This is a genomic window from Streptomyces sp. RLA131 (genome assembly GCF_056270125.1).
The window spans coordinates 5489353-5546384 of sequence record NZ_JBWDOQ010000002.1; the positions used below are offsets into that span (position 1 = coordinate 5489353).

49 protein-coding genes (2 of these 49 only partly in view) are annotated in these 57032 nt (G+C 72.4%); 28 read left to right on the top strand and 21 right to left on the bottom strand.

Features of this window, described 5'->3' with window-relative positions:
- The 4 genes from RWE79_RS26030 to RWE79_RS26045 form a co-directional block, all read left to right on the top strand.
- Window positions 1-719 carry the 3' portion of a radical SAM protein gene (locus RWE79_RS26030; RefSeq protein ID WP_475942481.1) on the top strand. The gene continues 412 nt to the left of window position 1, outside the view, so only the last 719 of its 1131 coding nucleotides appear in the window; its start codon lies beyond the left edge, outside the window; it ends in the stop codon at window positions 717-719.
- Complete coding sequence (locus RWE79_RS26035; RefSeq protein WP_475942482.1) at window positions 716-883, top strand: hypothetical protein; 168 nt, start codon at window positions 716-718, stop codon at window positions 881-883. The genes RWE79_RS26030 and RWE79_RS26035 overlap by 4 nt, the downstream gene beginning before the upstream one ends.
- Window positions 884-969: 86 nt before the next feature.
- Window positions 970-1842 (top strand): GNAT family N-acetyltransferase, encoded by an 873-nt coding sequence (locus RWE79_RS26040; RefSeq protein ID WP_475942483.1) that lies wholly within the window; start codon window positions 970-972, stop codon window positions 1840-1842.
- A 129-nt stretch (window positions 1843-1971) separates the two neighbouring features.
- Window positions 1972-2205 carry a hypothetical protein gene (locus RWE79_RS26045; protein WP_475946107.1) on the top strand — a complete coding sequence of 78 codons (234 nt, stop codon included), beginning with the start codon at window positions 1972-1974 and terminating at the stop codon, window positions 2203-2205.
- Window positions 2206-2212: 7 nt separating this feature from the next.
- Here RWE79_RS26045 and sodN read toward each other — a convergent pair whose 3' ends face one another.
- Window positions 2213-2608: a superoxide dismutase, Ni gene (sodN, locus tag RWE79_RS26050; RefSeq protein ID WP_475942484.1), complete on the bottom strand. Its 396-nt coding sequence runs from the start codon at window positions 2606-2608 to the stop codon at window positions 2213-2215.
- 148 nt (window positions 2609-2756) lie between these two features.
- Between sodN and sodX the strand changes: the two genes are divergently transcribed.
- Entirely contained in the window at window positions 2757-3197 is a 441-nt protein-coding gene (gene sodX, locus RWE79_RS26055; protein ID WP_475942485.1) for a nickel-type superoxide dismutase maturation protease, read from the top strand.
- Here sodX and RWE79_RS26060 read toward each other — a convergent pair.
- On the bottom strand, window positions 3101-3730 hold the full coding sequence (locus RWE79_RS26060; RefSeq protein WP_475942486.1) for a CGNR zinc finger domain-containing protein: 630 nt from the start codon (window positions 3728-3730) through the stop codon (window positions 3101-3103). The two genes, sodX and RWE79_RS26060, sit on opposite strands and share 97 nt — an antisense overlap.
- Before the next feature lie 80 nt (window positions 3731-3810).
- Here RWE79_RS26060 and RWE79_RS26065 point away from each other — a divergent pair, with 80 nt between their 5' ends.
- Window positions 3811-4560 carry a methyltransferase domain-containing protein gene (locus tag RWE79_RS26065; RefSeq protein ID WP_475942487.1) on the top strand — a complete coding sequence of 250 codons (750 nt, stop codon included), beginning with the start codon at window positions 3811-3813 and terminating at the stop codon, window positions 4558-4560.
- Between the two features lie 74 nt (window positions 4561-4634).
- Here the strand turns inward: RWE79_RS26065 and RWE79_RS26070 are convergent, their stop codons facing one another.
- The 3 genes from RWE79_RS26070 to RWE79_RS26080 are packed head-to-tail and all read right to left on the bottom strand — an operon-like array spanning window position 4635 to window position 7319.
- Window positions 4635-5402: an amino acid ABC transporter ATP-binding protein gene (locus RWE79_RS26070; RefSeq protein ID WP_475942488.1), complete on the bottom strand. Its 768-nt coding sequence runs from the start codon at window positions 5400-5402 to the stop codon at window positions 4635-4637.
- A 3-nt stretch (window positions 5403-5405) separates the two neighbouring features.
- Complete coding sequence (locus RWE79_RS26075) at window positions 5406-6347, bottom strand: amino acid ABC transporter permease (protein WP_475942489.1); 942 nt, start codon at window positions 6345-6347, stop codon at window positions 5406-5408.
- Window positions 6348-6371: 24 nt separating this feature from the next.
- Window positions 6372-7319 (bottom strand): ABC transporter substrate-binding protein, encoded by a 948-nt coding sequence (locus RWE79_RS26080; RefSeq protein ID WP_475942490.1) that lies wholly within the window; start codon window positions 7317-7319, stop codon window positions 6372-6374.
- 498 nt (window positions 7320-7817) lie between these two features.
- Here RWE79_RS26080 and RWE79_RS26085 point away from each other — a divergent pair, with 498 nt between their 5' ends.
- Window positions 7818-9029: an NAD(P)-dependent malic enzyme gene (locus tag RWE79_RS26085; protein WP_475942491.1), complete on the top strand. Its 1212-nt coding sequence runs from the start codon at window positions 7818-7820 to the stop codon at window positions 9027-9029.
- A 176-nt stretch (window positions 9030-9205) separates the two neighbouring features.
- A complete protein-coding gene (locus RWE79_RS26090) occupies window positions 9206-10168 on the top strand; it encodes a zinc-binding dehydrogenase (RefSeq protein WP_475942492.1) in 963 nt (320 codons plus the stop codon).
- A gap of 70 nt (window positions 10169-10238) precedes the next feature.
- Here RWE79_RS26090 and RWE79_RS26095 read toward each other — a convergent pair whose 3' ends face one another.
- From RWE79_RS26095 to RWE79_RS26120, 6 genes are all read right to left on the bottom strand, one after another.
- Window positions 10239-11165, bottom strand: a complete 927-nt coding sequence (locus RWE79_RS26095) for a PadR family transcriptional regulator (protein WP_475942493.1) — start codon at window positions 11163-11165, stop codon at window positions 10239-10241.
- Between the two features lies 1 nt (window position 11166).
- Window positions 11167-12048, bottom strand: coding sequence for a DUF4097 family beta strand repeat-containing protein (locus RWE79_RS26100; protein ID WP_475942494.1), 882 nt, complete (start codon window positions 12046-12048; stop codon window positions 11167-11169).
- A gap of 97 nt (window positions 12049-12145) precedes the next feature.
- Window positions 12146-12331 (bottom strand): DUF6104 family protein, encoded by a 186-nt coding sequence (locus RWE79_RS26105; protein ID WP_475942495.1) that lies wholly within the window; start codon window positions 12329-12331, stop codon window positions 12146-12148.
- Between the two features lie 215 nt (window positions 12332-12546).
- Complete coding sequence (locus RWE79_RS26110; RefSeq protein WP_475942496.1) at window positions 12547-16326, bottom strand: multifunctional oxoglutarate decarboxylase/oxoglutarate dehydrogenase thiamine pyrophosphate-binding subunit/dihydrolipoyllysine-residue succinyltransferase subunit; 3780 nt, start codon at window positions 16324-16326, stop codon at window positions 12547-12549.
- 209 nt (window positions 16327-16535) lie between these two features.
- Complete coding sequence (locus RWE79_RS26115) at window positions 16536-17630, bottom strand: sensor histidine kinase (protein ID WP_475942497.1); 1095 nt, start codon at window positions 17628-17630, stop codon at window positions 16536-16538.
- Between the two features lie 30 nt (window positions 17631-17660).
- Window positions 17661-18401 carry a response regulator transcription factor gene (locus RWE79_RS26120; RefSeq protein ID WP_475942498.1) on the bottom strand — a complete coding sequence of 247 codons (741 nt, stop codon included), beginning with the start codon at window positions 18399-18401 and terminating at the stop codon, window positions 17661-17663.
- A gap of 361 nt (window positions 18402-18762) precedes the next feature.
- Between RWE79_RS26120 and RWE79_RS26125 the strand changes: the two genes are divergently transcribed.
- The 3 genes from RWE79_RS26125 to RWE79_RS26135 all read left to right on the top strand — a co-directional run bounded on the left by RWE79_RS26125 (window position 18763) and on the right by RWE79_RS26135 (window position 22997).
- A complete protein-coding gene (locus RWE79_RS26125) occupies window positions 18763-19851 on the top strand; it encodes an alpha/beta fold hydrolase (protein ID WP_475942499.1) in 1089 nt (362 codons plus the stop codon).
- 127 nt (window positions 19852-19978) lie between these two features.
- Entirely contained in the window at window positions 19979-22393 is a 2415-nt protein-coding gene (gene lon / locus RWE79_RS26130; RefSeq protein WP_475942500.1) for an endopeptidase La, read from the top strand.
- A gap of 181 nt (window positions 22394-22574) precedes the next feature.
- Complete coding sequence (locus tag RWE79_RS26135; protein ID WP_475946109.1) at window positions 22575-22997, top strand: MarR family winged helix-turn-helix transcriptional regulator; 423 nt, start codon at window positions 22575-22577, stop codon at window positions 22995-22997.
- Between the two features lie 86 nt (window positions 22998-23083).
- Here RWE79_RS26135 and RWE79_RS26140 read toward each other — a convergent pair whose 3' ends face one another.
- Window positions 23084-23863, bottom strand: coding sequence for a hypothetical protein (locus RWE79_RS26140; RefSeq protein ID WP_475942501.1), 780 nt, complete (start codon window positions 23861-23863; stop codon window positions 23084-23086).
- Between the two features lie 350 nt (window positions 23864-24213).
- Here RWE79_RS26140 and RWE79_RS26145 point away from each other — a divergent pair, with 350 nt between their 5' ends.
- The 5 genes from RWE79_RS26145 to RWE79_RS26165 all read left to right on the top strand — a co-directional run bounded on the left by RWE79_RS26145 (window position 24214) and on the right by RWE79_RS26165 (window position 29541).
- On the top strand, window positions 24214-26700 hold the full coding sequence (locus RWE79_RS26145) for a sensor histidine kinase (RefSeq protein ID WP_475942502.1): 2487 nt from the start codon (window positions 24214-24216) through the stop codon (window positions 26698-26700).
- Window positions 26700-27188: a roadblock/LC7 domain-containing protein gene (locus RWE79_RS26150; RefSeq protein ID WP_475942503.1), complete on the top strand. Its 489-nt coding sequence runs from the start codon at window positions 26700-26702 to the stop codon at window positions 27186-27188. Before RWE79_RS26145 ends, RWE79_RS26150 begins: the two co-directional genes overlap by 1 nt.
- Window positions 27188-27628: a DUF742 domain-containing protein gene (locus RWE79_RS26155; protein ID WP_475942504.1), complete on the top strand. Its 441-nt coding sequence runs from the start codon at window positions 27188-27190 to the stop codon at window positions 27626-27628. Before RWE79_RS26150 ends, RWE79_RS26155 begins: the two co-directional genes overlap by 1 nt.
- A complete protein-coding gene (locus RWE79_RS26160) occupies window positions 27609-28235 on the top strand; it encodes a GTP-binding protein (RefSeq protein ID WP_475942505.1) in 627 nt (208 codons plus the stop codon). Before RWE79_RS26155 ends, RWE79_RS26160 begins: the two co-directional genes overlap by 20 nt.
- Before the next feature lie 67 nt (window positions 28236-28302).
- Window positions 28303-29541 (top strand): styrene monooxygenase/indole monooxygenase family protein, encoded by a 1239-nt coding sequence (locus tag RWE79_RS26165; RefSeq protein WP_475942506.1) that lies wholly within the window; start codon window positions 28303-28305, stop codon window positions 29539-29541.
- Here the strand turns inward: RWE79_RS26165 and RWE79_RS26170 are convergent.
- Both RWE79_RS26170 and RWE79_RS26175 read right to left on the bottom strand, forming a co-directional pair.
- Window positions 29533-30669, bottom strand: a complete 1137-nt coding sequence (locus tag RWE79_RS26170; protein ID WP_475942507.1) for a C40 family peptidase — start codon at window positions 30667-30669, stop codon at window positions 29533-29535. The two genes, RWE79_RS26165 and RWE79_RS26170, sit on opposite strands and share 9 nt — an antisense overlap.
- A gap of 99 nt (window positions 30670-30768) precedes the next feature.
- Entirely contained in the window at window positions 30769-31044 is a 276-nt protein-coding gene (locus tag RWE79_RS26175; RefSeq protein ID WP_475942508.1) for a hypothetical protein, read from the bottom strand.
- Between the two features lie 127 nt (window positions 31045-31171).
- On the opposite strand from RWE79_RS26175, the gene RWE79_RS26180 reads away from it, so the two are divergent.
- The 8 genes from RWE79_RS26180 to RWE79_RS26215 are packed head-to-tail and all read left to right on the top strand — an operon-like array spanning window position 31172 to window position 42084.
- Window positions 31172-32995 carry a fatty acyl-AMP ligase gene (locus RWE79_RS26180; RefSeq protein ID WP_475942509.1) on the top strand — a complete coding sequence of 608 codons (1824 nt, stop codon included), beginning with the start codon at window positions 31172-31174 and terminating at the stop codon, window positions 32993-32995.
- Window positions 32989-34701, top strand: a complete 1713-nt coding sequence (locus RWE79_RS26185; RefSeq protein WP_475942510.1) for an acyl-CoA dehydrogenase — start codon at window positions 32989-32991, stop codon at window positions 34699-34701. Before RWE79_RS26180 ends, RWE79_RS26185 begins: the two co-directional genes overlap by 7 nt.
- A gap of 37 nt (window positions 34702-34738) precedes the next feature.
- Window positions 34739-35080 (top strand): acyl carrier protein, encoded by a 342-nt coding sequence (locus RWE79_RS26190; RefSeq protein WP_475942511.1) that lies wholly within the window; start codon window positions 34739-34741, stop codon window positions 35078-35080.
- Window positions 35080-38058, top strand: coding sequence for a type I polyketide synthase (locus RWE79_RS26195; RefSeq protein WP_475942512.1), 2979 nt, complete (start codon window positions 35080-35082; stop codon window positions 38056-38058). Before RWE79_RS26190 ends, RWE79_RS26195 begins: the two co-directional genes overlap by 1 nt.
- A gap of 19 nt (window positions 38059-38077) precedes the next feature.
- Window positions 38078-39097 carry a 3-oxoacyl-ACP synthase III family protein gene (locus tag RWE79_RS26200; protein WP_475942513.1) on the top strand — a complete coding sequence of 340 codons (1020 nt, stop codon included), beginning with the start codon at window positions 38078-38080 and terminating at the stop codon, window positions 39095-39097.
- Window positions 39097-41001 (top strand): HAD-IIIC family phosphatase, encoded by a 1905-nt coding sequence (locus RWE79_RS26205; RefSeq protein ID WP_475942514.1) that lies wholly within the window; start codon window positions 39097-39099, stop codon window positions 40999-41001. Before RWE79_RS26200 ends, RWE79_RS26205 begins: the two co-directional genes overlap by 1 nt.
- A complete protein-coding gene (locus tag RWE79_RS26210; protein WP_475942515.1) occupies window positions 40988-41236 on the top strand; it encodes a phosphopantetheine-binding protein in 249 nt (82 codons plus the stop codon). Before RWE79_RS26205 ends, RWE79_RS26210 begins: the two co-directional genes overlap by 14 nt.
- Window positions 41233-42084: a 4'-phosphopantetheinyl transferase family protein gene (locus tag RWE79_RS26215; protein WP_475942516.1), complete on the top strand. Its 852-nt coding sequence runs from the start codon at window positions 41233-41235 to the stop codon at window positions 42082-42084. The genes RWE79_RS26210 and RWE79_RS26215 overlap by 4 nt, the downstream gene beginning before the upstream one ends.
- Window positions 42085-42086: 2 nt before the next feature.
- On the opposite strand, the gene RWE79_RS26220 is transcribed toward RWE79_RS26215, so the two are convergent.
- A complete protein-coding gene (locus RWE79_RS26220) occupies window positions 42087-43136 on the bottom strand; it encodes a LuxR C-terminal-related transcriptional regulator (RefSeq protein WP_475942517.1) in 1050 nt (349 codons plus the stop codon).
- Window positions 43137-43317: 181 nt separating this feature from the next.
- On the opposite strand from RWE79_RS26220, the gene RWE79_RS26225 reads away from it, so the two are divergent.
- A complete protein-coding gene (locus tag RWE79_RS26225) occupies window positions 43318-43494 on the top strand; it encodes a hypothetical protein (RefSeq protein WP_475942518.1) in 177 nt (58 codons plus the stop codon).
- A gap of 38 nt (window positions 43495-43532) precedes the next feature.
- Here RWE79_RS26225 and RWE79_RS26230 read toward each other — a convergent pair whose 3' ends face one another.
- The gene (locus RWE79_RS26230; protein WP_475942519.1) at window positions 43533-44258 is read right to left on the bottom strand and encodes a 4'-phosphopantetheinyl transferase family protein; all 726 of its coding nucleotides are present in this window, start codon (window positions 44256-44258) and stop codon (window positions 43533-43535) included.
- A gap of 276 nt (window positions 44259-44534) precedes the next feature.
- Between RWE79_RS26230 and RWE79_RS26235 the strand changes: the two genes are divergently transcribed.
- Both RWE79_RS26235 and RWE79_RS26240 read left to right on the top strand, forming a co-directional pair.
- The gene (locus RWE79_RS26235) at window positions 44535-45404 is read left to right on the top strand and encodes a metallophosphoesterase family protein (RefSeq protein WP_475942520.1); all 870 of its coding nucleotides are present in this window, start codon (window positions 44535-44537) and stop codon (window positions 45402-45404) included.
- A gap of 160 nt (window positions 45405-45564) precedes the next feature.
- The gene (locus RWE79_RS26240; RefSeq protein WP_475942521.1) at window positions 45565-48459 is read left to right on the top strand and encodes a helix-turn-helix transcriptional regulator; all 2895 of its coding nucleotides are present in this window, start codon (window positions 45565-45567) and stop codon (window positions 48457-48459) included.
- Window positions 48460-48494: 35 nt separating this feature from the next.
- On the opposite strand, the gene RWE79_RS26245 is transcribed toward RWE79_RS26240, so the two are convergent.
- Window positions 48495-49373, bottom strand: a complete 879-nt coding sequence (locus tag RWE79_RS26245) for a hypothetical protein (protein WP_475942522.1) — start codon at window positions 49371-49373, stop codon at window positions 48495-48497.
- Between the two features lie 61 nt (window positions 49374-49434).
- Window positions 49435-49758 (bottom strand): hypothetical protein, encoded by a 324-nt coding sequence (locus RWE79_RS26250; protein WP_475942523.1) that lies wholly within the window; start codon window positions 49756-49758, stop codon window positions 49435-49437.
- A gap of 252 nt (window positions 49759-50010) precedes the next feature.
- On the opposite strand from RWE79_RS26250, the gene RWE79_RS26255 reads away from it, so the two are divergent.
- On the top strand, window positions 50011-50967 hold the full coding sequence (locus RWE79_RS26255; protein WP_475942524.1) for a polyprenyl synthetase family protein: 957 nt from the start codon (window positions 50011-50013) through the stop codon (window positions 50965-50967).
- 79 nt (window positions 50968-51046) lie between these two features.
- On the opposite strand, the gene RWE79_RS26260 is transcribed toward RWE79_RS26255, so the two are convergent.
- The 3 genes from RWE79_RS26260 to RWE79_RS26270 form a co-directional block, all read right to left on the bottom strand.
- Window positions 51047-52720 carry an AMP-binding protein gene (locus RWE79_RS26260; protein ID WP_475942525.1) on the bottom strand — a complete coding sequence of 558 codons (1674 nt, stop codon included), beginning with the start codon at window positions 52718-52720 and terminating at the stop codon, window positions 51047-51049.
- Between the two features lie 550 nt (window positions 52721-53270).
- Window positions 53271-55613, bottom strand: a complete 2343-nt coding sequence (locus RWE79_RS26265) for an ATP-binding protein (RefSeq protein WP_475942526.1) — start codon at window positions 55611-55613, stop codon at window positions 53271-53273.
- A gap of 74 nt (window positions 55614-55687) precedes the next feature.
- On the bottom strand, window positions 55688-57032 hold the 3' portion of the coding sequence (locus tag RWE79_RS26270; RefSeq protein ID WP_475942527.1) for an AfsR/SARP family transcriptional regulator. Its footprint extends 1301 nt past the window's final position; 1345 of the gene's 2646 nt are visible here — the last part of the coding sequence; its start codon lies off the right edge, out of view; its stop codon occupies window positions 55688-55690.

A 57032-nucleotide genomic window follows, 5' to 3' on the forward strand; every position in this document is an offset into this window, starting at 1 on the left:
GGCACTTCCAGGACGCCTACCGCCACGCGGCCGCCCTGGGGATGATGCTGACCGTATCCACCAACGCCTCCCGCCTGTGGGAGCCCTCGCTCCTGACGATGTTCGAGGAGTGCCCCGCCTACCGGCTCGTCGTCAGCGTCTACGGGGCCACCGAGGCGAGCTTCGACGGGCTCACCCAGCGCAGGGGCTCGTGGAAGACCTTCCAGCGCGGCATGGCGGCGGCACGTGAAGCCCGACTCCCCGTGCGGCTGAACATCGTGGTGACCGAGGACAGCGCCCACGAGATCGACGCCATGGTCGCCATGGCGGAGGACTGGGGCCTGCGGCACCACGTCTACACGAACATGACGCCGACGATCTACGGCGGCCCGGAATCCCTGCTCGCCCAGTCCAGCAAGCACCTGCGCGAGCGGACGCCGTTCGCGGGCTGCAACGCCGGCCACACCTTCTTCCACGCCGACCCGCACGCCAAAGTCAGCATCTGCAAGGTCGGCCGCGACGACCAGATCGACCTCATGACCGAAGGCCGCGAAGGGCTGCGCCGCCTCCCCGGCGTCGCCGACAACCTGATGCTTCGCACCGGGGGCTGCTCCGGCTGCCAGCTGTCCGGCTCGTGCCTGGTGTGCCGGCCACTGGCCAAGCAGTTCCAGGAAGCGAGGGCCCCACTGCAGAACTACTGCCAGCACGGCCAACCCCGGAAGGAAACGGTGAACGCATGACCGCAGTAGCAGTGACCATCCAGAGGACACCGCCGCCGAAGACGCGGCCCGAACTGCCGGAGCATCTCGTCGCCACGTCGGCCGTGGTCATCGAGCGAGACCTCGATGACCTGATGGGCGGCATCGCCTGCTCGTGCTCGGGTAGCGACGACAATCCGCACTGACCAGCGCAAACGTTCAATTCCGGGCAGGCCCCGCCGCGTTCGCGTCGGGGCCTGCGCCTTGTGTGGGAGATGAATAGGGTGCCGTCATGCGATTCCGTTGGGACTGGCTCCGTCCGGTGGTGACGGCTCCGTTCGTGCCGACGATCGGCCCGGTGCACCCGTCGGTGCTCACCGAGGACCTCTTCACGGACACCCTGATCGCTGCGCCCACCGAGCGGTTCCTCAGGTACGACAAGGACCTTCGCTGGTCTGACGTCAAGGACGAAACGGTCCTGGTCGAGGGCATCACTCACCGGCCCGGCGAGACCCTGATCCCAACCCTCCTGCGACGCGGCTCGGGCACCGTGAAGGTACATATCTATGGAACCGAGCCGGACAGCCGCGTAAGCGCCGAAGAGCTGGCCGCGAAGCTCTGCGCCGTCCACGACGTGAAAAGGGCTCGCGTGGTCTGGTTTCTCGGCCCGGAGGTTCCAGCCCGTCAGGTACGAGGAACGCGCATCCAGCTCAAGGACTTCACGGCAAGCCCATCACCGCCGCCCGACGGCCGTGTGCTGCTCTTTGACCACTCCCCTCCGGGGGTGCAGCGCACCTTCGGTGACTTCGCCCAGCAGACGGCCGCTGACGGCTTCACCTTCCTCTACCGCTGCATGCAGGCACGAACGGTCGGCCCGGTGCTCGTCTCGATCGCCGGAGGCCGAGTGGCAGGCGCAATCGGGCCGATGGAGATCCGCCCAGACGCCATTGGTACGGCCCAGCTCATGCCCCAGTACTTCGGCGTGCTGCCGGAACACCGAGGGCGGGGATTCGGACGTCAGCTCTGGCGAGCTGCCATGAACTGGGGCCAGGCCCACGGTGCCGCCTACCAGTTGCTTCAGACCGAGGCCTGCGGAGCGTCTGACAGGCTTTGCCAGTCAGAGGGCCTTCGGTCCCTGGGGTTTGTGTGCTCTACGCCGTTGTGAATGCCGTATCCGCTGGGAACAGCTGAAGCCCGCCCGTGAGGATCCGGCGGGGCTCGTATCCGGCACTTTGGGCGAGGGCGGTGGTCAGGGCGGGCCAGGAGGGGTCGGCGAGACCTGGTCACTCACGACCTGCGGCATTTCTACGCTTCGGCGCTCGTCGTCGGCGGGGCGAGCGTCAAGCAGCTGCAGGTGGTCCTCGGACACGCGACCGCGGTCATCACGCTGCGGATCTACGCGCACCTGTGGCCCGGAGAAGACGACCGCACCCGGTCCGTCGTGGACTGCGTGCTCGGCGTCCACGACGGACCGGGTGCGGGCCGAAGATTCCAGATCAGGGCATCGCCGCGGGTCGTGCGGCGTTAGCGCGGGATCAGGCCTTCTTGGTCTCCCAGAAGATCTTGTCGATCTCGGCGATCAGGTCGAGCGCCTTCTGCCCGGTGGCCGGGTCGGTCGACGCCTTGGCGGCGCTGAGCGCCTTGAGGGCGTCGTTGACCAGGGTGTTGAGCTGGGGGTACTTCTCGAAGTGGGGGGCCTTGAAGTAGTCGCTCCACAGCACCGAGACGTGGTGCTTGGCGAGCTCCGCGCGCTGTTCCTTGATGACGATGGCGCGGGCACGGAAGTGCGGGTCCTCGTTGGCCTGGTACTTCTCCTGGACCGCCTTGACGGACTCGGCCTCGATGCGGGCCTGGGCCGGGTCGTAGACGCCGCAGGGCAGGTCGCAGTGGGCGCTGACCTTAACCTTGGGCGCGAACAGGCGAGTGAACATGGCCGTCCTTCCTCGTGATCGTCTTTCCAGATGGGAGATTACTCCCTGCTGGGATCGTTTTCTCGGGTGCCCCTGGGTGCTTAGGACAAAAGTCTGGTGTCACTCTGGGGCTTGTGGCGGAGCCGAGGACGGCGTGAGGAGGCGGGCCATGCGGAAGGGCCGGGAGGGCCGGGAGGGCCGGGCCGGGTTGTCGTACCAGGTGGTCGAGGTGACGGGGCCTTCGATGGTGCCGACGCTCAGACACGGCGACTGGCTGCTGATCCAGTACGTGCGCGGTCCCGAGGTAGTCCGTGAGGGTGATGTCGTGGTGCTGCGGCACCCGCTTCAGCAGGATCTGCTGATCGTCAAGCGCGCGGTGGAGCGGCGTGAGGGCGGCTGGTGGGTGCTGGGCGACAACACCTTCGCGGAGAGCGACAGCCGGCAGTTCGGGACGGTGCCGGACGAGCTGGTGCTGGCGCGGGGGCTGGGGCGGTTCAGGCCGCCGCTGGAGGTTCAGCGGTCGGTGGCGGGGGTGGCCTCGTGGGTGGTGTCGTGCGTGCGGCCGCTGAGGGCGGACCGGTCGTTCTCCAGGCGTTTGCGGGCCCGGTAGGCGGCGACGTTGGCGCGGGTGGCGCAGCGGTCGGAGCAGTAGCGCCGGGAGCGGTTGGTCGAGGTGTCGATGTAGGCGTTGCGGCAGGGCGCGGCCTGGCAGATGCCGAGGCGGTCGACGCCGAGTTCGGTGAGCTGGAAGGCCAGGCCCATGCACGCGGTGGCGGCGTAGACGGCGGTGGCGTTGGCGGCGTGGTCGGCGAGGTGCATGTGCCAGTCGGGGCGCCCGGTGTCGTCCAGGTGCTGGTGGCCCGAGATCTGGGGGCTGACCGGGAACTCCATGAGCAGGGAGTTCAGCAGGTCGACGGCGCGGACCTCGTCGCTCTCGGCGGCGGCCTCGAATACGCCGCGCAGCCGGGTGCGTACGGCGCGCAGTCGGTTGACGTCGGACTCGACGACCCGGCCGGCCGCCTGGGCGGCGTTGCCGAAGAGGCCGCAGACGGATTCGACGGAGGTCAGGGTGTCGCTGCCGCGGCTCGGCTCCTCGGTGTTCACCAGGCGCACGGCGTAGTCGGAGTAATAGGCCAGTTCCACTTGTAGTCCTTACGCACGCGCTCTAGGGTTGGTAATGGCTGCTTTGGCTTTCAGGGTATTACGTTGCGGAGGGGATCGTCATGCGCGTCGCTGACTGGCAGGCCTGGCAGGACAGCTGGGACCGGCAGCAGGAGTGGTACCTGCCGGACCGGGAGGAGCGCTTCCGGGTGATGCTGGACATGGTGGAGGCCCTGGCCGGCCCGGAGCCCCGGGTGCTGGACCTGGCATGCGGCACGGGCAGCATCTCGGACCGGCTGCTCAAGCGGTTCCCGGACGCGGTGTCGACCGGGGTGGACCTCGACCCGGCGCTGCTCACCATCGCCCGCGGCTACTTCGGCGGCGACCGCAGGATCTCCTTCGTCACCGCCGACCTGCGCGAGCCGGACTGGGCCACGAAGCTGCCCCACGACACCTACGACGCCGTGCTGACCGCCACCGCGCTGCACTGGCTGCGGCCCGAGCCGCTGCGGGCGCTGTACGGGCAGATCGCCGGCGTGCTGCGCACCGGCGGGGTCTTCATGAACGCCGACCACATGCCGGACCCGTCCACGCCCAGGCTCAACGCCGCCGCCCTCGAACAGGACCGGGCCCGCCGGGAACGCGAGCGGGCCGAGGGCGTCCTGGACTGGGAGCAGTGGTGGGGCAGCGCCAAGGCCGATCCGGTCCTGGCCGGGCCCACGGCGCGGCGGTACGAGATCTACGGCAGCCACGCGGACGGTGAGGAGCACTCGGTGCGGTGGCACGAGGACGCGCTGCGCGAGGCGGGTTTCGCCGAGGCGCGGGCGGTGTGGCGGTCGTGGTCCGACGCGGTGGTGCTCGGGCTGAAGTGACATGACGCCGTGAGCCGCGTAAGGGGCGGCATCCATGGATGCCGCCCCTTACGCATGGCCCTGTGCTCCTCGCTTCAGAGGACCTTGGACAGGAAGGCCTTCGTACGGTCGTGCTGCGGGTCGGTCAGGACGTCGCGCGGGTGGCCGGACTCGACGACCACGCCGTCGTCCATGAAGACCAGCGCGTCACCGACCTCACGGGCGAAGCCCATCTCGTGCGTCACGACGATCATCGTCATGCCGTCCTCGGCCAGGCCGCGCATGACGTCCAGGACGTCACCGACCAGTTCCGGGTCGAGGGCCGAGGTCGGCTCGTCGAAGAGCATCAGCTTGGGCTCCATGGCCAGCGCGCGGGCGATGGCCACCCGCTGCTGCTGGCCGCCGGACAGCTGCGCCGGGTAGTTGCCGGCCTTGTCGGCCAGGCCGACCCGGTCGAGCAGGGTCACCGCCCGCTCGCGGGCCACCGCCTTGCTCTCCCGCTTGACCCGGACCGGGGCCTCCATGACGTTCTCGATGGCCGTCATGTGCGGGAAGAGGTTGAAGCGCTGGAAGACCATGCCGATGTCCCGGCGCTTGAGGGCGACCTCGCTGTCCTTGAGCTCGAAGAGCTTGTCGCCCTTCTGCCGGTAGCCGACCAGCTCGCCGTCGACCGACAGCCGGCCCGCGTTGATCTTCTCCAGGTGGTTGATGCACCGCAGGAAGGTGGACTTGCCGGAACCGGACGGGCCGATCAGGCAGAACACCTCACGCGGCGCGACCTCCAGGTCGATGCCCTTGAGGATGTGGGCCGGGCCGAAGGACTTGTGGACGCCCTCGGCCTTGACCATGGGGTGAATGCTCATGGGTCACCGCCGCCAGGAGGAGAGAGAGACGAAGTTGGCCTTCACCTTCTGCCACGGCGTGGCAGGCAGGCTCCGCAGCGTGCCACGGGCGTAGCGGCGCTCCAGGTAGAACTGGCCGACGCTGAAGATGCTGGTGAGGATCAGGTACCAGGCGGCGGCGAGGAACAGCGCCTCGACGGTGGCACCGTACTGGCTGCCGATCTCCTGGGCCGCCTGCAGCAGGTCGTAGTACTGCACGGCGATGACCAGCGACGAGGTCTTCAGCATGTTGATGAACTCGTTGCCCGTCGGCGGCACGATCACCCGCATCGCCTGCGGAAGCACGATGCGCCGCAGGGTCTGGGAGTGCGTCATGCCCAGCGCGTGCGAGGCCTCGGTCTGCCCCTCGTCGACCGACTGGATGCCGGCGCGGACGATCTCCGACATGTACGCGGCCTCGTTGAGGCCGAGGCCGAGCAGCGCGGCGAGGAAGGGCGTCATGAAGTCGGACCACTCGTCGCGGTAGAAACCCAGGTTCACCGTCTGGAAGACGATGCCGAGGTTGAACCAGACCAGCAGCTGGACGTAGACCGGGGTGCCGCGGAAGAACCAGATGTAGGCCCATGCGACGGACGAGGTCACCGGGTTCTTCGACAGCCGCATCACGGCGAGCACGATGCCCAGAACGACGCCCAGGATCATGGACAGGACGGTGATCCACACGGTCTTGCCGACACCGGTGAGGATCCGCTGGTCGAAGAAGAAGTCGGGGATCGTGCCCCAGTGGACCTTGCCCTGGGAGAAGGCGTAGACGAGCAGCGCCAGCAGGCCCAGGACCACGACCGCGGAGACATAACGGCCGTAGTGGCGTACGGGGATCGCCCGGATGTGGTCCGGAGCGGTACCGCCGGAGCCGGGGGGCCCGGCCGGGGTGCCGGCCGGGCCCTTGTCGAGAGGTTCGGACATGGGATTCGCCTCTTACGCCGTGGTTCAGGAGCCGCCGTTGATCTTGGACTCGGTCACGGCGCCGTTCTGGGCGCCCCACTTCTTGAGGATCTTGGCGTACTCGCCGTTCTCGATGATCGCGTTCATCGCGGCCTGGAGGGCGTCACGCAGCTTGGTGTTGTCCTTGGTGAGGGCGATCCCGTACGGGTCGGCCTTGGCCTGGTCGCCGACCAGCTCGAAGTCCTTGCCGCCACCGGAGGTCTTCGCCGCGTAGACGGCCACCGGGAAGTCGCTGACCCCGGCCACCACGCCGCCGGCCCGCAGCCGGGTCTGGGCCTCGGTGTCGGCGGAGAAGGCCTCGATGGAGATGGCCTTCTTGCCGTCCTTCGTGCACGCCGTGGACTGCTCCTTGGCGGCGTCGTGCGAGACCGTGTTGCGCTGTACGGCGATCTTCTTGCCGCACAGGTCGTCCCAGCCGGAGATGGACTGCGGGTTGCCCTTGGCCACGTAGATCTGGACACCGGCGGTCAGGTAGTCGACGAAGTCGACGCCCTCGCCGACCTTCTTGCCGGTGTCGGAGTTGACGCCGGTCTGCCGGTCCTTGGTGTCGCTGAGCGCGGACATGACCACGTCGTAGCGCTTGGACTGCAGGGAGGTGAGCAGGCTGTCGAAGCTGCCGTTGTTGAACTGGAAGGTGACGCCGAGCTGCTTGCCGAGGGCGGCGGCGATGTCGGGGTCGATGCCGACGATCTTGCTGTTCTCCTTGTACTCCACCGGCGGGTAGGCGATCTCCGAGCCCACCTTGATGACGCCGGCGCTCTTGATGCTCGCGGGGAGCTTGCCGGCGAGCGGCGCCTTGGAGCTGGTGGACGTCGACTTCTTCTCGGTCTGGTCACCACAGCCGGTGAGCAGCAGGGCCCCTGCGACCGCGATGGCTCCGACCGCGGTGAGGCGGGTGGTGACGGTCGAGCGACGGATGGTGCTGGCGGTCATTGCTGGTTCCTCCTGCGGAGTGGGGATGCTCCCGGTTTGTCTGGCACACACTTTCGGGGACAGCTGGGTTGTGTGATCTCAGGCATCTTGCCATCCGGACATGGGCTCTTAGGTGACCGGTTGTGTCAAAATCGGATAACGGGCGATCCCCGCGCTCCCGCCAGGCCGGTACACCAGGGTCGGACCACGGCGGGGCGGTGCTGACAAGTTACGCGCATCACGTGCGGTATCCCGCTATTCGGACGGTTTGTCGCGCTCTGCGCCATCCGCGCCGACCGCCGGGACGGCGTGTGGCGCATTCGACTCGTCAGTCGAAACGGTCTTCCGGTAGAACAGACCCTTACCCCTCATCCGGGGCCCAGTGCGTGCGTGCGGCACGCCCGGCGCGGTGCGTCGCGGGACCACTCATGTGCCCGCAGGTGCGCCCGCCGAGCCCGCCTACCTCCTGTCGCGGGGGGTAGTACCCTCATAGCCAAAATTCAGACAAAGGGGTCAAAAGTGGCAGCGGAGATTGTCAATCCTCGCACCGAAAGTGACGGTGACGCGATTTCGGTCGATCCCGTCGATCCTGTGTTCGCCCTGCACAGGGGCGGCAAGATGGAGGTGTCCGCCACGGTTCCCGTGCGCGACGCCGACGATCTGTCGCTCGCGTACACGCCCGGTGTGGCGAAGGTCTGCACCGCCATCGCCGAGCAGCCGGAACTCGTCCACGACTACACGTGGAAGTCCAACGTGGTGGCGGTCGTGACCGACGGCACGGCGGTGCTGGGACTGGGCGACATCGGTCCCGAGGCCTCGCTCCCGGTGATGGAGGGCAAGGCGATCCTCTTCAAGCAGTTCGGCGGTGTCGACGCGGTGCCGATCGCGCTCGCGACCACGGACGTGGACGAGATCGTCGAGACCGTGGTGCGGCTCGCCCCGTCCTTCGGAGGGGTGAATCTGGAGGACATCTCGGCGCCCCGCTGCTTCGAGATCGAGCGGGCGCTCATCGAGCGGCTCGACATCCCGGTCTTCCACGACGACCAGCACGGCACCGCCGTCGTCACGCTCGCCGCGCTGCGCAACTCCGTCCGGCTGACCGGGCGGGCCCTGGGCGAGTTGCGCGCGGTGATCTCGGGCGCCGGCGCGGCCGGGGTGGCCATCGCCAAGATCCTGGTCGAGGCCGGTATCGGCGATGTCGCCGTGACCGACCGCAAGGGCGTCGTGCACGCCGGGCGCGACGACCTGAACTCCGCGAAGCGCGAGCTGGCTTCGTATACGAACCGGGCCGGGCTCACCGGATCCCTGGAATCGGCCCTGGCCGGCGCGGACGTCTTCATCGGCGTCTCCGGCGGCACGGTGCCCGAGGAAGCGGTCGCCGGGATGGCGAAGGGCGCGTTCATCTTCGCGATGGCCAACCCCACGCCGGAGATCCACCCCGACGTCGCCCACAAGTACGCGGCCGTCGTCGCCACCGGGCGCAGTGACTACCCGAACCAGATCAACAACGTGCTGGCCTTCCCCGGTATCTTCGCCGGCGCGCTCCAGGTGCGGGCCTCCCGCATCACCGAGGGCATGAAGATCGCGGCGGCGGAGGCACTGGCCGCCGTGGTCGACGGCGAACTGTCGGCGGACCAGGTCATCCCGTCGCCGTTCGACGAGCGGGTCGCCCCCGCGGTGGCCGCGGCCGTCGCAGCCGCGGCCCGGGCCGAGGGCGTGGCGCGGCGCTAGTGGGGTGACCCCGGCTTGGTCCACCGGATCCGTCCGGTGGCTGTTCCGTCATCGTTCGCCGGACCGGGGGCACCTCCCGGCGGTGGCCGGGGGCGCTGAAACGCAGCCGGGTGACGTACGTCGCTTCGCGGGGCGGGGCCTTCACGGGCCCGCCCCGCGCGGCTAGTTTCAAGGTCATGTTCGCTGCCTACGCCGCCCGCATCGACCGTGACCAGCCGCTGAACGGCCTTGAGCTGGGGGAGCGCCCCGAGCCGCCGGTCCGGCCCGGCTGGACCACGGTGAACGTGAGGGCCGCCTCTCTGAACCACCACGACCTGTGGTCGCTGCGCGGGGTCGGGCTCGGTGAGGAGAGCCTGCCGATGATCCTCGGCTGCGACGCGGCGGGGGTGGACGAGGACGGCAACGAGGTCGTCCTGCACTCCGTCATCGGGCAGTCCGGACACGGGGTGGGCCCGGACGAGCCCCGGTCCATTCTGACCGAGCGTTACCAGGGGACCTTCGCCGAGCGGGTGTCCGTGCCGAGCTGGAACGTCCTGCGCAAGCCGAAGGAGCTGTCCTTCGCGGAGGCCGCGTGCCTGCCGACGGCCTGGCTGACCGCGTACCGCATGCTCTTCACCAACGCCGGTGTGCGGCCCGGCGACTCGGTTCTGGTCCAGGGTGCCGGCGGCGGCGTCGCGACCGCCGCGATCGTGCTCGGCCGGGCGGCCGGGCTGCGGGTCTTCGCCACCAGCCGTGACGAGGCCAAGCGCGCCCGCGCGGTCGAGCTGGGAGCCGAGGCGGCGTTCGAGGCGGGCGGGCGGCTGCCGCACCGGGTCGACGCGGTCATCGAGACCGTGGGTGCCGCCACCTGGTCCCACTCGGTGAAGTCGCTCAGGCCCGGCGGCACCCTGGTCATCTCCGGCGCCACGTCCGGGCCCAGCCCCAGGTCCGCCGAGCTGAACCGGATCTTCTTCCTGGAGCTGAAGGTCGTCGGCTCCACCATGGGTACGAAGGACGAGCTGGAGGACCTGCTGAGCTTCTGCGCGGCGACCGGTGTGCGGCCGGTGATCGACTCCGTGCTGCCGCTGGACCGGGCCCGCGAGGGCTTCGAGAAGATGGCCGGCGGCGAACTGTTCGGGAAGATCGTGCTGACGGTGTGACCGGCGGTGCGGCCACGGCCGCGTGCGCGCGGGGCGTCGCCCGGCGAACACGCAGCCCAAGCCCAGGGGGTCAGTTGCCCGCGGGTCCGCTCTTCTCGTGGCCCCCGGGGCCCCGCAGGGCGACGACGATGTGGGCTGCCGCGGTCGACAGATGACGGCGGGACTCACGCAGCTGCTCGGGGGTGACGCCGTGGTCGCGGGCGGCGTCCCGGACGTCGTCGCGGAAGCGGTCGAGCAGGCGCTCCAGGTCGCGGGCGGGATCGTCGCTCACGGGCGCGTCCTCCGAGGCCCAGTCCGAGCCCCAGTCCGGGGTCCCGGCGGCGGCCGGCTCGGGCCTGACGTAGTCCGGCCGGGGCGTGGAGCGGCCGAACTGGCCGAGTTCACGGGTGAGTTCCGCCAGGCCCTCCTTCAGGCCGCCCTGCCAGTCGCCGTGCCGGACGTGCTCCTGCACCTCGTCCTGCACCCGGCGGGCGATCCGCTGCACCTCGTCCCGGGCGAAATCCTGGGCCTCCTTGGCCGCCCGGCGGGCGTTGCGGGCCTCCTCCTTGGCGCGCCGGCTCTCCTCCTTCATGGCACGGAAGTCGGCGCCGTAGCCGTCCTGCGGCCTGGTCCGTGCCTCCCGTGCGGCGGCGCGCATCTCGCGGCGCAGATCGCCGGCCGCGCCGCGGACGTCCTCGCGGATCTCGGCGGCGAGGGCGGACACCGACTCGCGGATCTCGTTCTCCAGGTCGTCGATCTCGCCGGCGCGGGAGGCGAGTTCGGCACGACCGGCGTCGCTGATGGAGTACACCTTGCGGCCGCCCTCGGTGGAGTGCGTGACCAGGCCCTCCTGCTCCATTTTGGCCAGCCGCGGGTAGACGGTGCCGGCGGAGGGCGCGTACAGGCCCTGGAAGCGCTCCTCCAGCAGGCGGATGACCTCGTAGCCGTGGCGCGGCGCCTCGTCGAGCAGCTTCAGCAGATAGAGCCGGAGCCGGCCGTGGGCGAAGACGGGGGGCATGTCAGCTGTCCTTCCGGAACGGATCGGCGTCCGCTGTGTCCGCTGTGTCCTGAGCGGTCGCCGCATCCTCGATGGGGGGCCTGCGCAGCAGCGCGATCGCCCCGGAGACGGTGGTGGCCTTCAGCCGCGCCCCGCCCGAGCCGATCCGCCCCGTGATCCTCTTGGCCCCCCACTGCCCGGTCACCCGCAGCTCGTCGAACGCGCAACTCACCGCGCCGCTGGTGGTGTTGGCGTCCACCACCGCGTCCCCCGGCTCCGGGATCCGGATCGCGATCTCCCCCGACACGGTCGCCAGCCGTACGTCGGCGCCCTGACGGGGGTCCAGGTCGAGGACCATGTTGCCGCTGACCGAATCCGCCGTGACGGCCGCCCCGCTGCCCTCGATCACCGTCAGGTCGCCGGAGACCGTGTTGACCTTCAGGTCCCCCGACACCGCCTGCGCCTCGACGCTCCCGGCCACGGTCTCCACGCTCGCCGCGCCGGTCAGCCCGACCAGCGCGATCTCCCCGTTCACCCCGCGTACGTGCGTACGTTCCGCGATCCCGGACACCACCGCGCTCGCCCCGACCACGCCCACCGACACCCCGGTCCGCTGCGGCACCGCCAGCGAGACCACGGCGTGGCGCCGCCAGCCCTTGCGGTCGAGCCACTTGAACAGGCCCTTCCACGGCAGGTCGTCGTAGGTCACCGTCAGCGTGCCGCCCCGGTGGCTCACGACCAGCGGCGGCCCCTCCAGCTCGCTGACCTCAAGCCGGGCCGGCCCCTCCTCCACGCCCACCACGTTCACCGCACCGCTGACGATGCGTACGTGCAGGGTGTCGACCGGGCCCTCGAAGACCAGCTTGTCCGGCTCGGTCACGGACCATTCCGACGTGCCGCTCATTTCGCCCCTCCTCGGGTGCGCCGACAACGCAATATATCGCGTCTCTCCAAACAGACGATATATCGCGTACGGCGGAAGTCAAGCAGTGGCCCACGGCTTACTCGTCGGCATCGTCCTCGTCGTCGAGCCGGGCCAGCCAGGTGGCCAGCCGCTCCACCGGGATCTCGAACTCCGGGTTGAGATCCACGAACTCCTGCAGACGGGCGGCCAGCCACTCGAAGGTGACCTCCTCCTCGCCACGCCGGCGCTCCAGCTCCTCGATGCCGCGGTCGGTGAAGTACAAGGGATGCTCCGGATCAGGGACGGGACGTACCCGGGGACGGGGTCTACCCGGGGACGGGGTGTACCCGGACAGGATATTCGCAGGCCGGGTGCGCCCCGCGGGCACTTCCCCCGGGCCGGCCGGACAGAACGCCGCAGGGCCCCGCGCACTCGGCGCGGGGCCCTGCGGGCCGTACGGGTAACCACGGGTCGTACGAGGCCCGCGGGCGGAGCCGCTCAGATCTCGAAGACCTCGCGGAGCAGCGACTCCTGCTGCTCCTGGTGCCGCTTCGCCGAACCCACCGCGGGCGACGACGAGGACGGACGCGAGACACGGCGCAGCCGGTCGGCGTTGTCCGGGGCTGCGCCCAGGACGAGGTCCAGGTGGTCGATGAGGTTGAGGGCGATGAACGGCCAGGCACCCTGGTTGGCCGGTTCGTCCTGGGCCCAGACGTACTTCTGGGCCTTGGTGAACGGGGCCAGGGCGGCCTGGATCTCCAGGCCCGGCAGCGGGTAGAGGCGCTCGATGCGGATGAAGGCGGTGTCGAAGGCGCCGCGCTTCTCACGCTCGGCGACGAGGTCGTAGTAGACCTTGCCGGAGCAGAAGACGACCTTGCGGACGTCCTCGGGCTTGACGGCGGTGTCGCCGATGACCGGCTCGAACTTGCCGGAGGTGAAGTCCTCCGTCTTCGAGGCCGCCGCCTTCAGGCGCAGCATCGACTTCGGGGTGAAGACGATGAGCGGCTTGTGGTGCGGGTTGTGGACCTGCCAGCGCAGCAGGTGGAAGTAGTTGGCCGGGGTGGTGGGCACCGCGACCGTCATGTTGTTCTGCGCGCACAGCTGGAGGAAGCGCTCGATGCGCGCCGAGGAGTGGTCCGGGCCCTGGCCCTCGTAGCCGTGGGGGAGCAGGAGGGTGACGCCGGAGGTCTGGCCCCACTTCTGCTCGGCGGAGGAGATGAACTCGTCGACGACGGTCTGGGCGCCGTTGACGAAGTCACCGAACTGGGCCTCCCACATCACGAGGGACTCGGGACGGGCCAGGGAGTAGCCGTACTCGAAGCCCATCACCGCGTACTCGCTGAGCAGCGAGTCGTAGACGTTGTAACGGGCCTGGTCCTCGGAGAGGTAGAGCAGCGGGGTGTAGTCCTCGCCGGTCTCCCGGTCGATGAGGACGGCGTGCCGCTGGCCGAACGTCCCGCGCCGGGAGTCCTGGCCGGACAGACGGACAGGGGTGCCCTCCAGCAGGAGGGAACCGATGGCGAGGGTCTCGCCCATGCCCCAGTCGATGGTGCCGTCCTCGACCATGGACGCGCGGCGCTGCAACTGGGGCAGCAGGCGCGGGTGGACGGTGACGCGGTCGGGGATGTTGACCTGGGACTCGGCGATCCGCTTGACGACCTCCTGGGAGACCGCGGTGTCCACGGCCACCGGGAACTCGGCCTTGGGGCCGGGGGCCTCGGCGGTGGCCGGGGCGGTGCCGGTGGCCTCGCGGACCTCGGTGAAGACCTTCTCCAGCTGGCCCTGGTAGTCCTGCAGGGCCTGCTCGGCCTCTTCCAGGGTGATGTCGCCGCGACCGATGAGGGACTCGGTGTACAGCTTGCGCACCGAGCGCTTCTTGTCGATCAGGTCGTACATCAGTGGCTGGGTGAAGGCCGGGTTGTCGGACTCGTTGTGACCACGGCGGCGGTAGCAGACCAGGTCGATGACGACGTCCTTGTTGAACGCCTGGCGGAACTCGAAGGCGAGCCGCGCGACGCGCACCACGGCCTCCGGGTCGTCGCCGTTGACGTGGAAGATCGGCGCCTCGATCATCCGGGCCACGTCGGTGCAGTAGAAGCTGGACCGGGACGCGGCCGGGGCGGCGGTGAAGCCGACCTGGTTGTTGATGACGATGTGCACGGTGCCGCCGGTGCGGTAGCCGCGCAGCTGCGACATGTTGAGCGTCTCCGCGACGACGCCCTGGCCGGCGAAGGCCGCGTCGCCGTGCAGCTGGATCGGCATGACGGTGAAGTCGGTGCCGGCCTTGCCGATGATGTCCTGCTTGGCGCGGGCGATGCCCTCGACGACCGGGTCCACGGCCTCCAGGTGGGAGGGGTTGGCGGCCAGCGAGACCTTGATCTGCTCGCCGTCCAGGCCGGTGAAGTTGCCCTCGGCGCCCAGGTGGTACTTCACGTCGCCGGAGCCGTGCATCGACTTCGGGTCGAGGTTGCCCTCGAACTCGCGGAAGATCTGGGCGTACGACTTGCCGACGATGTTCGCCAGCACGTTGAGCCGGCCGCGGTGGGCCATGCCGATGACGACCTCGTCCAGACGCGACTCGGCGGCCGCGTCGATGACGGCGTCGAGCAGCGGGATGACGGACTCGCCGCCCTCCAGGGAGAAGCGCTTCTGGCCGACGTACTTCGTCTGCAGGAAGGTCTCGAAGGCCTCGGCCGCGTTGAGCCTGCGCAGGATGCGCAGCTGCTCGTCCCGCTCGGGCTTGGAGTGCTGGCGCTCGACGCGGTCCTGGATCCACTTGCGCTGCTTGGGGTCCTGGATGTGCATGAACTCGACGCCGACGGTGCGGCAGTACGAGTCGCGCAGCACGCCCAGGATGTCGCGCAGCTTCATCATGGCCTTGCCGGCGAAGCCGCCGACCGCGAACTCGCGCTCCAGGTCCCACAGGGTGAGGCCGTGCTCGATGACGTCGAGGTCGGGGTGCTTGCGCTGGCGGTACTCCAGCGGGTCGGTGTCGGCCATGACGTGGCCGCGGACCCGGTAGGAGTGGATCAGCTCGAAGACCCGGGCGGCCTTGGTGACGTCGTCGTCGTGGGACACGTCGATGTCCCTGAGCCAGCGGACCGGCTCGTACGGGATCCGCAGCGCCTCGAAGATGTCGTCGAAGAAGCCGTTCTCGCCCAGCAGCAGCTGGTTCATGATCCGCAGGAACTCGCCGGAGGCGGCGCCCTGGATGACCCGGTGGTCGTAGGTCGAGGTGAGGGTCATCACCTTGGAGATGCCCAGCTTGTTCAGGGTGTCCTGGGAGGTGCCCTGGAACTCGGCCGGGTAGTCCATCGAGCCGACGCCGAGGATCAGGCCCTGCCCGGGCATCAGGCGCGGCACGGAGTGCACGGTGCCGATGCCGCCGGGGTTGGTCAGGGAGGCGGTGACGCCGGAGAAGTCGTCCATCGTCAGCTTGCCGACGCGGGCGCGGCGGACGATGTCCTCGTAGGCCTGCCAGAACTCGAAGAAGTTCATGGTCTCGGCCTGCTTGATGGCCGCGACGACCAGCTGCCGGTCGCCGTTCGGCTTGACCAGGTCGATGGCGAGGCCGAGGTTGACGTGGCTGGGCTTGACCAGCGTCGGCTTGCCGTCCTTCTCCGTGAAGGAGTAGTTCATCGACGGCATGATCTTCAGCGCCTGCACCATGGCGTAGCCGATGATGTGCGTGAACGAGACCTTGCCACCCCGGGCGCGCTTGAGGTGGTTGTTGATCACGATCCGGTTGTCGAAGAGCAGCTTCACAGGGATCGCGCGCACGGACGTCGCCGTGGGCAGCTCCAGCGAGGCGTTCATGTTCTTCGCCACGGCCGCGGACGGGCCGCGCAGCACCACGTACTCCGGTCCGCCCGAGGACGCCACGGCGGCCTTCGTGACGGGCTCGGCGGGCACCGGCTTGGGGGCCGGCGCCGGAGCGGGCTTCGCCACCGGGGCAGGAGCCGCCGGGGCGGGAGCCGGGGGCGCGGGCGGAGCGGCGGCGGCCGGGACAGCCGGGGCCTGGGCCGGCGCGGCCGGAGCCGCCGCGGGGGCGGCTGGGGCCGGTGGGGCCGCGGGCGCGGCCACCGCGGATCCGGTGTCCGCCCCTGGCTTGTAGTCGGCGAAGAAGTCCCACCAGGCTCGGTCTACCGAGTTCGGGTCCTGGAGGTACTGCTGGTAGATCTCATCGACAAGCCACTCGTTCGGTCCGAAGCCGGCGGCAGGGCTCTTGCCCTGCCCGTCGGTCTCGGTCATCGGGCTATTGGGGGACTGTGGCGACACGGCGGCAACCGCCCTCTTCCGCTTCACAAGGTGATGGACAGCGGAAATAAAGGCTACGCCTACCGGGGCCCTCCATGCAGGCCCGGGGGTCAGTCGTCGCATAAGTCACACCAGAAAGCTGGTTTCGGGGTAACTTTCGGAGGGGATGACAGCCTGAATCGGCTGTCACGGCTCAAAGACGCTCATGACGTGCACGGCGCGCGTGAGGTTCACAGGTGGCGGCAACCCGGCAGCGTGACGCGGATCCGGCAGCCCCGGGGTGACTCGGCCACCTGGATCGCCCCGCCGTGCAGGTCGACGGCCCAGCGGGCGATGGCCAGCCCCAGACCGGTTCCGCCGTCCCCCATCGCTCCCGCGGTGCCCCGGTTGAAGCGTTCGAAGACCCGGTTGCGTTCGGCCGCGGGGATGCCGGGACCCTCGTCGAGCACTTCGAGATCCAGGCTGCCGGGCCCGGGACCGCGCCGGGCCCGGACGGTGACCCGGCCGCTGGGCGGGCTGTGCTTGATCGCGTTGTCGACGAGATTGGCCACCACCTGGTGGAGCCGCTCGGCGTCCGCGTGAGCGGTCAGCTCGGGCGGGGAGACGTCCAGATGCAGATGGACGTCGGCCCGCGGCCGCGGGCCCCCTCCGGGGCCGCCCTGGAGGCCGAGGCTGGCGGTCTTGATCACGGCCGAGAGATAGGGCCAGACCTCGAACGGCTTGGCGTCCAGCGGGATGACCCCGCTGTCCAGCCGGGACAGGTCCAGCAGATGACTGACCAGCCGGCTCAGCCGCTCGGTCTGCTGCAACGCGGTGCGCATCGTCTCGGGGTCGGCCTCGACGACGCCGTCCACCACGTTCTCCAGGACGGCGCGCAGCGCGGCGATCGGGGTCCGCAGCTCATGTGAGACATTCGCCACCAGCTCCTTGCGGTGCCGGTCCACGGCCTCCAGGTCGGCGGCCATGTGGTTGAAGGTCTCGGCCAGCTCACCGACCTCGTCGCGCCGCACGGCGGCGACCCGCCGGCTGTAGTCGCCGGAGGCCATGCCCCGGGCGACGGCGGTCATCTCGCGCAGCGGGGCGGTCAGGCCGTGCGCGACGAACTGGGTGATCAGCAGGGAGGCGATGATCGAGAAGATCGTGATGATCCGGATCTCGGTCTCGGAGCGCATCGCCACGAAGATCAGCATGGTGGTGATCAGTACCGAGGCGATGACCAGCAGCTGGAGCGCGGCCTTGATCGACCGGAAGGGGTCGTAGGGCCGCAGCGCCTCCCACACCTGCTCGTGCCAGGCGCCCCGGACGGTCGGCTCGGTTCTGGCCATGCTGCGCTCCGCTTTCCTTGTCCCCCGCGGCTACGGGGCAGGGGTCTCCAGCGCGTAGCCCACCCCGTGCACCGTACGGATCCGTTCGGCACCGATCTTGCGACGCAGTGCCTTGACATGGCTGTCGACAGTACGGGTGCCGGAGGCGTCTGCCCAGTCCCAGACCTCGGCGAGCAGCTGTTCGCGCGAGAGCACCGCGCGCGGCTGCTGCGCCAGGCAGACCAGCAGGTCGAACTCGGTCGGGGTCAGATGGACGTCGCTGCCGCGCACCCGGACCCTGCGCTGGGCGTTGTCGATCTCCAGGTCGCCGAGCTGCAGATTGCCGCCGCGCGGGTCGCGGGCGGCGATCGTGGCGCGCTCGACCCGGCGGAGCAGGACGTGCACCCGGGCGGCCAGTTCGCGCATGGAGAACGGTTTGGTCATGTAGTCGTCGGCGCCGACGCCGAGCCCGACCAGCATGTCGGTCTCGTCGTCACGGGCGGTGAGCATCAGTACCGGCAGCGGACGGGACGCCTGGACCCGGCGGCAGACCTCAAGTCCGTCGTAACCGGGCAGCATGACGTCGAGTACCAGCAGATCGGGCTGCCAGGTCAGGGCCAGGTCCACGGCGGTGGGGCCGTCTCCGGCGGTCCGCAGCTGGAAGCCCTCGGCTCGCAGCCGGGCCGCGATCGCGTCGGCGATCGTCGGGTCGTCCTCCACCACCAGTACCCGGCGCTGCGCGCCGGGCGTGGCCGCGCCGGCGTCGCCGTGCGTCGGGTTGGTGCTGTCCATTCGAGGTCCCCCATGGTCGTCTCGTTTTGCCCATGCAGCGTACGGGGCCCGCTCAGGCCGGGGCCACGTGGGCTGATTGTCAGGTACGCGACACCGATACGTCCCTTTTCGCGGGGATCACAACGGCCCGGACCTGCGTGAATCCAGTGATCCGCGACGCCTTGTCGACGGCTGCGGACGGACGCGGACGGTTGCGCACAGACCCTACCCCCAGCTGTCCGTCCGCTGTCAGCCGCGTCAGCCGTGGGCCCGTCTTGCCGTAACGGCAAGAATTCTTGCCGCCCTGCCGTACCCGGGGACAGGGTCGGTGACGGAAGCCCGTCCCCCTCCCCCCTGCCCCCCGACGACTCACGGAGGACCCATGCCGCAGCACCCCGACCCTTCCGCCGGTCTGTCCGCCGCGCACCATCTGGTGACGGTCCCGGGCGGCCGTGTCCATCTGGTCGAACAGGGCAGCGGGCCGCTGGTCCTGCTGGTGCACGGATTCCCCGAGTCCTGGTACGCGTGGCGGCACCAGCTCCCGGCGCTCGCCGCCGCCGGATTCCGGGCGGTGGCCGTCGACGTACGCGGTTACGGTCGCTCCTCCGGGCCCGCCGACGTGGCGGGCTACCGGATGACGGCCCTGGTCGAGGAGAACGCCGCAGTCGTGCACGCACTCGGCGAGCGGACGGCGGTGATCGTCGGCCACGACTGGGGCTCGCCGATCGCCGCCGCCTCCGCGCTGCTCAGGCCGGACGTCTTCACCGCCGTCGGGCTCCTCGGCGTCCCCTACGCGCCCCGGGGCGGCCCGCGGCCCTCCGAGGCCTTCGCCGCGATCGGCGGGACCGAGGAGTTCTACGTCAGCTACTTCCAGCAGCCGGGCCGGGCCGAGGCCGAGATCGAGCCCGACGTCCGTGGCTGGCTCGCCGGCTTCTACACCGCCCTCTCGGGTGACGACGCCGAGCCCGCCGAGCCCGCCGACTCCACCGACCCCACCGGCACCGCGGCCACCGCGCCGGGCGACGGTGACGCCGGCCTGTTCTTCGTCCCCCCGGGCGGAAGGCTCCGCGACCGCTTCCCCCGCCCCGGCCCCGGCGGCACCCCGCCCCGGCCGTCCTGGCTCACCGCCGCCGATCTGGACGTCTACGCCGGTGAGTTCGAGCGCACCGGGCTGACCGGGGCGCTCAACCGCTACCGCAACGCCGACCGGGACTGGGAGGACCTCGCGGGCCAGGACGGGGCGCCGGTCACCCAGCCCTCGCTGTTCGTCGCCGGGGCGCTCGACGCCTCGCTGACCTGGATGGCCGACGCCGTCAGGGCGCACCCCACCACCCTGCCGGGACTGGTCTCGTCGCACATCCTCGAAGGCTGCGGGCACTGGGTGCAGCAGGAGCGCCCCGAGGAGGTCAACCGGCTGCTCACCGACTGGCTGCGGTCGCTGCCGCATGCCGTTCCTGCCGCCCTTGCCTGACAACACGGCCTTCGCTTCGATGTGCCGCCGGGGGCTGATCGCTGAGAGCGAACACCCCCCGGGGAACACCAGCTCCCTCAGAAGCATTGAGTCTGCATAGCTCAACTTGATTGCTTAGGGAGAGATCATGGCTGTTTCGTCCTCGTCGTCCGCGCCGCTCACCCTGCCCGTGCTGCCCCTCGATGACGCGGTGGTCCTGCCGGGCATGGTGGTCCCGGTGGACCTGACCGAGTCCGAGGTCCGTGCCGCGGTCGAGGCCGCCCAGGCCGCGCAGCGGGCCGACGGCAATCGCAACAAACCGCGGGTGCTCCTCGTTCCCCGCGTGGACGGGGACTACGCGGGGGTCGGCACCCTCGGCACCGTCGAGCAGGTGGGCCGGCTCTCGGACGGCGATCCGGGCGCGGTGATCCGCGGTGTGAGCCGGGTCCGTATCGGCGCCGGGACCACCGGTCCGGGCGGGGCGCTGTGGGTCGAGGGCACACAGGTCGCGGAGCCCGCCCCCGGCGAGGCGCCCGGTGCGGTGGCCGAGCTGGTGAAGGAGTACAAGGCGCTGGCCACCAGCTGGCTGCGCAAGCGCGGGGCATGGCAGATCGTGGACCGCGTCCAGCAGATCGACGACGTCTCGCAGCTCGCGGACAACTCCGGCTACTCCGGGTTCCTGACCACCAGGCAGCGCGTGGAGCTGCTGGAGACCACCGACCCGGTGGCCCGGCTCAGGCTCGCCATCGGCCGGCTGCGTGACCACCTCGCCGAGCAGGACGTCGCCGAGACCATCCGCAAGGACGTCCAGGAGGGCATGGAGAAGCAGCAGCGCGAGTTCCTGCTCCGCCAGCAGCTCGACGCCGTGCGCAAGGAGCTCGCCGAGCTCAACGGCGACCCCGAGAACGAGTCCGAGGACTACCGGGCCCGGGTCGAGGCCGCCGACCTGCCCGAGAAGGTGCGCGAGGCGGCGCTCAAGGAGGTCGAGAAGCTGGAACGGTCCAGTGACGCGTCCCCCGAGGGCAGCTGGATCCGCACCTGGCTGGACACCGTCCTGGAACTGCCCTGGAACAACACCACCGAGGACTCCTACGACATCCCCGGCGCCCGTGCCGTCCTGGACGCGGACCACGCGGGGCTGGACGACGTCAAGGAGCGGATCACCGAGTACCTCGCGGTGCGCAAGCGGCGTGCCGACCGGGGCCTCGGTGTGATCGGCGGCCGCCGCGCGGGAGCGGTGCTGGCGCTGGTCGGCCCGCCCGGGGTCGGCAAGACCTCGCTGGGCGAGTCGGTCGCGCGGGCCATGGGCCGCGAGTTCGTCCGGGTCGCACTCGGCGGCGTGCGCGACGAGGCGGAGATCCGGGGCCACCGGCGCACCTATGTCGGGGCGCTGCCCGGGCGGATCGTACGGGCGATCAAGGAAGCCGGGTCCATGAACCCGGTCGTCCTGCTCGACGAGATCGACAAGGTCGGTTCCGACTACCGGGGCGACCCGGCCGCGGCTCTGCTCGAAGTGCTCGACCCGGCCCAGAACCACACCTTCCGGGACCACTACCTGGAGGTCGAGCTCGACCTGAGCGACGTGGTCTTCCTGGCCACCGCCAACGTCCTGGAGTCGATCCCCGAAGCGCTGCTGGACCGTATGGAGCTGGTGCGGCTCGACGGCTACACCGAGGACGAGAAGGTCACCATCGCCCGCGACCACCTGCTCCCGCGCCAGCTGGAGCGGGCCGGACTGGCGGCCGACGAGGTCACCGTCGACGACGGCGCGCTGCGCAGGCTCGCCGGCGAGTACACCCGTGAGGCGGGCGTGCGCACGCTGGAACGCTCGCTGGCCCGCATCCTGCGCAAGATCACGGCCCGGCACGAACTGGGCGACCAGGAACTGCCGTTCACCGTGACGGCGGACGACCTGCGCACGCTCATCGGCCGGCCGCACCATGTCCCGGAGTCCCTCCAGGACCCGCAGGAGCGGCGCACGGCGGTGCCGGGTGTCGCCACCGGGCTGGCGGTCACCGGTGCCGGCGGCGACGTCCTCTACATCGAGGCCTCGCTCGCCGACCCCGAGACCGGCGGCTCCGGGCTCCAGCTCACCGGACAGCTCGGCGAGGTCATGAAGGAGTCCGCGCAGATCGCGCTCTCCTTCCTGCGCAGCCACGGCGCCGAACTGGAGCTGCCGGTGGCCGACCTGAAGGAGCGCGGCGTGCACCTGCACGTCCCGGCGGGCGGCATCCCCAAGGACGGTCCGAGCGCGGGCATCACCATGACCACCGCACTGGCCTCGCTGCTGTCGGGGCGCCGGGTGCGTACGGATGTGGCGATGACCGGTGAGGTGTCGCTGACCGGCCGCGTGCTGCCGATCGGCGGTGTCAAGCAGAAGCTGCTGGCCGCGCACCGGGCGGGCATCACCACCGTGGTGATCCCCAAGCGGAACGAGGCCGACCTGGACGATGTCCCGGCCGAGGTCCTGGAGAAGCTGGAGGTCCACCCGGTCTCCGACGTCCGCCAGGTGCTCAAGCTGGCGCTGGAGCCGGCCGGTATCGGGGTCCCGCTGGCCGCGTGAGCGGCGGCCGACCGTACGAAGCGCGCGAAGAAGGGGCGGCCCCGTGCCCTGTGCCGGGGCCGCCCCTGGCGACGTCACCGGTCAGCGCCTGCGAAATACTGGGGGTGCCGGGGCGGACGGCCGGTCCGGCGGCAGCGGAAACAGGAGTGGCGTGGACCGGAAGACAAGCCAGGACCAGGTGATGGAAGCGCTCGAACGAGAGCTGACCGTCCTGCTCCGCCGTGCCCGTGCCTCCTCGGGTGAGATGGCCCGCGAGGTCCATCCCGACCTCGAACCCGCCGCGTACGGGATTCTCGCCCGGCTCCATGAGACCGGGCCCGAGCGGGCGACCCTGCTGGCGCACTACTTCGGCGTCGGCAAGGCCACGATGAGCCGGCAGCTGCGCGCCCTGGAGGAACTGGGCCTGCTGTGCCGCGAGCCCGATCCCGCCGACGGCCGGGCCTTCCTGGTCGAGCTCACCGACGAGGGCCGGGCCCGCTTCAGCCGGGTCCGTGAGGCCCGGCGCCAGCGCTACGTGCGCAGGCTGTCCGCCTGGGACCGCTCGGAGCTCGGCGATCTCGCGCGGCTGCTGCACCAGCTCAACGAGTCGCAGGACGTTCCCTGAGGGCTGTCGCCGCGGACGGTCACCGGGTCGCGGGGCCTTCGGCCGCGCCGGTCCTCCATCGCCGGACGGGGTGAACGGCGGGACGGTCAGAGTTCGGCCAGTACCACTGTGGCGTCGTCGTGTGTCTTCCAGCGGGGGAAGCGGACCCGGTCGGCGTCCGCGTTCTCCGCCGCGCGCACGCGGCGGATCAGTTCCTCGGGTCCCTGCTTGCGCAGCAGCGCGAAGGTGCCGGCCCAGTCGTCCTCGTGGAAGCCCTCGACAAGGCGGGTGGCGCCGTCGGTGAGCGCGGCCAGGGCCCGGACGTCCGCGCGGGGAGTGCTGCCGGTGACGGCCCGCGCGGCGACGGCCGGATCCGCGGCCGCCGTGAAGAAGCCGCCCTCCACGTTGCGCTGGTCGTCGGTTACGGGACCGGCCGCGCGGAGGTGGCCGAGGCGGTCGTCGAGGACGGGGCGGACGCAGCCGGCGGTGTCCTCAAGGAGCAGGACGGAGTCGGAAAGCACCAGATGATCGACAATTTCCGCATTCCACCGGACTGTGACGACAGTTGCCTGTGGGGTGAGGCGGTGAGAAAGGTCACACGTCGACCGGTGTGATCCGGCCGTCCGGTCGATGGCCGTGGCCAGGCAGTCGGCCAGCGAAAGCTCCGGTCGCGAAACGGACAGTTCGATCATGGCGCCGCCCAGCGCGGCGACGTACCAGGGCACGGAATGCACGCAGCCCGCATTCGCGGGAGGCGGGGTGACGCCGTCGAGCAGCACCAGGGATCCGGCGGAATTCCCCGCGCCGCACGCGGGGATGGCGATCGCGGCGAAGTCCTCGTTGGGGCGGTTCGGGGTCCCGGGCTCGGTGGATGTCTCGATGCGCATGCGGTCAGTATCGCGGTGCGGCATTCGAAGCCCCGGGGAAAACCATCGGTCTGTGAGTGATCCGTCTCGGGCTGTGAAGGCGCGCATCCTGCCAGGAACCGGCGTTGACGCCAAATGCGTGTTACGCCCACGTCCTGGGACCGGCGAAAGTGACCCGTCCATGGGGTTGAACGTCAACTTGTGGGTGCGATTCACTCGTTCGGGTGTCGAGGTGGGGACGCACATCCCCGCTCCGAGGTGGGCTGAGATGGTCGAGCCACATGCCGGGGTGGGATAAGTCGTTGCCGTGCTCGGCCGATGTGTCGTCATCTCGGAACAAATGACCAGGCGAGACGGGATAGCGAACACCGGTGCGAACACGACGTAATTCACGTGAGAAGCGTGTCCGGCAGCGGCTGCTTGCCGCGCTGCTGGTCAGCAGCGTCACCGTGCTGGCCGCATCCGCTCCCGGGGCGGCCGTCGCCGCGAACGACCTGTCGGAGTCCCAGCGACTGGTCGACATGGCGCAGCTGGACATCCAGACGGTCTCCCTCTCCCACTCCCTGGCCGACGAGCGCGACGACATGGCCGCCTTCGTGGCCGGCGGCCGCAGCACCGTCTCCGGCGCCGGGGTGTCCGAGGCCGACCGCAGCCGGGTCGACCGGCAGGTCGAGGAGGTCACCACCCAGGCCACCGCCGTCGGCACCGACGACGCGGCCGCCCTGGCCGACGCCGCCACCGAGGTCGTCCGCCAGCTCGGGCAGCTGCGCCAGATACGTCAGAAGGCCCTGTCGGGGCCGGAGTCGGCCCAGGACACCATCACCGCCTACGGCGCCGTCATCGAGGCCCTGGACGGCGTCGGTGCCGCCATCGCCCGCTCCCTCCCGGCCCGGGGCGGGTCCGCGGACAGCACCGCCCTGCCCGCCCTCACCCGCGCCGTGTCGCAGGCCTCCGCCGAACGCGGGCTGCTGGTCAGCGCGCTGACGGCGGGCGGCGGCCAGTCGGTGCTGACCACCGCCGCGCAGACCGCCGACATACGGCAGCGGGCGGCGCTGGCCGACTTCCGCGAGACTGCGTCCACCGCGGCGCGCAAGCAGTACGACCAGACCGTCACCGGATCGGACGCCGACCGGGCCGACAGCCTGCTGGAGCGGCTCACCGACCGGACCTGGCTGTCGGCCTCGGACCAGGGCCTCAAGCCGTCGTCCGTCTCCTCGGCGCTCTCCACCCGGATCGACCTCATGCGCAGTGTGGAGTCGTCCCTCGTCGCCGCGGGGGCGGAACGCCTCGCGTCGGTGCGGGACGACGACGTCACCACCCTCGAACTGCATCTGGCGCTGGCCGCCGTCTGCTTCCTGCTGGTGCTCGGTGTGGGCGTGTCCACCGCCCGCTCGGTCACCCGCCCCGCCGCCGCCCTGGCCCGCTTCGCGCGCGGCGGGGGCGGGACCGAGGCGAAGGTCGTGGGCAACGACGAGTTCGCCGCGACGGCCCGCGCCATCAACGCGCTCGCCGCCGAGACCGCCGCCCTGCGCGAGCGCGTCGCCGGACTGGACGCCGAGCATGTCGCGTTGCAGGGCGTGCGCGACGCGCTGGCCGCCGAACGGGACAGCCTGCTGGGCAAGCAGGACACCCTGTCCTCGCAGCTCGGCACGTTGCAGGGCTCGGTCCACTCGACGTACGTCAACCTCTCGCTGCGCACGCTCGGACTGGTCGAGCGGCAGCTCACGCTCATCGAGCGGCTCGAGGACATCGTCCACGACCCCGAGGAGCTCCAGCAGCTGTTCAAACTGGACCATCTGGCCACCCGGATGCGCCGCAACAGCGAGAACCTGCTGGTGCTGGCCGGGGCCGAGCACCCGGCGGGACCGCACGCCAGGTCGGTGCCGCTGGTGGACGTCGCGCGCGCGGCGATGTCGGAGATCGAGAACTACGAGCGGGTACGCATCCAGTTCCTGCCCGCCGGACGGGTCGTGGGCTTCGCGGCCGACGACGCCAGCCACCTGCTGGCCGAACTGCTGGAGAACGCGGCCGTGTTCTCCCCGCCGCAGGACGATGTGCACCTGTCCGGCTGGCTGCTGGAGAACGGAGAGCTGATGCTCTCCATCGAGGACCAGGGCATCGGCATGCCCGCCGAACGGCTCGCCGAGCTCAACGCGCTGCTGGAGCGGCCCGAGCCGGCGGCCCCGGTCACCGGCGTCACCGACACCACCGGTATGGGCATGTACGTCGTCGCCCGGCTGGCCGCCCGGCACGGCATCCGGGTCCAGTTGCGCGACCACAAGCGGGGCGGCGTCGCGGCCGTCGTGGTGCTGCCGGCGGCGCTGGTGGCGCCCGCCGACGACCCGGACGGCCCGCAGAGCCCGGTCGAGGCCGCCGCCGCGGGCGAACCCCTGCGCCGCCGGCTGCCCGGGCCCCGGTCGTCCGGCGGACCCGCGTCGGTGGAGGCCCCGGAGACCCCGGAGACCCCGCAGGCAGCGCAGACCCCGCAGGCAGCGCAGCCGGCGCAGGTACCGCAGGAACCGGAGACCCCGGAACCGGCGGCACCAGGGCCCACGAAGCCCGCGGTACAGGCGGCGCAGGCGTCGCAGCCGGCGCAGGCGGCACCCGAGCTCACCGCCAAGGGGCTGCCGCAGCGGGTGCCCAGGTCGACCGGTCTGGTGGGGGAGCCGGCCGAACGGGAACGTCCGGCGCCGGTCGACGCGGAGGCGCTGCGGCGCAGACTCGGCGGCTTCCAGCAGGGCCTGATCGAGGGCCGGCGGGACGCCGACGCGGAGACGCAGGAGATCAGAGCAGAGCCAGCGGCAGTGTCAACAGGTCCGGGGGGATCAAGCGAAAGCACCGAGGAGGCACGCGGTTAATGGTGGCGACGACGGGCAGCACGGACAACCCGAGACTGAGTCAGGAGGCCCGCAGCCTCCAGTGGCTGCTGACCAACTTCGTGGACGAGGTGCCGGGCGTACGCTCGGTGGCCGTGGTGTCCTCGGACGGTCTGCTGCTGCTGACGTCCGACCCGGGCGTGACCACGCCCGTCGAGGAAACCAGGGGACCGGCCGGTTCCACGGCCGATCTGGCCACTGTCGTGTCGGGTATCGCGTCGCTCACCGACGGCGCCGCGGGCCTGATGGAGGGCGGCGCCGTCCGGCAGACCGCCGTGGCGATGGAGAACGGGAGCGTCTTCGTGATGTCGATCAGTGACGGTTCCCTGCTGGGGGTCCACGCCACCGCCGACTGCGACATGAGCGTGGTGGCCTACCACATGGCCCTGTTCGTCGGCCGGGCCGGCCATGTCCTCACCCCCGAGCTGCGCGGCGAGTTGCGCCAGGCCATCGAGGGAGGCGACCTGTGATGCCCCGCCACGCGGCCTCGCTGCCCGGATCCGTGCCCGGGGCGCTCCCCGGATCGCTGCCCACCCGTAACGCCGGCCGCCGCTCGGCCCGCGTCCGCCCGTACGCCCTGACGGGTGGCCGGACCCGGGCCGGGCACGTCCTGCTGGTCGAGACCTTTGTCGCGGCCCTGGACGGTCCCGAGGACCGGCTGGAGATCACCTCGGGCGACTGGGCCGAGCGGGTCATGCCGGAGATGCGCGCCATCGTCGAACTCTGCCGCCGGATGCGTTCGGTCGCCGAGATCTCCGCCCTGCTGCGCATGCCGCTGGGCGTCGTGCGCGTCCTGCTCAGCGATTTGGCCGACCAGGGAAGGATCCGCGTGTACGGAACCGGGCACGGGCCCGGCGCTCCCGATCGCGCACTGCTCGAAAGGGTGCTCAGTGGACTTCGCAGGCTCTGACGTCTCGTACGGCGTCTCGGAGGAGGAGGGATTGCAGCAGTGGCAGCTCGACCGCAGTCACGCCCCGACCTCCACCAAGATCGTCGTGGCGGGCGGCTTCGGTGTCGGCAAGACCACCTTTGTGGGCGCCGTCTCCGAGATCAAACCGCTGACCACCGAAGCGGTGATGACGCGGGCCAGTGAGGACATCGACGACCTCGGCTCGACGCCGGACAAGACGACCACCACGGTCGCCATGGACTTCGGCCGTATCACCCTCGACCAGGAGCTGGTCCTGTACCTCTTCGGTACGCCCGGGCAGCAGCGGTTCTGGTTCATGTGGGACGACCTGGTGCGCGGCGCCATCGGCGCGGTGGTGCTCGCCGACACCCGGCGGCTCGCCGACTCCTTCCCGGCGCTGGACTACTTCGAGAGCAGCGGTCTGCCCTACACGGTCGCCGTCAACCAGTTCGAGGGGACGACCGCCTACGACGAGGAGGACGTCCGTGAGGCGCTCGCCGTCCCGGAGCACGTCCCGGTGCTGATCTGCGACGCCCGCGAACGGTCCTCGGTGGTGAAGGTGCTGCTCGCGCTGGTCGCGCAGGCGCTCACGGTCTCGGCCGAGTAACCGGCACCAGGCGCAGACTTCCGGGGACAGGCCCCGGACCCCCTTCCGTACAAGAGAGCGTGCTGCCATGCGCAAAATTCTGATCGTCGGTGCCGGCCAGGCAGGCCTGCAACTCGCCCTGGGCCTGCAGTCGAAGGGCTACGAGGTCACCCTCATGTCCAATCGCACGGCGGACGAGATACGTCATGGACGTGTCATGTCCACCCAGTGCATGTTCCACACGGCCCTGCAGCACGAGCGCGACCTCGGCATCGCCTTCTGGGAGGACCAGGCCCCCCGGATCGAGGGCCTGGGGGTGTCCGTCGCCGCGCCCGACGGCTCGCGTCCCATCGACTGGGTCGGCCGCCTCGACGCGTACGCCCAGTCGGTCGACCAGCGGGTGAAGATGGCCGGCTGGATGGAGACCTTCGCCGAGCGGGGCGGGCGCCTGGTCATACACGGTGTCGCCGTCTCCGACCTGGACTACTTCTCCCGTGCCTACGACCTGGTGCTGGTGGCCGCCGGCAAGGGCGAACTGGTGTCGATGTTCGAACGCGACGCCGCCCGCTCCCCGTACGACACCCCGCAGCGTTCGCTGGCCGTCGCGTACGTCAACGGGCTGGGCCCACGCCCCGAGCACCCCGACTTCCACGCGGTCCGGCTCAACATGGTCCCCGGGGCCGGGGAACTGATCACCATTCCGGCGCTCACCACCTCCGGGCCCTGCGACATCCTCTTCTGGGAGGGGCTGCCCGGCGGTCCGCTGGACGCCTTCGACGGCGTCAAGGACCCGGCCGAGGTACTGCGCATCACCCTGGACCTGATCCGCCGTCATCTGCCCTGGGAGTACGAGCGCGCCCGTGACGTCGAACTGACCGACGCGGGGGCCACCCTGACCGGCCGTTTCGCCCCGGTCGTCCGCAACCCGGTCGCCGAGCTGCCGTCCGGCGGGCTGGTGCTCGGCGTGGCCGACGTCGTCGTGGCGAACGACCCCATCACCGGGCAGGGCTCCAACAGCGCCGCCAAGTGCGCCGCCGTCTATCTGGACGCGATCACCGGGCACGGCGGCAAGCCCTTCGACCGCGAGTGGATGCAGTCCGCCTTCGACCGCTACTGGGACACCGCCCGGCACGTCACCAAGTGGACCAACGCCCTGCTCGGCCCGCCGCCGGAGCACGTGCTGGGCCTGATCGGCGCGGCGGGCCAGCTGCCGCCCGTCGCCGACCGATTCGCCAACGGCTTCGACGACCCGGCCGACTTCGAGGAGTACTTCTACGACCCGGAGCTCACCGCCGGCTATCTGGCCGGGGCCGCTGCCTCAGGTTGAACCGATCGGCGTCGGGTCGTCGGCCGAGTCGGGCGCGGTGGGCTCCGAGTACTGGTTCAGCGGCCCGGCGCCGGGGTCGGGCCGTACCGCGCCCAGGATCGGGTTGGCCGCGATCGGTGAGATCTTGACGACCGAACCGGTCCGGGGGGCCTGGATCACCTGGCCGTCGCCGATGTATATGGCGATGTGCGAGGCGCCCTCGTAGTACACGATCAGGTCCCCGGGCCGCAGCCTGCTGAGCGCGACATGCGTGAGCTGGTCCCACTGCTGCTCGGCGGTCCGGGGAATGGTCACCCCGGCTGCGGCCCACGCCTTGGAGGTCAGCCCGGAGCAGTCGTAGGAGCCCGGCCCCTCGGCGCCCCACACATAGGGCTTGCCGAGCTGGTCGTAGGCGAAATCTATCGCGAGGGCGCCGTCCGCGGACGGCTTGGAGTCGGCGGTCGAGAGCTGGTTGGTGCCCAGGAAGAGCTGCTGGGCCTTGTCTATCCCCGCCTCCTCCAGCTTCTGCAGCTCTTTCAGCTCCGTGCCGGTCAGCCCGGCGACGATCTTCTCGACGTTGGTGAGCTTGTCCTCGATCTTCGCCTTCGCCGCGCGCTGCTGCTTGGCCAGCTTCTGCGAGGAGTCCAGGGCGTGCTGCGCGGCGCGGTTGAGGGTGGCGATCCGGGTGGCGCCGGTGGTGAGGCGTTCGACGAGATCGGCCTGCGTACCGGCGGCGCGCTGCAGGAAGTGGCCCTGGGAGAACAGGTCGTCGGGGGTGTCGCTGAGCATGAGGTTGAGGTACGGGGCGACGGAGCCGTTCTTGTACTGCTGGCGCGCGATGGCGCCCGCCTCCGACTTCGCCTCGGCCAACGCGGTGCGTTCGTCGGCGAGCTGACCGTCGAGCCGGTCGGCGGTGCTCGTCTGCTCCTTGAGCGCGGCCTTGGCCTCGTCGTAGGACTCCGTGGCCTCCTCGGCCTGGAGGTACAGCTCCTGCAGCCGGTCCAGGAGTCCGGACAGCTCGGCGGTGGAGCGGCCCGGGTCGGCCGCGTGCGCGGCCGGGGCCGGCGCGGCGAGGGCCACGGTGGCCAGGAGGGTCCCGCACACCAGAGCGCGCACCACCCAGGGACGGGAACGGCGAGTCGCTGACATACCCTCACCTTCCTCAGTGCCGTCGGCCGGGATCTCCCGCCCGGGTCGATCCTGACATGATCAGTTGATCCGCGACAGAGGAAGCTGTCCGTCCGGGTGTTACGGGAGGGGCCGCTGCCTGGTCCAGGGCCACTTCGGGCGGCGGTCGGGCCGGTTGCCCTCGGGGTCGTAGACGAAGACGAAGCGCGTCCGGCGCTCGGCGCGCGGGCCGGGGCTGGGTTCGCGGTGGTAGACGTGCACGACGGGTGCCGCGCCGTCCTCCTGAGGCACCGGCACCTCGTACACCTTGGGGGGCTGGCCGGTCGGGCCGGTCAGTACGCCGAGCACCCTTCCGTCCAGGGGGCCGCCGACGAATTCCGTTTCCTCGTGTCTCACCGACTCAGACTAAGCGCTGCCGGGACCGCGCTCAGGGCGCAAGCAGGGCTTTAGCCCCGCCGGTGACCATCGCTCGGTACAAGGGACTCGCCATGCCGGGTCCCGCTGAGCGAGGGGGATGCCGGGGATGCCAAGGTCACGCTTCGCCACCTTCACCGAGCTGGTCCGGGAGCGGACGGCGGAGTTCGCCGATGCGGATGTGCACGTGTTCCTGCGCGAGGGGCGGGACGGCAGCCGGGCCGAGCATCTGACATACCGGGAACTGGACCGCGACGCCCGGCGGATAGCGTCCTGCCTGCGGGAACGGGGTGCGGCCGGGCAGCCGGTGCTGCTGCTGTACCCGACGACGCCGGAGTTCCTGAAGGCCTTTGTGGGCTGCCTGTACGCCGGGGCCGTCGCGGTGCCGGCGCCGCTGCCGGCGGAGGCCGGGCACGGCAAGCGGATCAGCCGGGCCACGGCGGTACTGAAGGACACCGGCGCGCGGCTGGTACTGACCGACACCGACAGCGCGCCCGAGGTGGCGCTGTGGCTGGCCCGGGTCAACCGGGACCAGACCGCCTGCCTGGCCACGGACCGGCCGGGCCTGGGGGACGCGGACGGGTTCCGGATCGCCCGCAGCCGGCTGGACGACCTGGCGTTCCTGCAGTACACCTCGGGATCGGTCGCCGCGCCGCGCGGCGTCATGGTGTCGCAGCGCAACCTGATGGCCAACCAGGCCGCGCTGGGTAAGGTGCTGGGCACCACCGGCGAGGACGTCTTCGGCGGCTGGCTGCCGCACTTCCACGACATGGGCCTGATCGCGCATCTGCTCCATCCGGTCTGGCTGGGCAGCTCCTCGGTGATGATGTCGCCGTCGTCCTTCATCAAGCGCCCGCTGCGCTGGCTGCAGTCCATCGAGCGGTACGGGGTCACCGCCGGCGGCGGACCGAACTTCTGCTACGACCTGTGCCTGCGCCGGATCTCCGACGAGCAGATCGCCGGGCTGGACCTGTCGCGCTGGCGGCTGGCCCTCAACGGGGCGGAGCCGATCCGCGCCGACACCCTGGCGGCCTTCGCCGAGCGCTTCGCCCCGGCCGGGCTGCGCAGGGAGGCGCTGTACCCCTCGTACGGGCTGGCCGAGGCGACCCTCGTGGTCTCCGGCGGCACCCCGGGGACGGCGCACACCGAACGGACCGCCGACCCGGCGGCGCTGGAGCAGGACCGGCTGGACGTGGTGGGGCCCGACGCTCCGGCCCGCACGCTGGTGGGCTGCGGGAAGGTGGTGGACCTGGACGCGCGGATCGTGGACCCGGTCACCCACCGGGAGCTGCCGGAGGGCGTGGTCGGCGAGATCTGGCTGCGCGGCGACAGCATCGCCCAGGGGTACTGGAAGCGCCCGACCGAGAGCGAACTGACCTTCCGGGCCACCCTCAACGAGGAGGAGAGCGGCTTCCTGCGCACCGGCGACCTGGGCGTCCTCCAGGACGGCGAGCTGTATGTGACCGGCCGCCTCAAGGAACTCGTCATCATCAACGGCCGCAACGTCTACCCGCAGGACGTCGAGTGGGCGGTGCGGGCCGTCAACCCGTTCCTGACCTCGGGCACCGGCGCGGTGTTCGCCGTGGAGGCGGCCCGTGAGCAGCTGGTCGTCGTCCAGGAGGTCAGGGGCGCCGGTACCGACGCGGGCGGCATGCGCGCGCTGGCCCAGGACATCCAGGCCATGATCGGCAAGGAGTTCAACGTGCCGGCCGGCAATCTGCTGCTGGTCCGGCCCGGCACCGTACGCCGCACCACCAGCGGCAAGGTCCAGCGCACGCTGATGCGCAAGCTCTTCCTCGACGGCATGCTGCACGGGGAGTACGAGGTGCTCGACCCGGAGGTGCACGCCCTGACCCGGACGGACGGCACCGCGCTCGGCGACGACCTGCTGCGGCCGGTGGCCACGGGCGGAGGCGGTGGCGGGCGGTGGTGAACGCCGTCCTGGAGGCGTCATCGCCGGCCGACACCCGGGTGGCCCGGCTGGAGGCCCTGCTCGGTGATCCCACCGACCCGGGCAACCCGCTGGGATACGGCGCGCTGCTGGCGGCCGACCGGGCGGCGGTGCCCTTCGCGGACGGTGAGGCGGTACTCGACGACTTCGGGCTCAACGCCGAGTTCGTGCCGCGCGAGCTGGGCGGGCGGCTGGACCGGATCGACACCCTGGTGCGGGTGATGCGCCCGGTCTTCCGCCGGGACGTCGGGCTGGCCATGGGGTACGGCATGACGACCTACATGGCCGCCTCCGACGTGTGGACCACCGGCGACCGGCGGCAGCGCGAGTGGCTGGCCGGACTGCTGCTGCGCGGCGGGCGGGCGGCCATCGCCCAGCACGAGACGGCCCACAGCAACGACTACGTACGCAGCCAGGTGACGGCCCGCCGGGCGCCGGGCGGCGGCCTTCTGCTCGGCGGCGGCAAGCCGATGATCAACAACCTGGACCGGGCCGAGGCCCTGGTCCTGTTCTGCCGTACCGACCCCGCCCCCGGCAGCCGCAGCCACTCCGTGCTGCTGCTCGACCCGGCCCGGCTGCCCCCCGAGCACGCCACCGTGCTGCCCCGCCGGGTGGCGGTCGGGCTGCGCGGCTGCCGGTTCGCCGGGCTGGAGTTCGACGACTGCCCGGTGCCGGAGGACGCGCTGCTCGGCCCGGCCGGCAGCGGCATCGAGACCGCCCTGCGGTCCTTCCAGATCAGCCGCACGGTGATCTCCGCGATGGCGGTCGCCGCCGTCGACACCAGCCTGCGCACCGCTGTCGGCTTCGCGCACCACCATCCGTCGCGCACCGACTCGGTGCGCACCGACGCGGCCGTCAGCGGAGCCTTCGTCAACCTGCTGCTGTACGACAGCCTGGCGCTGGCCGCGAGCCGGGCGCTGCATCTGCTGCCCGCGCAGACCAGTGTCTACTCGGCGGCCCTGAAGTACCTGCTGCCGCGGGTGCTCACCGAGACCATGTACGACCTGTCCATCGTGCTGGGCGCCGGGATCTACAGCCCCGACGGGGCGCTGGGCATCTTCGGCAAGCACGTCCGTGACGTGCCGGTGCTCAGCCTCGGACACGCGGGTACCGTCGCCTGCCAGGCGACCATCATTCCGCAGCTGCACCGGCTGGCCCGCCGCTCGTGGTTCGTGGAGGACGAGGCGCCCGGCACGCTGTTCCGGCCCGGCGACGGACTGCCGCCGCTGCGCACCGACCGGCTCAGCCTGGCCTGCGGCCGCGACGCGCTCAGCGCCACCCTGCTCTCGGTCGCCGCCTGCGTACCGGGCCGCGGCCCGGCCGAGCGGGCGCTGCGCACGCTGGCCGCCCAACTGGTCGAGGAACTGCGCGACCTGCGCGACCGGGTACTGGCGCTGCGCACCGGCGAGTACGCCGACGCCGCCTGCTTCGCCCTCGTCGACCGGTACGCGCTGCTGCTGGCCGCCGCCGCCGTGCTCGGCGTGTGGCGGCACAACCAGGACGGTAGCGACCCGTTCCTCGGCGACGCCTCCTGGGCCGCCGCCGCCCTGCACCGCATCGCCCGCCGGCTGGGCACGCGGCCCGGCGACCTGCCGCCGGAGTGCGAGACCCGGATCCGTCACGAGGTGCAGCTGCGCTACAGCGCCCAGCGCGGCTACGACCTCCACAACACCCCCGTACCCGGCTGACCGGCTCATGGGCCGCACCACACGAAGGAGTCCAGCGATGACCGCCCCCACGACCCGGAGCACCGCGCCGACCGCCGACAGCTCCTCCGCCGACAGTTCCTCCGCCCGCGGTTTCCTGCTCGACCGGCTCGCCGTCTATCTGCGCCGCCCGGCCGACAGCATCGACCCCACCGTCCCGCTGGCCGAGTACGGGATGGATTCGGTGTGCGCGCTGAGCCTGTGCGGGGACCTGGAGGACGTGTACGGCCTGGAGGTGGAGCCCACGCTGCTGTGGGACCACCCGACCGTGGAGAGCCTGATCGGCTACCTCGCCGTACGGCTGCCGGCCTCGGCGCTGTCGCACGACGGGCTGCCGGCCGGGGTGGAGGGGCAGCGCTGATGGCGGACTCACCGGCCGGTACGCGGGACATCGCCGTCGTCGGACTCGACTGCGCCTTCCCCGGGGCGGGCGACGGCGACGCGTACTGGGATCTGCTGATGCGCGGCGGGGACACCGTCGGCGACGTCCCCCGGCAGCGCTGGGACGCGGCGGCCTTTCCCGGCGCGCCGGCCAGGGGCGGCTTCATCGAGGACATCGACGTCTTCGACAACGACTTCTTCTCCGTGGTGCCGCGCGACGCCGCCGCCATGGACCCGCACCACCGGCTGCTGCTCCAGTGCGCCTGGCGGGCCATCGAGGACTCCGGCCGCGCGCCCACCACGCTGGCCGGTACCGACACCGGGGTCTTCGTCGGCGTCATGGGCGGCGAGTGGGGCCGGCTGACCATGGGCAACGGCGACCTGGCCCGGATCACCCCGCAGGCCGGGGCGGGCAGCAGCGCCGGTATGACCGCCAACCGCATCTCGTACCACCTCAACCTCACCGGGCCGAGCCTGGCCGTCGACACCGCCTGCTCCTCCTCCCTGGTCGCCGTGCACCTGGCCGTGGGGGCGCTGCTGGCCGGCGAGTGCGACACCGCCCTGGCCGGCGGGGTCAACCTGGTGCTGTCCCCGGATCTCGGGCTGGTCTACGGGCAGCTCGGGCTGGCCGCCCCCGACGGGCGCTGCAAACCCTTCAGCTCCGACGCCGACGGCATCGGCCGCAGCGACGGCCTGGGCCTGGTGGTGCTGCGCAGGCTGGCCGACGCGATCGCCGACGGGCAGCGGATCTACGCCGTGATCCGGGGCACCGCGGTCAACCAGGACGGCCGCAGCAACGGGGTCACCGCCCCCAACCGCTGGGCCCAGCAGCAGGTCATCCAGACCGCGTACCGGCGGGCCGGGGTGGACCCGGAGCAGGTGCGCTTCGTCGAGACGCACGGCACCGGCACCGTGCTCGGCGACGCCATCGAGGCTGCCGCGCTGGGCACCGTGCACGGCGTGCCGCGCGAGGAGCCCTGCGCGATCGGCTCCGTCAAGGGCAACCTGGGCCACACCGAGGGCGCGGCGGGCATCGCCGGGCTGATCAAGGTCGCCCTGGCCCTGCACCACCGGATCGTCCCCGCCAGCCGCTTCGCCGACCGGGAGAACCCGCAACTGCGGCTCGCCGAAAGGGGCCTGAGGCTGCTCAAGTCCCCGCTGCGGCTGCCGTCCGGGCCGACCACGGCCGGTGTCAGCAGCTTCGGCATGGGCGGCACCAACGCCCACGCCGTACTGGCCACCGCGCCCCGCGCCGCCGGTACCGCGAACCCGGCCCCGCGCCGCCGGTCCGCCACCGCCACCGGCGTGTTCACGGTCACCGGCGACACCCCGGAGGCGCTGCGCCGCAACCTCGCCGAGCAGGCGGACGCGGTGGCCCGGCGGCCGCGCGGCGAGGCGGCCGCCCTGTGCCGGCGCAGCAACCAGGTCAAGACCGGCCTGCCGTACCGTTTCGCCGCCACCGCCCGCGACACCGGCGAACTCGCCGAGGTGCTGCGCCGGGCGGCCGGCGAGGACCCGGTCGCCGGGCTGGCCAGCCGGCCCTGGACGCGCCCCGCCGTGGCGTTCCTCTTCACCGGCCAGGGCAGCCAGTTCCCCGGCATGACCGCCGCGCTGCACCGTGAGTCCGCCGCCTACCGCCACCACCTCGACGAGGCCGACGCCGCACTCGCCCCGCACACCGGCACCTCGGTGCGGGACCTGCTCCTCGGCGGTGACGAGCGCCTGCACGCCACCGGCTTCGCCCAGCCGGCGCTGTTCGCCGTCGGCTACGCCCTGGCCCGTACGCTGATCGCGCTCGGGGTGCGCCCGGCGGTGGTGCTCGGCCACAGCGTCGGCGAGTACGCGGCCGCGGTGACCGCCGGCGCCCTCGCCCTGGAGGACGCCGCCCGGCTGGTGGCCAGGCGGGCCGCGCTGATGGCGGAACTGCCGCCGAGCGGCGGCATGCTCGCCGTACGGACCGGGCGGGACGCGCTGACCGCGCTGCTCGTGGAGGAGCCCGAGGTGGTGGTCGCCGCCGTCAACGGCCCCTGCGACGTGGTGCTCTCCGGCAACCAGGACGCCCTGGAGCGGATCGAGAAGGCCCTGCGCGGACGCGGGGTGCGCGGCAGGACCCTGGAGGTCTCGCACGCCTTCCACTCCCCGGCGGTGGCGTCCGTCGCCGAGGCGTTGCGGGCCGGTACCGTCGCCTGCTCCGCCCCCGAGGTGCCGTTCGCCTCCACCCGCTACGGACGGCTGCTCGGCGCCGCCGAGCCGCTGGACGCCGGCTACTGGGCCGCGCAGACGACCGAACCGGTGCTCTTCGGCGACGCGCTCACCGCCGCCGTGGAGGCGACCGCCCCCACTCATGTGCTGGAGATCGGCCCGCGCCCGCAGCTGTCGGCGCTCGTCCGCCGCGCCGGGCTCCAGGCCGGCCCGGAGCTCCTGCATCTCTCGCCCGGCCCCCAGGCCTCGGGACGGGAACTCGCCGAGGCCGTGGCCACCCTCTACCGCGCCGGACTCGATCCGGAATGGGAGGAGTTGTACGAACCCGGGCCGCACACCACCACCGAGCGGCTGCGCCCCTACGTGTTCGGCGCCGACCGCCGGTTCTGGCACCGGGCCCCGGCGGCACAGCGGATCCCGGCCCCCAGGGAGGCACCGGACGACAAACGGGAACCGGGCCGGACGCCCCCGGCGCGGCTGGACCCGCTGTCGCAGGAACGCGACCCGGTGCTCGCCGCCGTCATCGAGGCGGTCGCCGAGGTCGGCGGCCACTCGGTGGAGCAGGTCGTGGACTCGGCCCGCTTCTACGAGGACCTCGGCTTCGACTCGGTGATGATCATGCAGCTCAAGGATCAGGTGGAGACCCGGCTTCCGCAGGTCGGCGAGGTCTCCGTTCAGCAACTGCTGCCCGCGCTGCGCTCGGTCGGTTCACTGGCCGAGTTCCTCGGTGACGTGATCACCGCCAAGGCGGCATGAGCAGGGAGGGACGGACCGTATGGCCCGCACTACGGCGTATCTCGCCTCGACCGGCACCGCACTGCCGGGCGAACCGGTGGACAACGTCACCCTCGGGAAGCTCCTCGGGGTGAGCAGCGAGTGGATCGACATCTTCGTCGGTACCAGGACCAGGTACTTCGGCTGGGACCTGGGCACCGGGCAGGTGCGTACGACGCTGACCGACCTGTGCGCGGAGGCGGCGAAACAGGCCCTGGACGCCGCCGGTCTCGGCCCCGCCGACATCGAGTTCCTGGTGCTGGCCACCGCCACCCCCGACACCCTTCTGCCCACCACCGCCGCCCAGGTGGCCGACCGCCTGGGCCTGAACTACCTGGCCGTCCACCAGTTGCAGGCCGGCTGCGCCGGGGCCGTGCAGGCCCTCGACCTGGGCCGGGCCCTGATCGGCGCCGGCAGCAGGGCCGGGCTGGTCATCGGCGGCGACGTCACCCACCGGCATCTCGACGTCCGCCGCGACCCGAGCCGGATGCCCGCCGAGGAGCTGGTCAACTACGTGCTCTTCGGCGACGGCGCCGGCGCGGTCGTGCTCACCGCCGAGCCCACCGGGGAGGCGGTGGCGCTGCGCGGGATCGTCAACCAGTTCACCGGACTGGGCCGCCCGCCGGGGCAGACCGTCGACTGGTACGGGGTCAGCGACCGCGACCACGAGCGGCAGATGCTCTCCGAGGACTACAAGGCGATCGAGGCGAGTGTCCCGCCGATGGCCGTCGAGATCCTGTGGGATCTGCTCGGCCTGCTCGGCTGGACCGCGGACGACGTCGACTACCTGCTGCCGCCCCAGCTCTCCGGGCGGATGACCGCGCGCATCGTGGACCTGCTGCCGGTGCCGGGCGCCCAGGAGGTCTCCTGCGTCGTCGACACCGGCAACACCGGCAACGCCCTGCCCTTCCTGCAGCTCCACCGGCTGCTGCCGCGGATGCGGGCCGGGCAGCGGGCGCTCGCCCTGACCGTGGAGTCCAGCAAGTGGATCAAGACCGGGTTCGCTCTGGAGAAGATCTGATGACGGTGACGGCGATGACCGGTGGCGGCGGCCTGGACCGGCTGCGCGAACTGCGCGCTCAGGGACTGCTGGAGAAGACGTACGACCGGCTCGCGGCCCTGCTCTGCGACGAGGCGCTCGGCGACGACGACCTGGTCCGGGCCGGCCGTCTGCTGGCCGCCCTGGACCCCGGCGCCGTACTGGCCCACCATCCGGACACCCCGGTGGTCACCGTGGCCGTCACCGGCCAGTCCACCGTCGGCCGTCTCCTCGACCCGCTGACCGCCGAACTCGCCCGGCACGGCATGCTGCTGCGCGCGCTGGCGGGCGACCACGGGACCTGGGTCCGGGACCTCGCCGAACCCGCGGCGGCCTTCGGGGACACCCCGCCGGACCTCACGCTGTGCCTGCTGGACGCCGAGACCGTCTTCTGCGAGGTGCCCGTACCGTGGCGGCCGGCCGACGTGGAGGCGGCCGCCGAACGCGTCCTGGACCGCCTGGACGGGCTGGCGGCGGGCTTCGCGCACGGCCTGCTGGTCCTCAACACCCTTCCGCTGCCCAGCCGTTACAGCCATCAGCTGATCGACCACCGCTCCCGGGCCGCCCTGGGCGCCCGGTGGCGGGAGTTCAACGCCCGGCTGCTGCGGCTCGGCGAACGCCACCCGGGCCTGGTCGTGATCGACCTGGACCCGCTGATCGCGGACGGCGGCCCCGCCATGGACCCCCGGATGGCGACGTACGCCAAGGAGCAGCTGTCGGCGCCGCTGCTGGCGGCCTACGCCCGTGAGGCCGGCCATCTGGCGCGGGCGCTGCGCGGGCGGGTCCGCAAGGCCCTCGTACTGGACCTGGACAACACCCTGTGGGACGGCGTCCTGGACGAGGACGGCCCCGACGGCATCGCCGCGGCCGGGACGCTGCGCGGCGAGGCGTACGGCGCCTTCCAGCGGTGCGTCAAGCAGCTCGGCTCGCAGGGCGTGCTGCTCGCCGTGAGCAGCAAGAACGACGAGAGCCAGGTCCTGCGCGTGCTGCGCGGGCATCCCGACATGGTGCTGCGCGAGGCGGATTTCGTGACGATCAGCGCCAACTGGCTCCCCAAGGCCGGCAATCTGACGGACATCGCCCGCCACCTCGGCCTGGGCGCCGACGCGCTGGTCTTCGCCGACGACTCGCCCGCCGAGCGGGCCGAGGTGCGCGACGGGGCGCCACAGGTGGCCGTGGTGCCGCTGGACGAGGAGCCCGCGCTGCATGTGACGCGGCTGCTGCGGGACGGCTGGTTCGACACCCCCCGGCTGACCGACGAGGACCGCGCCCGGCCCGGCCGGTACCGGGCCGAGGGCGGCCGGCGGGCGCTGCGCGAACGCGCCGGATCGTACGAGGACTTCCTGAGCGGCCTGCGGATCCGCGTCGAACTCGGTCCACCGCACGGCCACGAGTACGCCCGGCTGGCGCAACTCACCCAGCGCACCAACCAGTTCAACCTCACCGGGCTGCGGCTGCGCCAGGACGAGGTGATCGCCCGGGCGGGCGACGCGGGCCGGCTGCTGCTGGCCGTCCGCAGCGCCGACCGCTTCGGGGACAACGGCCTGGTCGGGGCGGTTCTCGGCCATTACGCGGCGGACGGACTGCACCTGGACAACATGTGGCTGAGCTGCCGCGTGCTGGGCCGGGGCATCGAACAGGCCTGCCTGTCGGCCGTCCTGGAGCACTCCCGTGACCGCGCGCTGCCCGCTGTGCGCGCCCGGTTCGCCCGGACGCCCCGGAACGGACGGGCCCGGGACTTCTACCCCCTGCTCGGCTTCACCGAGACCGACCGCGACGCGTCGGGAGCGGCCTTCCGGCACGACCTCCGGACGATCCCGGCCATACCGCCGCACGTACGAATGGACACCGCTGCGCTGGGGAGGATCTGCGATGGGTCTCGATAGCCTCGAAAGCCTGGAGGGCTTTCTGCGGCTGGTCCGCGACGATCTCGGAATGGAGATCGCCGGACCGGGGGACGCGTTCGCCGACCTCGCCGAACTCCCGGACTGGGACTCGGTGAACCTTTTGCGTCTGGTGACGATCCTGGAACAGCGGACCGGCCGGCGGATGCCGGTCGGCCGGATTCTGGAGGCCCGCAGCCTCAAGGAGATCTATGCGGTTGTGGAGGGACATCGATGACGGCCCCCGGGAACTCCACTCTCGGACCGCCTCTCGGCCTGCCCGTCGAGGTGGCCCCCCGGGGCGCCGCCTGGGAAAGAGTGCGCAAGGACCTCGCCACCTACGGCACCGCGCTGGTCTACGCCCGGCTGGACGACCTCAAGCCCGAACTGCCCGACGGGGACGGCCTGCGCACCCTGCTCGGCCGTGACTGGCGCCGCTATCTCGACCTGGCCCACCCCGATGTGCGCAGCCGGTACGCCGCCTCGCGGGTCCTGCTGAAGTACGCGGCGGGCGCGGTGCTGCGCGGCGACCCGGACGGCATGGAGCTGGCCTACGGGCCCACCGGCCGCCCGTATCTGCGGGGCTGCGACCAGATCGACATCAGCCTCAGCCACACCGACGAACTGCTGCTGGTGGGGCTCACCACCCGGGGCCTGATCGGGGTGGACGCCGAGCGCACCGACCGCGAGATGTACGGCACCGGCCTGGGCCGGCATGTCTGTACGCCCTACGAGCTGGTGACGCTCGCCGGGCTGCCGGAGGCGGAGCGCAACGCCAGCCTGGTCCGGCTGTGGACGCTGAAGGAGGCGTACAGCAAGGCGATCGGGCAGGGCATGCAGTTCCGTTTCACCGAGTTCGGCTTCGGGCCGGACGGAAAGCCGGTACGGGTACAGCGGCCGGACGGCACGACCGGCACGGGCGCCGAGTGGGCCTTCCGCACCTTCCTGCTGGACAGCGGTTACTGCGTCAGCGCCGCCGTCTACGACGCGGGCTTCGGGCCGGTGCTGGACACCGACATCACCACGATGCTGGACGAGGACGCCGTGGAGGCGATCACCGGGGCGCTGGACACCGAGGCCGGGTGAGGTCACGTGCTGTTGCGGTACTCGTCGAGCATGCCGGACGTGGCCACGTTGAAACCGGCCTGGAAGCGGCTGGTGGCCTCCAGTTCCTCGGTGATCTCGGCTATGTGACGACGGCAGGTGCGCACCGACATGCCGAGCCGGCGGGCCACCATCTCGTCCTTGTAGCCCTTGGCCATCAGCCGGATGATCGACTGCTTGAGGTCGTCGGTGGTCGCGGGCGCCCGCTGTGAGTCCTCGACGACGAACGGGGTCGCGCCCTCCCACAGATGCTCGAAGACGGCGCACAGAAAGGCGACCAGGGTGGGCTCGCGCACGATCGCCGCCCCCGGCAGCTCCCGCTGCGGGTCCCTCGAACTGGGGTGCTCGGGCAGGAAGACCGTCTCGCGGTCGTAGATGATCAGACGGTCGATCAGTTCGTCGGCGGTGCGGATCTCCGCGCCCCGCTCGGAGACCTCGCGCACATAGGACCGGGTGGCCAGATCGCTGCGGGCGGTGTGCTGGTAGATCGTACGGATGCGCACCCCGCGCTCCAGGGTGCTCAGCGCCGACTGCCGGGCCGCCGCGAGCTTCTCGGGCGGCCGGGCGCCGCCGGGCTGCACCGTGTACAGCTCGTGGACGCAGGTCTGGGTGAGGTGGTCCAGCATCGGCTGGACCCGGGAGGCGTCGGTGATGATGTCGAAGGCCTCCAGGCGGTTCCGCAGCCGGCGGCCCTCGAAGTACAGGGGAGTCAGCGACAGCAGCTTGCCCCGGACGTCGGTGACGGCGCTCTGCAGGTCGCGGATCTGCCGCTCGGCCGCTCCCACCAGTTCGGCGGCGGCGACGTCGGGGCCCACCGGGACCAGGATGTCGGGTCGGCCCGGCATCGGCTGGAGCAGACGCAGCCGGCGCAGCACCTGCTCGACCCGGTCGACGTCCTCGGGGCAGAGGGAGAGCCGGCGCGTGATCTCCTCGCGCGCGAAGCGCCCTAACTCGACCGCCTGTCCGTAGGCCGCGGCACTGATGTCGTCGAGCTCGGCGAAACCTGGATCGGAATCGGGAATTCCGCCCGCCATAAAGATCCCCCCGCTCCGGTGAAGTTGCTGCCATGCAACTTTACGCCAACGCGGCCCTCTTGGGTCGGATGTTCGATACCAGGCAGGGTGTTCACATCGCCCGGCGATGCGGAGGACATCAAAGGGCGGCGAGCAACTCAGGAAGTATCCATAGTCAGTCCGATCTCATGTGGGGGAAATCATGAGGATTTCGGCAAGCCAGTACCGTAACGCCGTCCGTAGTGCACTCGCCGGTATCCTGCTCGCCGGTCTGGCCGCGGTCACCGCGGTGCAGGCGGGGTCGGTCCTGTCGGGCGTGGGGGCGTCCACCCAGGCCGGTCACTCCTTCGGCGTGCACGGGGACGACGATCAGTGGTGATGGCGGGCCCGCGGCGCTGACCACGACCGCGTGAACAGCTAGACGGCGCTCCCCACGAGATTCTCGTGGGGGGCGTCCTGCTGTGCGGCCACGGTGCGCCGCGCGCCGACGGCCGGTACCGCGATCGCGCTGACCAGGACCGACTGTTCGGCCGACCAGCGGCCGGTGAACGACCGCGGGTCGCCCTCCATCCGCTCGGCGGGGCCCAGCAGCAGCCGGGCGTGGAACGTGCCCAGCGCCGGGTCCACCGTGATCAGGGCGTCCTCGAAGCCCAGTTCCCGTCCGGTGTGCGGGAACCAGGTCTTGTAGACCGACTCCTTCATGCTGAACAGCAGCCGGTCCCAGGCCACCGCCGGCATCGCCCGCAGGTAGTGCCGCACCCAGCGGACCTCCTGCGGAAGCCCGATCGTCTCCAGCACCCCTTCCGGCAGCCGCTCGTTGGGCTCGGCGTCGATACCGATCGAGGAGATGTCCGAGGTGCGGGCCAGCGCCGCGGCCCGGTAGCCGGCGCAGTGCGTCATGCTCCCGACCACCGAGGGGGCCCACTGCGGGGCGCCCCGGCGGCCGGGCAGCACGGGCGCCTCGGGCAGCCCCATCGCGGCCATCGCCCGCCGTGCGCACCAGCGGACGGTGGTGAACTCGTCACGCCGCTTGGCCACCGCGTTGCGGATCTGCCGCTCCTCCTCGGGGAAGAGCGTGATGTCCGCCGGGTCGGTGGTGGCCTCGATCGCGACGACCTGGGCCGGCAGCAGCTTGGTGAGCATCGCAGTGTTCCCCGTTCCGTTCGGTGGGCCCGGCCGGAGAGTTCGGCGGGCGATTCCCACGCTCCCGCCGGGGCCCGCCACGGACCAGGAACGGCGGGTCCGTGACGCCCGACCGGGGCCGCCACCCCGGGTTTTCTCCCTGCCCCCTGCCATCCGCGCCGCCCGCCCGACGCCGTCTGCCGGTGCCTTGCGGCCGGTCTGCCATGCCTTGTCATCCCCTTGCCAAGGGGTCACCTAGGGGTGATGCCGGTCACCTCACGGGTCTACGATCACGGGATGCCTCACGGAAAGCTCATGGGTATCAGCGACCTGCACGTCGCGTATCCGGAGAACCGGCGGATCGTCGAGGAGCTGCGACCGGACAGCCCGGCGGACTGGCTGATTGTCGCCGGGGACGTGGGTGAGCTCCTCGCCGACGTCGAGTGGGCACTCGACCTGCTGAGCCGGCGCTGGGCCCACGTGGTCTGGGTGCCCGGCAACCACGACCTGTGGACCATGCACCAGGACCCGGTCCAGCTGCGCGGCGAGGCCCGGTACCGACGCCTCGTCGAGCTCTGCCGCTCCCTCGGCGTCCACACCCCCGAGGACCCGTATCCGGTCTGGTCGGGGCCGGGTGGCCCGCTGGTTGTCGTGCCGCTGTTCCTCTTGTACGACTACACCTTCCGCACCCCCACGGCGGCCACCAAGGAAGAGGCCCTCGCGCAGGCCCACGAGGCCGGCGTCGTATGTACCGACGAATTCCTGCTCCATCCCGATCCGTATCCGAGTCGTGACGCCTGGTGTCGGGCGAGGGTGGCCGAAACGCGGCGACGCCTGGAAGCCTGCGATCCCGAACTGGGCACGGTGCTGGTCAACCACTTCCCGCTGGTTCGGCAGCCCACCAAAATCCTCCGATATCCGGAGTTCGCCCAATGGTGCGGCACCGAGCTCACCGCCGACTGGCATCTGCGCTACCGGGCCGCCGCCGTGGTGTACGGACACCTGCACATCCCCCGTACCACCTGGTATGACGGTGTGCGGTTCGAGGAGGTGTCGGTCGGCTACCCGAGGGAGTGGCGGCGGCCCGGACACCCCCGTGACGTGCCCCGCCCGATCTTCCCCGAACCGCTCCCGGCGGGGCCGGCGGACTCGGTGCCGCCCCGGTAATTGCTGCCGTGCAACTTGCGGCCATCGTGCGGCGGGTTCACCGCGCCCGGATTCTTCCTACACTGGTCATTGGTCAATGAATTCCATTGGCCATTTCCCGTTCCGCCGCCGGGGGAATTGGCGTGCGGCCGAGAAAGCACGGGGTTGTGGGGGGAACATCATGGTGCTGGTCGATCGTGCCGCAGAACTCTCTCAATTGGAATCCGCACTCAACGACTGCATTGCCGGAACAGCCGGAATCGTGCTCGTCGCGGGCGCGGTCGGCTGCGGCAAGAGCGAACTCACCGACACCGTCGCCGAACGCGCCGCGCGGCGCGGGGCGGTGGTGCTGCGGGCGATCGGCACCACCGCCGAGCGGGACCTTCCGCTCGGCGTACTCGGCCAGCTCGCCAGGAGTGCCCCGGCGGCCGGCCCCGGCCTGCTGCCCCGCACGCAGCCCGGTCCGCAGTCCGGTCCGCAGTCCGGCGGGCAGTCCGGAGGGCAGGACGCCGGAGACCCGGAGCGGGTCGAGGCCATGCAGGCCTTCTGCGCCGCCGTCCGCGAACTGAGCACCACCGCGCCGGTGCTGATCTGTGTCGACGACATGCACCACGCCGACGAGCTGTCGGGCCGCTACCTGCTGCACCTGGCCCGCCACGCCCGTCCGGCGCGGATCCTGCTGGTACTCGCCGAATCCGTCCACGAACGCCGCGACGACCCGCACTTCGGCACCGAACTGCTGCGCCGCCCGGAGTTCGTACGCATCGGACTCCGGCGCCTGACCCGCGGCGCGGTCGCCGAACTGCTCGCCGGACACAGCCGGTCCGAGACCGACCGCTGCTACGCCGTCAGCGGGGGCAACCCCCTGCTGCTGCGCGCCCTCGCCGAGGACCCCGAGCCCCAGGCCGGCGGCGCGTACGCGCAGGCCGTACTCGCCTGCCTGTACCGCTGCGGACCCGAGACCACCGCCCTGGCCGAGGGCCTCGCCGCGCTCGACGGCCTGCGCGGCGCGGCCGAGGACACCGCCGAACTCGCCGCCCGCCTGCTGGGGATGCCGGTCGCCACCACCGCCCGGGGCATCGCCGCCCTGGGCGAGGCGGGGCTGCTGGACGGCGCCCGCTTCCGCCACCCGGCCGCCCGGCACGCGGTACTGGACCGGATGGCTCCCGACGCCCGACTGGACCTGCACCGCCGCGCCGCCCGGCTGGCCCACCGCGCCGGAGCCCCGGCCCCGGCCGTCGCCGGACAGCTGCTCGCCACCCGGCACACCGCCGAGGAATGGGCGCTGCCCGTGCTGCGCGCCGCCGCCGAACTGCTGCTCGCCGACGGCGACGCCGCCCGCGCCGCCGCCTGCCTGGAACTGGCCCACGAGGCCGCCCCGGACGAGGACCAGCGGGCCGCCCTGCGGATCCGGCAGTCGGCCGTCGCCCGGCGCACCAGCCCGGCCGCCGCCGAGGGCCACCTCGCCGAGCCGCTGGCCGCCGCCCGCGCCGACCGGCTCCCGCCGCGCCGACTGGCCCCGCTGGCCCGGCTGCTGATGGCCCAGGGCCGGATCGACGAGGCCGGCGAGGTGCTCGACCGGCTCACCGCCACGGCCCCCGCCCCGCATGCCCCGGAGGGCCGGCCCGGCTGGGGCGACGCCCCGGCCCTGGACCCGATGGACGGCCTGTCGGCGTTCCCGTCCATCGGCTGGGGCGACGGCCGGGCCGCCGCCCAGGCCGGTACGGCCACGGCCACCGCGACCACCCAGGAGCCGGTCGTACGGCCCCGGCCGGGCGCCCTGGCCCGGCACGGCGGCATCCCCCGTCAGTCGCCCCCGCCGCACCTGGCGGCCCGCGGCGTCCCCGAGCACTCCACACCCTCCGACACCCGTCACCCGGCGGCCTTCTGGGCCCTGCCCGACGGCACCGAGAACGGCGCCGCGACCGGCGCCGCCGAGCGCTTCCTGCGCGGCACCACCCTCTCCGACGGCACGCTGGAGCCCGTCGTACAGGCGGTACGGATCCTGCTCCACCTCGGCGGCCCGCAGCGGGCGCTGCCGTGGTGCGAGGCCTTCACCGAGGAGGCGGCCCGGCGGTCGGCCCCCGGCTGGCGGGCCGTGTTCGGCGGGCTGTACGCCGAGGCGCTGCTGCGGCAGGGCGACCTCACCGGCGCCGAGTCCCGGGCCGCCGCCGCCCTGGACGCGGTGCCCGAACGTGGCGGGAGCGTGCTGCTCGGCGGCGTCGCCGGCACCCTCATCAGGGCCCGCACCGCCATGGGACGGCCCGAGGCGGCGGCCGCCGAGCTGAGCCGCCCGGTCCCCGAGCAGCTCACCGGCACCGTGCACGGCCTGGGCTATCTGCGGGCCCGGGGGCAGTACCACATGGCGACCACCCGCTACCACGCCGCGCTCGGCGACTTCCTGGACATCGGCCGGCTGATGAAGCGCTGGGGCCTGGACCGTCCGCTGCTGCTGCCGTGGCGCACGGACGCCGCCGAGGCCCTGCTGCGGCTCGGCGAGACCCGTCAGGCGGAACGATTCATCGCAGATCAGCTCGCCTCCCGCGACGCCGCGAGCCCCTGGGTGTACGGCATCTCCCTGCGCGTACGGGCCGAACTGCGCGAGCCCAAGGAACGGCAGGCCCTGCTGGCCAAGGCCGTCGACGGGCTGCGCAGATCCGGGGACCGGTTCGAACTCGCCCGCGCCATGGCCGACTTCGGGTGGGCGCTGGGCGACAGCGGCGAGCCGGCCCGGGCCAACATGGTCAACCGCAGGGCCTGGCACCTGGCCCAGGAGTGCGGCGCCGAGGCGCTGCGCGAACGTATCCTCCCCGGCCAGAGCGTCGAGGCCGCCCCGGACGCCGGGGGCGCCCACACACCTGTCCCCGCCGAACTGGCCTCCAGGCTCAGCGAGTCGGAGCGGCGGGTGGCCATGCTGGCCGTCCACGGACACACCAACCGGGAGATCGCCGTCAAGCTCTTCATCACCGTCAGCACGGTCGAGCAGCACCTCACCCGCGTCTACCGGAAGCTGAACATCACCCGGCGGCAGGACCTGCCGATGGATCTGTCGATCGGTGCCGGTGAGTTCGTCTGAGCGGCGTGATCAGCCCGGGCGGCCCGAACCGGAGGTCAGCCGCGCAGCCGGGCCAGCGAGGCGCGGGCGTACACCACCTGGTGGCCCGGCAGGATGAACAGCGACTCGCGGAAGGCCGTCGCCGGCTCCGGCATCAGCTCCTCCACCGGTTCCGCGCCCGCGTACATCAGCGACCGCTCCAGCCGGAAGGCGTACAGGTTCATCGCGTCGACCCGCCGCTGGTACGCCCACCACTCCTGGCACTCCTCGGGGCTGCCGCGCTCCCGCAGATAGCCGGCCACCAGCCGTTCCTCGAAGTGGTGCGCCAGCCGTTCGGAGGCGAACTGCGCCTGTACGGTGCGGGGCGGGCGGCTGCGTTCGAAGAGGCAGTGGCCCAGCTCGTGGGCCACCCCGGCCAGCGCCTCGACCGTGGGGCCGTCCTGGCCCAGGATGACCGGCCGTCCGTGCCGGTCGTCCACCGTACGGAACGGGACGCCGGCCTCCTGGAGCGAGGACTCGGCCAGGATCCGCCGGACGTCGTCACGGCGGCCCCGCAGCTCCGGCAGGCCGGGCAGGATCTCGGCGGCGGGCGCATGCGTGGGGTGGGTGAGGATGACACTGTCCGCGGGGATGGGCAGCGGCAGTTCGGCCAGGTGCGTCAGCATCTCGCGGCGCAGCGGCAGCACCGCCGCGTACTCGGGGCGGGCCATCACCTGGCGGGTCTGGCGGGCGGTCGCGTCGGAGAGCCGGCGCAGCCACCGAAGACCGCTCAGGGCGGCGAGGGCCGCCCGGCGGCCGGCGAGCAGGCCGGTGATCAGCTCGCCACGGCCGAGCACCGCCTCCTTCTGGAGCCGGCGGCGCTGGTCCCGGTAGGCGGCGACGGCGACCGGATCGCCGGGAAGGGTCATGTCGTGCTCCAGGATCACCGAGCCCACGGCTGCTCCCGGGAGTTGTGCGGCGGGGTGGGGCGAGGGAGGCAGCCCCACCCCGCGGCCGTCAGGCGGAGGCGGGGCCGGAACCGGTGGAGCCCGAGCCGGTGGTGCCGCCGGTGACGCCGGTCGTGCCCTTGGTGCCCTTGGTTCCGGTGCTGCCGGTGGCCCCGGTGGTGCCGCCGTCCGTGCTGACGTCCTCCAGGACCTGGGCGAGGTCGGCCTGGGTGACGCTCTGCAGACGCGGGGTGCCGGTGCCGCCGGTGCCGCCGCCGGTCACTCCGGTCGTACCGGTCGTACCGGTGGTCTCGCCGGTCACACCCGTGGTCGTGCCGGAGATGCCTTCGCCGCTGGTGCCGGTGCCGGTCGTGGAGTTCACGCTGTCGCTCATCGGGGCCTCCTGCAACTGGTGTCTGCTCACTCCGAGCAGCACCACCATGAAGGGGCACCGCGCTAAATTCCGGGCTGTATGGCAAGCGCATGGCAAGGTGCCCCGGACCGGGCGCGGACCATGGCAGACAACGGGCGTCCCGGCCGCCGTCGGGGGCGTAACGGAGCGGCGGGGCCCGCCGTCCGTGGACGGGGCCGCCGCCCGGCGGGAGGGTCGGTCATGAGGCCGAAGCCCACTCAGGGGAGGCACCCCATGACGACGCACCCCCAGCCGCGGACCACGGCGGCAGCGCCGGAACAGATCCTTGACAGCATGCTCGACCGGGTCGAGGAGCGACTGCACCGCCTCGTGGCCGACGAGCACCGCCGCTGGCGGGCCGTCGACCCACGGGCCGCGACGCTCGTCGGCGGCATCGCCGAACTCGTACGGGCCGGCGGTGACCGGGTCCGCCCGGTCATCTGTCTCACCGGCTACCTCGCCGCCGGCGGTGATCCGGAAGCACCGGAGGCCGTGGAAGCGGCCGCCGCGCTGGAACTGCTCGACACCTGCCTGCTGATCCGCAGCGACGTACGGGACAACGCCTCGCTGCGGCGCGGCATCCCGACGCTGCACGTCAGCCACGCGGCCGAGCACGAACGCAACGGCTGGCGCGGCGAGTCGCGCCGCTTCGGCGAGGGCACCGCCGTCCTGTCCGGCGATCTCGCCCTCGCCTACGGCGACCGGCTCGCGGCGGGGCTGCCGGCGGACGCCTGGCAGCTCTGGGACGACCTGCGGACGGAGCGCGTCATCGGCTCCCACACCTCGGCCGCCACCGCGTCGGAGTACCTCGACGACCCCTGGCCCGGCCGCTGCATCTCCGGCTGCTCCCGAGGCTGCGGCTCCGGCTGGTACGCCCTCCACCACCCGCTGCTCATCGGCGCCGCCCTCGCCGGACGGCCCGACCTCGCGCCCGTCTACGAGGACTACGGCCGCGCCCTGCACGCCGCCTGGCGGCTGCGCGGCTTCCTCGACGGCGGGCCCGGTTACGACGACTGGGACGCGCAGCTGCTGCGCGAGGTCCTCTTCGAGGACGACGCCCGGCGGATGGCCGAACGCCTCATCCACGACCTCGTCGCCCGCGCGGTGCGCATCGCCGACTCCGCGCCCGTCGACGCGGGCTGGCGGGCGGAGCTGGGAGTGTTCGCGGAACGGGTCGGCGGCAGCGAATAGCCGTCCGGTGCGCGGCCACCGGTGCGCGGCGGCCCGGCGAGCGGCGGCCCGGCGAGCTGCCGGCCGGTGCGCGGCCGGGTCAGGCCGGCGGGGGCGCCGAGCGCGGGGAACCGGGACGCAGCCGGGAGAGCCAGCTGCGCAGGGCCTCCTTGCGGAGCGTACCCAGCGGATCGCGGGGGAGGGAGCCGACGAGCTCCAGGCGGGTGGGCCGGAAGGCCTCGGGGACGGAGTGCGCGGCGAGGTGCTCGCGCAGCTCGACCAGGCCCGGGGGTTCGGCCTCGGTGGCCGGGACGACGACGGCGCACGGCAGTTCGCCGTGCTCGTCGTCGGTGTAGGCGACGACGGCCGCCTCCCGCACCCGGGGGTGGTCCAGCAGCCGCTCCTCGACCTCGGCGACCGGCACCATGAAGATGCTTCCGGTCCGTTCGCCGGCCCGGGTGATGCCGCCGTCACGGGCCGCGTCGCCGGTGTCGAACCAGCCCCCGTTGTCGGCCGCGGTGGTCAGCGGGGAGGCGCTGCCGTGCTGCCAGGTGGCCACGCACACGGACGGCCCGCGCACCCTCAGCCGCGCGGTCCCGGGGGCCTCCTCGACCTCGTGGCCGGCCAGCGTGACCCCGGACAGGGTGCCCATGCCGGCCTCCGGCGTGCCCCAGAGCGGGCGGACGGGGACACCGAGGGTGTCGGTGAGTTCGGCGAGGAGCTGCGGCGGCGTCGCGGTCCGGCCGCCGGACAGCACGAGCCGCAGGGCGTCCAGCCGGCGGGGGCGGTGCCGCTGCGCGGCCAGCACCTCCGTCCAGTAGACGGGAGCGGCGTAGGCCTGGTTGACGCCCGCCGCGGCCATCAGGTCCAGACAGGCGCCGGGCTCCCAGGCGTCCTGGTAGACGGCGGTGCCGCCGACCGCGAGCGGCCAGCACACGGTGTAGAGCAGGGAGGCGAGCGAGGTCAGCGGCAGCGGCGAGTAGAACACCTCGCCGGGCCGCCGGCCGGGGCCCTCGGGGTCGCGCTGCGCGCTGATGTTGGCGTACAGCGTGTTGGGGGTGTGCAGCACGGCGGCGTAGGCGTCACCCAGTCCCATCACGGTGATGAGCAGGCCGATCCGGTCCGCCCGCCCGGCCCGCGGGGGCAGCCGGCGGGCGGCGGGCGCGGTGCGCTCGTGCGGCGTGCGCTGGAAGTACGCGGCGAAGTCGAGCGCGCCGGTCGCCGCGGCGTCACCGATCACCACGCGGTGCCGCAGCCAGGGCAGTTGGGGTGCCAGGTCGGCCAGGGCCTTGGCGTGCGGGAAGTCCTCCCAGACGTCCGGGACCACGCAGACCCTGGCCTGAACGCCTTCCAGGATCCGCTGCAGCCCGCGCGCCCGCACCGTGGGCATGACGGGCACGGCGAGCGCGCCCAGGCGCAGGCACGCCAGGGTCAGGGCGGCCGTCTCCCACCAGTTGGGCAGCTGATACGCGACGGGGTCGCCCTCGGTGATCCCCAGCGTTGCCAGGGCGGCGGCGAACCGGTCGACGTAGAGCGCGAGTTGGGCATAGCTCAAGGTCGTGATCCGCCGGTCCGGGGCCAGCGCGGCGCGGTGCGCGACAACAGCGGCCCGGTCCGGATCGGTGGCGGCGACGCGGTACAGGTCGTGGAAAAACGTCTCCGTACGCCACCACCCGTGCGCGTGGTACCGCTCAGCGGCCTCCCTCGGCGGCACCACACCCGAGAGCGCCCGCGGCAACGCCTGCGCCTGCGGCTCCGCCGCCTGCCCGCTCACAGCCACCCCCCGACCCGCACCCGCGCCCCGGCCCGCCACGGCCGCGGCCGCGCCGCGAGCCCGCACACGGCCGCCGCCCGGGGGTCCGGGCGTCCTGCGCCCGTGATCTGCGGGTGCGGCTGCGCCGCGCGCCTGCGCATGGTCACTGTCCGGGGGTCCGGGCGTCCTGTGCCGGTGGGGTGCGGCACCGGCCCTGCGGGCTGCGGCTGCGCCGCCTGCCTGCGCATGTCGGGGCGGCCTGTGCCCGTGGGGTGCGGCACCGGCCCTGCGGGCTGCTGGTGCGCCTGCCTGCGCATGGCCACTGCCCGGCGGTCGGGGCGTCCTGTGCCGGTCGGGTGCGGCTGCGCCGCGTGCCGTTGCTCCGCGTGCCCGTTCGCGGTCGCCGACCGGCGGCCCGGGCAACTCGCGTCCGGGCGCGGCACCGGCTGCGCCTCGTGCCTGCGCATGGCCACTGCCCGGTGGGCCGGGCGACCTTCGCCCGTCGGCTGCGCCGTGCGCCTCCGGCTGCCCGGGCGATCGGCGGTCGTGTCCTGATGCGATGCGGGACTGTTCATGGCCACCGGCCCACGGACCAGGCGACCTGTACGCGGGAGGCGCAGTTCAGGCGGCGCATGACCTGGCGTACGTGGTTGACCACCGTCCATTCGGAGATGTCGAGCCGGCCGGCGATCTGGCGGTTGGTCAGGCCTTCGGCGACCAGCATCGCCACCTGTACCTGGCGCGGGGTGAGCGGCTGCGCCTCCGGGTTCTCGGCGGTTGCCGGGTCGGTGCTCCGGGAAGGGGCGGGGGCGGCCAGGGCCTCCGCGACGGACGCCGGTGGCGTCAGGCGCCGTCCCTCGGCCCGGGCGGTGGCGAAGCCGGTCCAGTGCAGCCGGGCCCGCAGCCCGGTCAGCGCCTCCTCGACATCGGCCCGGCGGCCGTCCTGGGTCCGGGTCCCCAGCTCCTCGCGCTGCGCCTCCGCGGCCGCGAACAGCCGTACGACGCGGGGCTGCTGCCCGGGGGAGGTGCGCAGCAGGAGCAGCGCGAACGCGTCGAGCGCGGCGGGCAGTTCGCTACGTTCGCCGATGGCGGCGTAGCGGGACAGCGCCTCGCGCAGCGCCCGGTCGGCGCCCTCCAGGTCGTCGGCGGCCTCGGCCAGCGCCGCCGTCTCGCGCAGCGCGGCGGCCAGGCCCCGGCTGTCGCGCAGCCGCCGGCAGCTGTCCTGGGCGCGTGCCAGCAGCTCCCCGGCCTTGCGCCGGTCCCCGCGGGCCCGCAGCGCGGCGGCCAGCGTGGTGGCGGCCTCGGCGGCGGGACCGGCGGCGCCCAGGGACTCCAGGGCGGCCAGCGCGGGGGCGAGCGTGGCCTGCGCGGCCTGCGGGTCGCCGCCCAGCAGCAGGGCCGAGCCCAGGTGTGCCGAGACGAGGGCGCTCTGCCGGCGGTCCCCGAGCCGTTTGCACAGGGCCAGTGCGCGGCGGTGCCGCTGGACGGCGCCCTCCGTGTCACCCAGCGCCGCGGCGAACCCGCCGGACATGTCGATCAGCCGGACCCGCAGCGGTTCGGGCAGCCCGGAGTTCTCCTCCTCGGCCATCCGGTCGCACCAGTCGAGCCCCTCGCGCTGCCGCCCCTGGACGAGCCAGGGCTGCCGGCAGGCGGCCAGCATCGAGGCGGCGGCCTCGCGTTCCCCGCGTTCGTACAGCCTGCGCAGCGCGGCCGGTACGTTGGCGCCCTCGGCGGCCAGCGTCTTGAGCCAGCGCTCCTGTTCGGTGCCGGCCAGCCGGGGTTCGACGGCGGCCACCAGCCGCCGGTACCGCTCGGCGTGGGCGTCCAGCGCGGCGTCCCGGCGGCCCGAGTCCTCCAGGGCCGTACGGCAGTAGGAGCGGATCGGCTCCGGTACGGCGAAGCGGGGCTCGCCGTGCTCGTCCTCGACCACGGTGACCAGATTGCGGTCGAGCAGCGACTCCAGCCCGTCCTCGGCCGACCGGCCGACCAGCGACAGCCCGAACCCGCGCTCGTAGACCGCCAGTTCCTCCAGCAGGGTGCGCTGCGCCGGGTCCAGGCCCCGGCAGCCCCACTCCGCCAGGGCGGCCAGCGAGCGGTGCCGTTCGGGTGCGTCCGCCGGGCCGCCGGCCAGCATGGTGGTCCGTCCTCGCAGCCGGGCCAGCAGTACCTGCGGGGGGAACAGGCGCAGCCGCCCGGCGGCCAGTTCCACGGCGAGCGGCAGCCCCTCCAGCAGCAGGCAGACCTCGGCCACGGCGGCGGCGTTCTCGGCGGTGAGCGCGAAGGCCGGGTCCGCGTCGCGCGCCCGGCGTACGAACAGCGCCACCGAGGGGATGTCCTGCAGTTCCTGGAGTTCGTCCAGGTCGGTCGTCCCGGCCGGGACGGTGGGCACCGCGAGCGGGGCCACCGGCAGCAGCCGCTCCCCGTACACCCGCAGCGGCTCCAGGGCGGTGGCCAGTACGACCAGCCGGGGGTCGGCGTCCAGCATCGCGCCGACGACCGAGGCGGGCGGGCGGCCGTCGTGGTCGCAGCCGTCCAGCACCAGCAGCGTCCGCCCGGTTCCGCCGGTTCCCACGTCGCCCCCGCCGCCCCCGCCGCCCCCGCCGCCCCCGCCGCCCCCGCCGCCCCCGGCGCCGTCGGCCCGGAGCGCGCGCAGCTCGGCGGCGGCCTCTGCGGGGTAGGCGGGCTGCGTCAGGTCGAGGAACCGTACGTCGGTGAAGCCCTCGGCGTCCGCCGCGAGGCAGGAGCGCACGACCTCCGCCGCCAGCCGGCTCTTGCCCACGCCGGCGGGACCGGTCAGGGTCAGCAGGCGCACGGCGGGGTCCCTCAACCGGCCGCCGAGGACCACGGTCTCCATCTCCCGGCCGACCAGGGCCGCCCCGGCGGCCGCAAGCCGTTCCCGCTGCGATACCGACATGCTCCCCCCTGGGTGCACAGGATTGCGTCATCCTCCGGCCAAAGCCCAAAGGCTCGCTAAAGCCGAGGTGTTGATCAGGCCGGCGCGCGCAGCCGCCACAGACCGGGCCGGATCTCCAGGGCGCCGGAGGGGTCGCGCAGGGTGCGCAGCGAGCGGCGGGCGTAGGCCTCCAGCCGGCGGTCGCGCAGTACCGTCGCGAGGTCGAGGCACGCGGTGAAGTGGGCCTCGGCGGCGCCGGGACCGTCGGGGCCGCCGGACTCCAGGGCGAGCAGCGCCAGCGCGCGACGGGCCTCGTAACGGCCGCGGGCGTGCGCCGGGGCGGCGACGGCGGCGAGGGCCGGGCCGAGGAGGGCGGCGGCCTCGGTGACGGCGCCGGAGTCCAGCCGCAGTTCGGCCAGGCCGACCAGCGAACGTCCGTACTCCTCGGCGTCGTCGCCCTCCTCGGCGGCCCGCCGGGCCCTGTCCCAGAGCTCACCCGCGAGCACCAACCGCCGGTGCTGCCAGGCCAGATCACCCAGCGACCGCAGCATCCGGGCGCGGGCCGCCAGATCCCCGCAGCGCCCGGCGGCCTCCAGCGCCAGGGTGTGCGTGGTCTCCCAGTCCTCCCAGGCGGCGTGGATCTCCAGATGACCGGTGAGCGTGTCGGCCAGCCGTACGGTCAGTTCCCACAGCCCGGCGTCGTACGCGGCCCGTACGGCCCGGACCAGCGCGGGCCGCTCCTGCGCGAACCACTCGGCGGCGGCCGGACCGGCGTGCTCCGCGTCGGCGTACGTCTCGCACATCCGCTCGGTGGCCGCCCGGACCTCCGACGGGGACTCCTCGGCGGCCAGCCGTTCGGCGGCGAGCAGCCGGAGCAGCTCGTGGAAGCGGTACCGGCCCCGGTCCGCGTCCAGCAGGCGGGCGTCGACCAGGCTCTCCACCAGCGCCCCGGCCTCCTCCGGGCCGAGCCCCAGCACCCCGGCCGCCGTACCCGGCCCGAAGGGCCACGGCGGCAGTACCGCCAGCAGCCGGAAGGCGCGGCGTTCCGCCCCGGAGGCGTCGTCGTACGCGGCCCGCAGCCGCGCCCGTACGTCGAGGTCACCGGCCCGCAGCGCGTCGAGCCTGCCCCGCTCGTCCTGGAGCCGGCCGGCCAGCGCGGCGGCGGTCCAGTGCGGCCGGGCGGCGAGCTGGGCGGTGGCGGCCCGCAGGGCCAGCGGCAGCCGCCCGCACAGCTCGGCGATCCGGTCGACGGCCCCGGGATCGGCCGCCGTACCATCGCGCGACGTACCGGTGCCGGTGTCCCCGCCGGCTCCGGCGGCGGTCAGCAGGGTGTGGGCGTCCTCGGCGGTCAGCGTGTCCAGGACGACCGGCCGGATGCCGCCCAGCCCGGCGGGCAGCCGGCGGCTGGTGATGACGGCGGTACTGCCCTCGGTGACCGGG

Bases quoted from the DNA above. Each gene is read 5' to 3' on its own strand.
- RWE79_RS26035 (WP_475942482.1), top strand. From the start codon at position 716: ATGACCGCAGTAGCAGTGACCATCCAGAGGACACCGCCGCCGAAGACG.
- RWE79_RS26040 (WP_475942483.1), top strand. From the start codon at position 970: ATGCGATTCCGTTGGGACTGGCTCCGTCCGGTGGTGACGGCTCCGTTC.
- sodN (WP_475942484.1), bottom strand. From the start codon at position 2,608: ATGTTCACTCGCCTGTTCGCGCCCAAGGTTAAGGTCAGCGCCCACTGC.
- sodX (WP_475942485.1), top strand. From the start codon at position 2,757: ATGCGGAAGGGCCGGGAGGGCCGGGAGGGCCGGGCCGGGTTGTCGTAC.
- RWE79_RS26065 (WP_475942487.1), top strand. From the start codon at position 3,811: ATGCGCGTCGCTGACTGGCAGGCCTGGCAGGACAGCTGGGACCGGCAG.
- RWE79_RS26070 (WP_475942488.1), bottom strand. From the start codon at position 5,402: ATGAGCATTCACCCCATGGTCAAGGCCGAGGGCGTCCACAAGTCCTTC.
- RWE79_RS26075 (WP_475942489.1), bottom strand. From the start codon at position 6,347: ATGTCCGAACCTCTCGACAAGGGCCCGGCCGGCACCCCGGCCGGGCCC.
- RWE79_RS26080 (WP_475942490.1), bottom strand. From the start codon at position 7,319: ATGACCGCCAGCACCATCCGTCGCTCGACCGTCACCACCCGCCTCACC.
- RWE79_RS26090 (WP_475942492.1), top strand. From the start codon at position 9,206: ATGTTCGCTGCCTACGCCGCCCGCATCGACCGTGACCAGCCGCTGAAC.
- RWE79_RS26095 (WP_475942493.1), bottom strand. From the start codon at position 11,165: ATGCCCCCCGTCTTCGCCCACGGCCGGCTCCGGCTCTATCTGCTGAAG.
- RWE79_RS26100 (WP_475942494.1), bottom strand. From the start codon at position 12,048: ATGAGCGGCACGTCGGAATGGTCCGTGACCGAGCCGGACAAGCTGGTC.
- RWE79_RS26115 (WP_475942497.1), bottom strand. From the start codon at position 17,630: ATGGCCAGAACCGAGCCGACCGTCCGGGGCGCCTGGCACGAGCAGGTG.
- RWE79_RS26120 (WP_475942498.1), bottom strand. From the start codon at position 18,401: ATGGACAGCACCAACCCGACGCACGGCGACGCCGGCGCGGCCACGCCC.
- RWE79_RS26125 (WP_475942499.1), top strand. From the start codon at position 18,763: ATGCCGCAGCACCCCGACCCTTCCGCCGGTCTGTCCGCCGCGCACCAT.
- lon (WP_475942500.1), top strand. From the start codon at position 19,979: ATGGCTGTTTCGTCCTCGTCGTCCGCGCCGCTCACCCTGCCCGTGCTG.
- RWE79_RS26135 (WP_475946109.1), top strand. From the start codon at position 22,575: ATGGAAGCGCTCGAACGAGAGCTGACCGTCCTGCTCCGCCGTGCCCGT.
- RWE79_RS26140 (WP_475942501.1), bottom strand. From the start codon at position 23,863: ATGCGCATCGAGACATCCACCGAGCCCGGGACCCCGAACCGCCCCAAC.
- RWE79_RS26150 (WP_475942503.1), top strand. From the start codon at position 26,700: ATGGTGGCGACGACGGGCAGCACGGACAACCCGAGACTGAGTCAGGAG.
- RWE79_RS26155 (WP_475942504.1), top strand. From the start codon at position 27,188: ATGCCCCGCCACGCGGCCTCGCTGCCCGGATCCGTGCCCGGGGCGCTC.
- RWE79_RS26165 (WP_475942506.1), top strand. From the start codon at position 28,303: ATGCGCAAAATTCTGATCGTCGGTGCCGGCCAGGCAGGCCTGCAACTC.
- RWE79_RS26170 (WP_475942507.1), bottom strand. From the start codon at position 30,669: ATGTCAGCGACTCGCCGTTCCCGTCCCTGGGTGGTGCGCGCTCTGGTG.
- RWE79_RS26180 (WP_475942509.1), top strand. From the start codon at position 31,172: ATGCCAAGGTCACGCTTCGCCACCTTCACCGAGCTGGTCCGGGAGCGG.
- RWE79_RS26190 (WP_475942511.1), top strand. From the start codon at position 34,739: ATGACCGCCCCCACGACCCGGAGCACCGCGCCGACCGCCGACAGCTCC.
- RWE79_RS26195 (WP_475942512.1), top strand. From the start codon at position 35,080: ATGGCGGACTCACCGGCCGGTACGCGGGACATCGCCGTCGTCGGACTC.
- RWE79_RS26200 (WP_475942513.1), top strand. From the start codon at position 38,078: ATGGCCCGCACTACGGCGTATCTCGCCTCGACCGGCACCGCACTGCCG.
- RWE79_RS26205 (WP_475942514.1), top strand. From the start codon at position 39,097: ATGACGGTGACGGCGATGACCGGTGGCGGCGGCCTGGACCGGCTGCGC.
- RWE79_RS26210 (WP_475942515.1), top strand. From the start codon at position 40,988: ATGGGTCTCGATAGCCTCGAAAGCCTGGAGGGCTTTCTGCGGCTGGTC.
- RWE79_RS26215 (WP_475942516.1), top strand. From the start codon at position 41,233: ATGACGGCCCCCGGGAACTCCACTCTCGGACCGCCTCTCGGCCTGCCC.
- RWE79_RS26220 (WP_475942517.1), bottom strand. From the start codon at position 43,136: ATGGCGGGCGGAATTCCCGATTCCGATCCAGGTTTCGCCGAGCTCGAC.
- RWE79_RS26225 (WP_475942518.1), top strand. From the start codon at position 43,318: ATGAGGATTTCGGCAAGCCAGTACCGTAACGCCGTCCGTAGTGCACTC.
- RWE79_RS26230 (WP_475942519.1), bottom strand. From the start codon at position 44,258: ATGCTCACCAAGCTGCTGCCGGCCCAGGTCGTCGCGATCGAGGCCACC.
- RWE79_RS26235 (WP_475942520.1), top strand. From the start codon at position 44,535: ATGCCTCACGGAAAGCTCATGGGTATCAGCGACCTGCACGTCGCGTAT.
- RWE79_RS26240 (WP_475942521.1), top strand. From the start codon at position 45,565: ATGGTGCTGGTCGATCGTGCCGCAGAACTCTCTCAATTGGAATCCGCA.
- RWE79_RS26250 (WP_475942523.1), bottom strand. From the start codon at position 49,758: ATGAGCGACAGCGTGAACTCCACGACCGGCACCGGCACCAGCGGCGAA.
- RWE79_RS26255 (WP_475942524.1), top strand. From the start codon at position 50,011: ATGACGACGCACCCCCAGCCGCGGACCACGGCGGCAGCGCCGGAACAG.
- RWE79_RS26265 (WP_475942526.1), bottom strand. From the start codon at position 55,613: ATGTCGGTATCGCAGCGGGAACGGCTTGCGGCCGCCGGGGCGGCCCTG.